The organism is Enterobacter sp. BRE11, from assembly GCF_031844285.1.
Lineage (GTDB): Bacteria > Pseudomonadota > Gammaproteobacteria > Enterobacterales > Enterobacteriaceae > Pantoea.
Genome location: NZ_JAUZUX010000015.1, coordinates 57,672 through 114,286, shown reverse-complemented (window position 1 = coordinate 114,286; position 56,615 = coordinate 57,672). Strand labels below are relative to the sequence as shown.

Annotated in this window: 53 protein-coding genes and 1 pseudogene (2 of these 54 cut by a window edge); 34 read left to right on the top strand and 20 right to left on the bottom strand. The window is 60.0% G+C overall.

What is annotated here, in order from left to right:
* The 6 genes from ppc to Q9R34_RS16495 all read left to right on the top strand — a co-directional run.
* Positions 1-1,805 carry the 3' portion of a phosphoenolpyruvate carboxylase gene (gene ppc, locus Q9R34_RS16520; protein ID WP_485895087.1) on the top strand. It extends 847 nt beyond the left edge of the window, so only the last 1,805 of its 2,652 coding nucleotides appear in the window; its start codon lies off the left edge, out of view; it ends in the stop codon at positions 1,803-1,805.
* A gap of 152 nt (positions 1,806-1,957) precedes the next feature.
* Entirely contained in the window at positions 1,958-2,674 is a 717-nt protein-coding gene (locus Q9R34_RS16515; protein ID WP_485895085.1) for a DUF3053 domain-containing protein, read from the top strand.
* Between the two features lie 447 nt (positions 2,675-3,121).
* Positions 3,122-5,056, top strand: a complete 1,935-nt coding sequence (locus Q9R34_RS16510; RefSeq protein ID WP_485895083.1) for a PTS mannitol transporter subunit IICBA — start codon at positions 3,122-3,124, stop codon at positions 5,054-5,056.
* A 94-nt stretch (positions 5,057-5,150) separates the two neighbouring features.
* Positions 5,151-6,299, top strand: a complete 1,149-nt coding sequence (gene mtlD / locus Q9R34_RS16505; RefSeq protein ID WP_485895081.1) for a mannitol-1-phosphate 5-dehydrogenase — start codon at positions 5,151-5,153, stop codon at positions 6,297-6,299.
* 82 nt (positions 6,300-6,381) lie between these two features.
* On the top strand, positions 6,382-6,915 hold the full coding sequence (locus tag Q9R34_RS16500; protein WP_434126236.1) for an MltR family transcriptional regulator: 534 nt from the start codon (positions 6,382-6,384) through the stop codon (positions 6,913-6,915).
* A gap of 87 nt (positions 6,916-7,002) precedes the next feature.
* Positions 7,003-7,365 carry a YibL family ribosome-associated protein gene (locus Q9R34_RS16495; protein WP_434126120.1) on the top strand — a complete coding sequence of 121 codons (363 nt, stop codon included), beginning with the start codon at positions 7,003-7,005 and terminating at the stop codon, positions 7,363-7,365.
* 8 nt (positions 7,366-7,373) lie between these two features.
* On the opposite strand, the gene Q9R34_RS16490 is transcribed toward Q9R34_RS16495, so the two are convergent.
* From Q9R34_RS16490 to fdhD, 3 genes are all read right to left on the bottom strand, one after another.
* Entirely contained in the window at positions 7,374-8,336 is a 963-nt protein-coding gene (locus Q9R34_RS16490) for a VirK/YbjX family protein (protein ID WP_485895078.1), read from the bottom strand.
* 185 nt (positions 8,337-8,521) lie between these two features.
* Positions 8,522-9,139, bottom strand: coding sequence for a superoxide dismutase [Mn] (sodA, locus tag Q9R34_RS16485; RefSeq protein WP_033755547.1), 618 nt, complete (start codon positions 9,137-9,139; stop codon positions 8,522-8,524).
* A gap of 184 nt (positions 9,140-9,323) precedes the next feature.
* Positions 9,324-10,148, bottom strand: a complete 825-nt coding sequence (fdhD, locus tag Q9R34_RS16480; protein WP_485895076.1) for a formate dehydrogenase accessory sulfurtransferase FdhD — start codon at positions 10,146-10,148, stop codon at positions 9,324-9,326.
* 394 nt (positions 10,149-10,542) lie between these two features.
* Between fdhD and fdnG the strand changes: the two genes are divergently transcribed.
* The 5 genes from fdnG to Q9R34_RS16455 are packed head-to-tail and all read left to right on the top strand — an operon-like array spanning position 10,543 to position 16,697.
* Positions 10,543-13,593 carry a formate dehydrogenase-N subunit alpha gene (gene fdnG / locus Q9R34_RS16475; protein ID WP_485895074.1) on the top strand — a complete coding sequence of 1,017 codons (3,051 nt, stop codon included), beginning with the start codon at positions 10,543-10,545 and terminating at the stop codon, positions 13,591-13,593.
* Between the two features lie 12 nt (positions 13,594-13,605).
* Entirely contained in the window at positions 13,606-14,493 is an 888-nt protein-coding gene (gene fdxH / locus Q9R34_RS16470) for a formate dehydrogenase subunit beta (protein WP_485895072.1), read from the top strand.
* Positions 14,490-15,131 carry a formate dehydrogenase cytochrome b556 subunit gene (gene fdoI / locus Q9R34_RS16465; RefSeq protein WP_485895070.1) on the top strand — a complete coding sequence of 214 codons (642 nt, stop codon included), beginning with the start codon at positions 14,490-14,492 and terminating at the stop codon, positions 15,129-15,131. The genes fdxH and fdoI overlap by 4 nt, the downstream gene beginning before the upstream one ends.
* On the top strand, positions 15,131-16,057 hold the full coding sequence (gene fdhE / locus Q9R34_RS16460) for a formate dehydrogenase accessory protein FdhE (RefSeq protein WP_434126130.1): 927 nt from the start codon (positions 15,131-15,133) through the stop codon (positions 16,055-16,057). Before fdoI ends, fdhE begins: the two co-directional genes overlap by 1 nt.
* Positions 16,058-16,085: 28 nt before the next feature.
* A complete protein-coding gene (locus Q9R34_RS16455) occupies positions 16,086-16,697 on the top strand; it encodes a glutathione S-transferase (RefSeq protein WP_485895067.1) in 612 nt (203 codons plus the stop codon).
* Positions 16,698-16,867: 170 nt separating this feature from the next.
* Here the strand turns inward: Q9R34_RS16455 and Q9R34_RS16450 are convergent, their stop codons facing one another.
* From Q9R34_RS16450 to glyQ, 4 genes are all read right to left on the bottom strand, one after another.
* Positions 16,868-17,185, bottom strand: a complete 318-nt coding sequence (locus Q9R34_RS16450) for a helix-turn-helix domain-containing protein (protein WP_485895065.1) — start codon at positions 17,183-17,185, stop codon at positions 16,868-16,870.
* Positions 17,178-17,567: a type II toxin-antitoxin system RelE/ParE family toxin gene (locus tag Q9R34_RS16445; protein ID WP_485895064.1), complete on the bottom strand. Its 390-nt coding sequence runs from the start codon at positions 17,565-17,567 to the stop codon at positions 17,178-17,180. Before Q9R34_RS16445 ends, Q9R34_RS16450 begins: the two co-directional genes overlap by 8 nt.
* 150 nt (positions 17,568-17,717) lie before the next feature.
* A complete protein-coding gene (glyS, locus tag Q9R34_RS16440; RefSeq protein WP_485895062.1) occupies positions 17,718-19,787 on the bottom strand; it encodes a glycine--tRNA ligase subunit beta in 2,070 nt (689 codons plus the stop codon).
* 9 nt (positions 19,788-19,796) lie between these two features.
* A complete protein-coding gene (gene glyQ / locus Q9R34_RS16435) occupies positions 19,797-20,708 on the bottom strand; it encodes a glycine--tRNA ligase subunit alpha (protein WP_485895060.1) in 912 nt (303 codons plus the stop codon).
* Positions 20,709-20,900: 192 nt separating this feature from the next.
* Here glyQ and Q9R34_RS16430 point away from each other — a divergent pair, with 192 nt between their 5' ends.
* Positions 20,901-21,896, top strand: coding sequence for an acyltransferase (locus Q9R34_RS16430; protein ID WP_485895058.1), 996 nt, complete (start codon positions 20,901-20,903; stop codon positions 21,894-21,896).
* On the opposite strand, the gene Q9R34_RS16425 is transcribed toward Q9R34_RS16430, so the two are convergent.
* The 4 genes from Q9R34_RS16425 to xylA form a co-directional block, all read right to left on the bottom strand.
* Entirely contained in the window at positions 21,881-22,813 is a 933-nt protein-coding gene (locus Q9R34_RS16425; protein WP_485895056.1) for a GlxA family transcriptional regulator, read from the bottom strand. The two genes, Q9R34_RS16430 and Q9R34_RS16425, sit on opposite strands and share 16 nt — an antisense overlap.
* Positions 22,814-22,830: 17 nt before the next feature.
* Positions 22,831-23,370, bottom strand: a complete 540-nt coding sequence (locus tag Q9R34_RS16420) for an isochorismatase family protein (RefSeq protein WP_485895054.1) — start codon at positions 23,368-23,370, stop codon at positions 22,831-22,833.
* Between the two features lie 98 nt (positions 23,371-23,468).
* The gene (gene xylB, locus Q9R34_RS16415) at positions 23,469-24,911 is read right to left on the bottom strand and encodes a xylulokinase (protein WP_485895052.1); all 1,443 of its coding nucleotides are present in this window, start codon (positions 24,909-24,911) and stop codon (positions 23,469-23,471) included.
* An 18-nt stretch (positions 24,912-24,929) separates the two neighbouring features.
* Complete coding sequence (gene xylA / locus Q9R34_RS16410; protein ID WP_485895050.1) at positions 24,930-26,252, bottom strand: xylose isomerase; 1,323 nt, start codon at positions 26,250-26,252, stop codon at positions 24,930-24,932.
* A gap of 340 nt (positions 26,253-26,592) precedes the next feature.
* Here xylA and xylF point away from each other — a divergent pair, with 340 nt between their 5' ends.
* From xylF to xylR, 4 genes are all read left to right on the top strand, one after another.
* Positions 26,593-27,585: a D-xylose ABC transporter substrate-binding protein gene (gene xylF, locus Q9R34_RS16405; RefSeq protein ID WP_485895048.1), complete on the top strand. Its 993-nt coding sequence runs from the start codon at positions 26,593-26,595 to the stop codon at positions 27,583-27,585.
* Positions 27,586-27,614: 29 nt separating this feature from the next.
* The gene (locus Q9R34_RS16400) at positions 27,615-29,135 is read left to right on the top strand and encodes a xylose ABC transporter ATP-binding protein (RefSeq protein ID WP_485895046.1); all 1,521 of its coding nucleotides are present in this window, start codon (positions 27,615-27,617) and stop codon (positions 29,133-29,135) included.
* Positions 29,128-30,303, top strand: coding sequence for a xylose ABC transporter permease XylH (xylH, locus tag Q9R34_RS16395; RefSeq protein WP_485895044.1), 1,176 nt, complete (start codon positions 29,128-29,130; stop codon positions 30,301-30,303). The genes Q9R34_RS16400 and xylH overlap by 8 nt, the downstream gene beginning before the upstream one ends.
* 92 nt (positions 30,304-30,395) lie before the next feature.
* The gene (gene xylR / locus Q9R34_RS16390) at positions 30,396-31,574 is read left to right on the top strand and encodes a D-xylose utilization transcriptional activator XylR (protein ID WP_485895042.1); all 1,179 of its coding nucleotides are present in this window, start codon (positions 30,396-30,398) and stop codon (positions 31,572-31,574) included.
* A gap of 31 nt (positions 31,575-31,605) precedes the next feature.
* On the opposite strand, the gene Q9R34_RS16385 is transcribed toward xylR, so the two are convergent.
* The 5 genes from Q9R34_RS16385 to Q9R34_RS16365 form a co-directional block, all read right to left on the bottom strand.
* On the bottom strand, positions 31,606-32,682 hold the full coding sequence (locus Q9R34_RS16385) for an ROK family protein (protein WP_485895041.1): 1,077 nt from the start codon (positions 32,680-32,682) through the stop codon (positions 31,606-31,608).
* A 220-nt stretch (positions 32,683-32,902) separates the two neighbouring features.
* On the bottom strand, positions 32,903-33,643 hold the full coding sequence (gene dnaC, locus Q9R34_RS16380) for a replicative helicase loader DnaC (RefSeq protein ID WP_434126153.1): 741 nt from the start codon (positions 33,641-33,643) through the stop codon (positions 32,903-32,905).
* The gene (gene dnaT / locus Q9R34_RS16375) at positions 33,643-34,179 is read right to left on the bottom strand and encodes a primosomal protein DnaT (protein WP_277268681.1); all 537 of its coding nucleotides are present in this window, start codon (positions 34,177-34,179) and stop codon (positions 33,643-33,645) included. Before dnaT ends, dnaC begins: the two co-directional genes overlap by 1 nt.
* 103 nt (positions 34,180-34,282) lie before the next feature.
* A complete protein-coding gene (locus Q9R34_RS16370; RefSeq protein WP_485895038.1) occupies positions 34,283-34,960 on the bottom strand; it encodes a hypothetical protein in 678 nt (225 codons plus the stop codon).
* 76 nt (positions 34,961-35,036) lie between these two features.
* Positions 35,037-35,726, bottom strand: coding sequence for an autotransporter (locus Q9R34_RS16365; RefSeq protein WP_485895036.1), 690 nt, complete (start codon positions 35,724-35,726; stop codon positions 35,037-35,039).
* A 140-nt stretch (positions 35,727-35,866) separates the two neighbouring features.
* On the opposite strand from Q9R34_RS16365, the gene Q9R34_RS16360 reads away from it, so the two are divergent.
* From Q9R34_RS16360 to Q9R34_RS16310, 11 genes and pseudogenes are all read left to right on the top strand, one after another.
* Positions 35,867-36,448, top strand: a complete 582-nt coding sequence (locus Q9R34_RS16360; RefSeq protein ID WP_485895034.1) for a DNA-3-methyladenine glycosylase I — start codon at positions 35,867-35,869, stop codon at positions 36,446-36,448.
* Between the two features lie 88 nt (positions 36,449-36,536).
* Positions 36,537-37,199 carry an OmpA family lipoprotein gene (locus Q9R34_RS16355; protein ID WP_485895032.1) on the top strand — a complete coding sequence of 221 codons (663 nt, stop codon included), beginning with the start codon at positions 36,537-36,539 and terminating at the stop codon, positions 37,197-37,199.
* A 159-nt stretch (positions 37,200-37,358) separates the two neighbouring features.
* Positions 37,359-38,338, top strand: a pseudogene (locus Q9R34_RS16350) (LacI family DNA-binding transcriptional regulator).
* 67 nt (positions 38,339-38,405) lie between these two features.
* On the top strand, positions 38,406-39,431 hold the full coding sequence (locus Q9R34_RS16345) for a LacI family DNA-binding transcriptional regulator (RefSeq protein ID WP_485895030.1): 1,026 nt from the start codon (positions 38,406-38,408) through the stop codon (positions 39,429-39,431).
* A 136-nt stretch (positions 39,432-39,567) separates the two neighbouring features.
* Positions 39,568-40,317 (top strand): sugar phosphate isomerase/epimerase family protein, encoded by a 750-nt coding sequence (locus Q9R34_RS16340; RefSeq protein ID WP_485895028.1) that lies wholly within the window; start codon positions 39,568-39,570, stop codon positions 40,315-40,317.
* Positions 40,318-40,326: 9 nt separating this feature from the next.
* The gene (locus Q9R34_RS16335) at positions 40,327-41,280 is read left to right on the top strand and encodes a sugar kinase (RefSeq protein WP_485895026.1); all 954 of its coding nucleotides are present in this window, start codon (positions 40,327-40,329) and stop codon (positions 41,278-41,280) included.
* 36 nt (positions 41,281-41,316) lie between these two features.
* Complete coding sequence (locus Q9R34_RS16330) at positions 41,317-42,597, top strand: MFS transporter (protein WP_434126165.1); 1,281 nt, start codon at positions 41,317-41,319, stop codon at positions 42,595-42,597.
* Positions 42,598-42,669: 72 nt separating this feature from the next.
* Positions 42,670-43,641 carry a glyoxylate/hydroxypyruvate reductase GhrB gene (gene ghrB / locus Q9R34_RS16325; RefSeq protein ID WP_434126167.1) on the top strand — a complete coding sequence of 324 codons (972 nt, stop codon included), beginning with the start codon at positions 42,670-42,672 and terminating at the stop codon, positions 43,639-43,641.
* A 79-nt stretch (positions 43,642-43,720) separates the two neighbouring features.
* The gene (locus Q9R34_RS16320; RefSeq protein ID WP_485895024.1) at positions 43,721-44,974 is read left to right on the top strand and encodes a valine--pyruvate transaminase; all 1,254 of its coding nucleotides are present in this window, start codon (positions 43,721-43,723) and stop codon (positions 44,972-44,974) included.
* A gap of 129 nt (positions 44,975-45,103) precedes the next feature.
* Positions 45,104-45,355, top strand: a complete 252-nt coding sequence (locus Q9R34_RS16315; protein WP_485895022.1) for a helix-turn-helix domain-containing protein — start codon at positions 45,104-45,106, stop codon at positions 45,353-45,355.
* Positions 45,356-45,516: 161 nt separating this feature from the next.
* Positions 45,517-46,278, top strand: coding sequence for a HipA domain-containing protein (locus Q9R34_RS16310; RefSeq protein WP_485895112.1), 762 nt, complete (start codon positions 45,517-45,519; stop codon positions 46,276-46,278).
* Positions 46,279-46,281: 3 nt separating this feature from the next.
* Here the strand turns inward: Q9R34_RS16310 and Q9R34_RS16305 are convergent, their stop codons facing one another.
* A complete protein-coding gene (locus Q9R34_RS16305) occupies positions 46,282-47,736 on the bottom strand; it encodes an aminotransferase-like domain-containing protein (RefSeq protein WP_485895020.1) in 1,455 nt (484 codons plus the stop codon).
* Positions 47,737-47,973: 237 nt separating this feature from the next.
* Between Q9R34_RS16305 and Q9R34_RS16300 the strand changes: the two genes are divergently transcribed.
* Genes Q9R34_RS16300 through Q9R34_RS16275 form a run of 6 tightly spaced genes read left to right on the top strand, consistent with a single transcriptional unit; the run spans position 47,974 to position 53,702 of the window.
* Positions 47,974-49,440 (top strand): hypothetical protein, encoded by a 1,467-nt coding sequence (locus Q9R34_RS16300; protein WP_485895018.1) that lies wholly within the window; start codon positions 47,974-47,976, stop codon positions 49,438-49,440.
* Positions 49,441-49,458: 18 nt separating this feature from the next.
* The gene (locus Q9R34_RS16295) at positions 49,459-50,736 is read left to right on the top strand and encodes an ATP-grasp domain-containing protein (protein ID WP_485895016.1); all 1,278 of its coding nucleotides are present in this window, start codon (positions 49,459-49,461) and stop codon (positions 50,734-50,736) included.
* Positions 50,733-51,431 carry a class II glutamine amidotransferase gene (locus Q9R34_RS16290; RefSeq protein WP_485895110.1) on the top strand — a complete coding sequence of 233 codons (699 nt, stop codon included), beginning with the start codon at positions 50,733-50,735 and terminating at the stop codon, positions 51,429-51,431. The genes Q9R34_RS16295 and Q9R34_RS16290 overlap by 4 nt, the downstream gene beginning before the upstream one ends.
* Before the next feature lie 5 nt (positions 51,432-51,436).
* Positions 51,437-52,237 carry a 2OG-Fe(II)-dependent halogenase WelO5 family protein gene (locus tag Q9R34_RS16285; protein WP_485895014.1) on the top strand — a complete coding sequence of 267 codons (801 nt, stop codon included), beginning with the start codon at positions 51,437-51,439 and terminating at the stop codon, positions 52,235-52,237.
* A 36-nt stretch (positions 52,238-52,273) separates the two neighbouring features.
* Positions 52,274-52,774 (top strand): YbaK/EbsC family protein, encoded by a 501-nt coding sequence (locus Q9R34_RS16280; protein ID WP_485895012.1) that lies wholly within the window; start codon positions 52,274-52,276, stop codon positions 52,772-52,774.
* 16 nt (positions 52,775-52,790) lie between these two features.
* Positions 52,791-53,702: an EamA family transporter gene (locus Q9R34_RS16275; protein WP_485895010.1), complete on the top strand. Its 912-nt coding sequence runs from the start codon at positions 52,791-52,793 to the stop codon at positions 53,700-53,702.
* A 61-nt stretch (positions 53,703-53,763) separates the two neighbouring features.
* On the opposite strand, the gene ibpA is transcribed toward Q9R34_RS16275, so the two are convergent.
* Positions 53,764-54,180 (bottom strand): small heat shock chaperone IbpA, encoded by a 417-nt coding sequence (gene ibpA / locus Q9R34_RS16270; protein WP_033755460.1) that lies wholly within the window; start codon positions 54,178-54,180, stop codon positions 53,764-53,766.
* Between the two features lie 286 nt (positions 54,181-54,466).
* Here ibpA and Q9R34_RS16265 point away from each other — a divergent pair, with 286 nt between their 5' ends.
* Positions 54,467-54,832, top strand: coding sequence for a YceK/YidQ family lipoprotein (locus tag Q9R34_RS16265; protein ID WP_485895008.1), 366 nt, complete (start codon positions 54,467-54,469; stop codon positions 54,830-54,832).
* Here Q9R34_RS16265 and Q9R34_RS16260 read toward each other — a convergent pair.
* A complete protein-coding gene (locus Q9R34_RS16260; RefSeq protein WP_485895006.1) occupies positions 54,816-56,069 on the bottom strand; it encodes a YidR family protein in 1,254 nt (417 codons plus the stop codon). The genes Q9R34_RS16265 and Q9R34_RS16260 overlap by 17 nt on opposite strands.
* Before the next feature lie 48 nt (positions 56,070-56,117).
* Positions 56,118-56,615 carry the 3' end of an MFS transporter gene (locus Q9R34_RS16255; RefSeq protein WP_434126179.1) on the bottom strand. The gene runs 819 nt beyond the window's last position, so the window shows 498 of its 1,317 coding nt (coding positions 820-1,317); its start codon lies off the right edge, out of view; it ends in the stop codon at positions 56,118-56,120.

Here is a 56,615-nt window from a genome sequence, read left to right as displayed (position 1 = left end):
TTGGTGTGCTGATCTCTGAGCTCTCAATGTCCGAATGCAGCGAAGAGGTGCGCGAGCTGTGCGGCGATCCTGAAGCCATTGAGCCTTATCGCGTCATCCTGAAACGGATGCGCAGCCAGCTGATGAATACCCAGGCTTACCTTGAGCGCCGCCTGAAGGGCGAGCGGCTGCCGCGCCCCGCCGATCTGCTGGTCTCCAACGATCAGCTCTGGATGCCGCTTTACGCTATCTATCAATCGCTGCAACAGTGCGGCATGGGCATTATTGCCAATGGGCAGCTGCTGGACACGCTGCGCCGCGTGAAATGCTTCGGCGTGCCGCTGGTGCGCATCGATCTGCGCCAGGAGAGCACGCGCCACACCGAAGCGATCGCCGAAGTCACCCGCTATCTGGGTCTTGGCGACTACGAAAGCTGGTCGGAAGCGGATAAACAGGCCTTCCTGGTGCGCGAGCTTAACTCCAAACGTCCGCTGCTGCCGCGCCACTGGGAGCCGAGCGACGAGACGCGCGAAGTGCTGGAAACCTGCCGCGTCGCCGCCGAAGCGCCGCAGGGCTCTATCGCCGCCTACGTTATCTCAATGGCGAAGACGCCTTCCGACGTGCTGGCGGTGCATCTGCTGCTGAAAGAGGCAGGCATCACCTTCGCAATGCCGGTGGCGCCGCTGTTCGAAACCCTCGACGACCTCAATAACGCCAACGACGTCATGAGCCAGCTGCTGAATATCGACTGGTATCGCGGCTTTATTCAGGGCAAGCAGATGGTGATGATTGGCTACTCCGACTCGGCGAAAGACGCCGGCGTGATGGCCGCAAGCTGGGCGCAGTATCAGGCGCAGGACGCGCTGATTAAAACCTGCGAGAAAGCCGGCATCGCCCTGACGCTGTTCCACGGACGCGGCGGCAGCATCGGCCGCGGCGGCGCGCCCGCACACGCGGCGCTGCTCTCTCAGCCGCCGGGCAGCCTGAAAGGCGGCCTGCGCGTGACTGAACAGGGCGAGATGATCCGCTTTAAATATGGCCTGCCGGAAGTCACCATCGCCAGCCTGTCGCTCTACACCGGCGCAATTTTGGAAGCAAACCTGCTGCCGCCGCCGGAACCGAAAAAAGAGTGGCACAGCATTATGGACCAGCTCTCACAGCACTCCTGCGCCATGTATCGCGGCTACGTGCGTGAAAATCCCGACTTCGTACCCTACTTCCGCTCCGCCACGCCGGAACAGGAGCTGGGCAAGCTGCCGCTCGGCTCGCGTCCGGCGAAACGACGCCCGACCGGTGGCGTCGAGTCGCTGCGCGCCATTCCCTGGATTTTCGCCTGGACGCAGAACCGCCTGATGCTGCCCGCCTGGCTCGGCGCAGGCGCGGCGCTGCAAAAAGCGATGGACGAGGGCCATCAGGATCAGCTCGAAGCGATGTGCCGCGACTGGCCATTCTTCTCGACGCGATTAGGCATGCTGGAGATGGTATTCGCCAAAGCTGACCTGTGGCTGGCAGAATATTACGATCAGCGTCTGGTAGACACCACGCTGTGGCCGCTGGGCAAACAGCTGCGCGACCAGCTTGACGCCGACATTAAAGCGGTGCTGACCATCGCCAACGACGCACATCTGATGGCGGATCAGCCCTGGATCGCCGAGTCGATCGCGCTGCGTAACGTCTACACCGATCCGCTCAACGTGCTGCAGGCGGAGCTGCTGCAGCGTTCGCGCGCGCAGGAAGCGCGCGGCGAAGAGGTCGATCCGCGCGTCGAGCAGGCGCTGATGGTGACCATCGCGGGCGTCGCGGCAGGCATGCGTAATACCGGTTAATCCTTTCGACCCTTCCGGGCAGGCAGCTGCCCGGATACCTCTCTGCCGCTGCGCGTTTCGCGCTTGCCGGCGTTGTGCCTGAGCGCTACTTTGCTCTATTCTTTAGGACCATTCCTCGGTTATCCACATTCTCATTTACAGGAGTTGCCCTTATGGCATCAGGAATTTCTCGCATCTGGATGCGTACCGGCATGTTGCTCGGCGCCGCGTTGCTGGTGCTTAACCTCACCGCGTGCGGCGACAAAGAGGGCGACCAGCGCAAGGCCTTTATCGACTTTCTGCAAAACACCGTCATGCGCAGCGGCGAACATCTGCCGAGCCTGAGCGAAAGCCAGAAGCAGAATTTTGGTAAATTCGCGGGCGACTACGCCATTCTTTACGGCTTCTCCCAGCAGGTGAATAAGGCGATCGATCAGGGCGTGCGTCCGGTAGTCGATGAGCTGTCGGCCATCCGCGTGCCGCAGGACTACCTGACACGCCGCGACGCGCTGCGCCAGGCGAACGGCGCGCTGGTGATTGTCACGCAGCAGCTTGAGAGTGCCAAAATGCAGGCGGACAGCAGCAAAGCCTCGCTTAAGCAGGAGGAGGATCTGAAAAAAGTCTATGACGCCGCTTACGACAAAGTGGTCACGCAGCCAGCGAATCAGCTGGTGCCGCTGCTGCCGAAGCTACAGGCGCTAAGCCAGGGCGCGGCGCAGGCGGGCGACTTCCTGCAGCAGCAGGGGCAGCGCGTCAGCTTCAACAATGGTGCCGTTCAGTTCCCGACCCCCGATCAGGTCACGCAATATAATGCGCTGATGAGCACGATCTCCGCCAACGCGCAGGCGTTAACGCAGGCGCAGACCGCCGTTCAGAACGGCTTGCAGTAATCTCTTTTCCGAGACAAGCCGCCGCGCTTGTCTCGGCCTTTCCGCTGTTGCTTCCTTTCAGACTATCGCCAGCCGGAGAAACGCACCGACAGGAGTGTGATCTGGCGCATTTTCGACCAAAAATACTTTGTGATCACAGTCACATATATGAAACAAACAGAACCGATCTAAATGTGATATCAGTCACATTAACCCCTGTTTTGTGGTGAAAAAATAGTCTTTGTGACTTTTTTACACCGCTATTATGTGATCTGAATCACTAAAACAGCCCCTGCCCCCACCTTTATCAGGTGACATGGATCACACTTAAGCCACCCGCTACGCAGCGTCATATTCGCGTGCTAGAGTCCGCCTGCATACAGTAATAGCAACGGCTCGCCGCCGTGCTGGCTTAACAAAAACAAACGCGCTCTCTTATTGCAGCGCGTCTCGATAAGGGGTGGTTTTATGTCCTCATCAGTCAAGGTCAAGGTTCAAAGCTTTGGTCGCTTTCTGAGTAATATGGTGATGCCTAACATCGGTGCGTTTATCGCCTGGGGTATCATCACCGCGCTGTTCATCCCGACCGGATGGATTCCTAACGAGACGCTGGCGAAGCTGGTCGGCCCGATGATCACCTACCTGCTGCCGCTGCTGATCGGTTTCACCGGTGGACGTCTGGTTGGCGGCGATCGCGGCGGCGTGGTCGGCGCGATCACCACCATGGGCGTCATCGTCGGCGCCGATATGCCGATGTTCCTTGGCTCGATGATTGCCGGTCCGCTGGGCGGCTGGGCGATCAAATCTTTCGACCGCGCCGTTGACGGCAAAATCAAAAGCGGCTTCGAAATGCTGGTCAACAACTTCTCCGCCGGCATTATCGGCATGTTGCTGGCGCTGCTGGCGTTTCTGGCTATCGGTCCGCTGGTGGAAGGTCTGTCGCATATCCTCGCCGCAGGCGTTAACCTGATGGTGCAGAACAACCTGCTGCCGCTGACCTCGATTTTCGTTGAACCGGCGAAAATCCTGTTCCTCAACAACGCTATTAACCACGGCATCTTCTCGCCGCTGGGCATTCAGCAGGCAAGCGAAGCGGGCAAGTCGATCTTCTTCCTGATCGAGGCGAACCCGGGCCCGGGTATGGGCGTGCTGGTGGCCTATATGATCTTTGGCCGCGGCAGCGCTAAACAGTCTGCGGGCGGCGCAGCGATCATCCACTTCCTGGGCGGTATTCACGAAATCTACTTCCCGTACGTGCTGATGGCGCCGCGTCTGCTGCTGGCGGTGATTCTGGGCGGCATGACCGGCGTCTTTACCCTGACGCTGCTTAATGGCGGTCTGGTTTCTCCCGCCTCTCCGGGCTCAATTCTGGCGGTACTGGCGATGACGCCAAAAGGCGCCTACTTCGCCAATATTGCGGCGATTGTTGCAGCCTTTGCGGTCTCCTTCGTGGTCTCTTCTATCCTGCTGAAAACCAGCAAAGTCAAAGAGGAAGAGGATATTGAAGCGGCGACCAAACGCATGCATGACATGAAAGCGCAGTCGAAAGGCCAGGCCGTCGCGGGCGCGCCGGTCGTCGCCGACGCCAGCAGCGTTGACGTCAGCCACGTGCGTAAAATCATCGTCGCCTGCGACGCCGGTATGGGCTCCAGCGCGATGGGCGCGGGCGTGCTGCGCAAGAAAGTGCAGGATGCGGGCCTCACGAACGTGTCCGTTACCAACAGCGCGATTAACTCGCTGCCGGGCGACGTCGATCTGGTGATTACCCATCGCGACCTCACCGAGCGCGCGATGCGTCAGGCTCCTCAGGCGCAGCATATCTCCCTGAACAACTTCCTCGATAGCGCGCTTTATACCAACCTCACCGATCGCCTGGTCGCGGCGAATCGCAGCGAAGCGCACCGTGAAGTCGTACAGACCGCGCTGGCGGACAGCTACGATACCAGCAACCCGCACCTGTTTAAGCTGGGCGCGGACAACGTCTTCCTCGGCCTGAGCGCCAGCAACAAAGAGCAGGCGATCCGCTTTGCCGGCGAGCAGCTGGTGAAAGGCGGCTACGTTCAGCCGGAATATGTTGAAGCGATGCTGGCGCGCGAAAAACTCACCCCGACCTATCTCGGCGAGTCGATCGCCGTGCCGCACGGTACGGTGGAAGCGAAAGATCGCGTATTGAAAACCGGCGTGGTGTTCTGTCAGTATCCGCAGGGCGTGCTGTTTGGCGACGATGCGGATGACGTGGCCCGCCTGGTTATCGGCATCGCGGCCCGCAACAATGAGCATATCCAGGTGATCACCAGCCTGACCAACGCGCTGGACGACGAGAGCGTGATTGAGAAGCTGGCGCACACCACCAGCGTGCAGGAAGTGCTGGATCTGCTGTCGGGCAGCCCGGCGACCGCCTAAACGTCCTGCGTGAATTTCCCTGGGGCGGGTAAGCCCGTCCCGATTTCCGGGGCGGGCGTGCCCGCCCCATCGTCATTTGATATGGGTCAATATTATGAAAGCGTTACATTTTGGAGCAGGTAATATCGGTCGCGGCTTTATTGGCAAACTGCTGGCGGATGCAGGCATTGAACTGGTGTTCGCCGATGTTAACCAGGTGGTGCTGGATGCACTGAACGCACGTCATGAATATCCAGTACAGGTGGTTGGCGAGCAGGCGAAAGTGGAAATCGTGAAGGGCGTCAGCGCCGTCAACAGCACTAGCGACGATATTATTGCGCTGGTGGCGAAGGTCGATATGGTGACTACCGCCGTCGGCCCGCAAATCCTGGAGCGCATCGCAGGCAGCGTGGCAAAGGGTCTGGCAAAACGCCATGACGATAACAATACCCAGCCGCTGAATATTATCGCCTGTGAAAATATGGTGCGCGGCACCAGCCAGCTGAAACAGCACGTGCTGAAAGCGCTGCCGGAGCAGCATCACGCCTGGGTCGAGCAGCACGTCGGCTTCGTCGACTCCGCCGTAGACCGCATCGTGCCGCCGTCCGAAGCGGGCAGCAACGACCCGCTGGAGGTCACCGTTGAAACCTTTAGCGAGTGGATTGTCGATAAAACCCAGTTCAAAGGCGAGCTGCCCACCATTGCGGGCATGGAGCTTACCGACAACCTGATGGCGTTCGTCGAGCGCAAACTGTTTACCCTTAACACCGGCCACGCCATCACCGCCTATCTCGGCCAGCTCGCCGGGCATCAGACCATACGCGATGCCATCCTGGATGAGAAAATCCGCGCGGTGGTCAAAGGGGCGATGGAAGAGAGCGGCGCAGTATTGATCAAGCGCTACGGTTTCGACGCCGACAAGCACGCTGCCTATATCGAAAAAATCCTCGGCCGCTTCGAGAATCCCTACCTGAAAGATGATGTAGAGCGCGTAGGCCGTCAGCCGCTGCGTAAGCTGAGCGCGGGCGATCGCCTGATCAAACCGACGCTGGGCACGCTGGAGTATCAGTTGCCGAACACGCATCTGGTACAGGGCATTGCCGCCGCGATGCACTACCGCAGCGCGCAGGATCCGCAGGCGCAGGAGCTGGAAGCGCTGATTAACGAGAAAGGCCCGCAGGCGACGCTGGCACAGGTATCCGGCCTGGATGCCAACAGCGATGTGGTCGCGGCGGTGGTCAGCGCCTACAACGCGATGGCCTGACAGGCGCGTGTCCATCACGCACAAGCGGTACGGGCACGGCGACGCGGTGCCCGTTGGCGGTATCAGAATTTTGCAGGCGATAATGGAAGAGAAGCAAGCTTTTGAAAACCAGGTGCTTGAACGCCTGAACGCCGGACGCTCGGTGAGAAGCTTTCTGATCGCCGCCGTCGAGCTGTTGGCCGAAGCAGTCAATCTGCTGGTGCTGCAGGTGTTTCGCAAGGACGACTACGCGGTGAAGTATGCGGTTGAGCCGCTGCTGCTGGGCGGCGGCCCGCTCGGCGAGCTGCCGGTGCGCCTTAAGCTTATTTATGGGCTGGGGGTGATCAGCCGCCACGAGTATGAAGATTGCGAGCTGCTGCTGGCGCTGCGCGAAGAGCTGAACCACGATGGAAGTGACTACCGTTTTACCGACGATGAGATCCTCGGCCCGTTCGGCGAGCTGCACTGCGTAGCCGCCTGGCCGCCGAAGCCGGACTTTCATCCTGATGACGTCGAGCTGCGCGCCATGCAGCAACAGCGCTATCTGCAAATGGTGCGCTCGACCATGGTGCTCTCGTTAACCGAGCTCATCTCGCGTATCAGCCTGAAACAGGCGTTCAAACGTCCCGGCGCCTGATAATCAGGCGCCCTGCTTTCTCGTCGCGCGCGAATTTGCGCCGCTTTTCGTGTATCCTCTGCCTGTTTTCCACAACGAGTTTTCGCCATGAAAGAGCAAGAAAAAGCCGAGATTAAACGTCTGAGCGACCAGCTGGACGCCCTGAATCGCAAAGAGCCGCAGCTGCTGGAAGCGGGCGACGCCGAGAAGCTGGGCGCGCTGCTGAAAGAAAAAGAGAAGCTGGTGACCGAGATTGAACGTCTGCGCGACAAGCGGGACGACAAGCTGAGCAAAGAGGCGCAAAAGCTGATGGATCTGCCGTTCAGCCGCGAGATCACCAAAAAAGAGCAGGCCGATATGGGTATGCTGAAGAAAAGCGTGCGCGGCCTGGTGGTCGTGCATCCCATGACCGCGCTGGGCCGCGAAATGGGCCTGAAGGTCATGACCGGCTTCGCGAAGAAGCCGTTCTGAGTGCGGGATCAGGCGGCCGCCTGATCCTCTTCGCGCTGGCCGACGGCAGCTGACACCTGCTGCGCCAGCGCATCCAGCAGTTCATAACGTCGCCGATACTCTGCGCGCTTCTTGCTGGCGATCTCCTCCAGCGCTTTGCGCGGCAGGCTAAGCGGCAGCTGATAAAGGTCATCTTTGCGCGCCTCGCCGCCCAGCGATGTCCAGAACTCGCTATAGCTGGCGAAGAAATAATCGCTTTTGCTGTGGCGATAGCGCAGGCTGCGGAACACATGCGTGGTATCGCCAACGGCGATAATCTTCTCTGCCGCGCAGCGCTGCGCCAGCATACAGACCACCTCCATAACCAGACGCTTAGGAAAAAGCCCGTGCGCCGCTTTCGTCGCCTCGCGGATCGCGTCGTTGGAGATATGTTTGCGCGGCCCCTGCAGGCCGCCGATCAGCAGAGTGCGCAGCCCCGCTTCCTTGATCAGCGAAAACGAGAGCGAGGCGATAGCTTCATTCTGATAGCGCAACACCAGCGTTATCTCCCCTTCACGATCGAAACGCCCTGGGCAGGAGAAGAGCTCGAACGTCTCGCTATTTTTCCCGCTCAGCGTCGCCAGTAAATTATCGCCGGGGCTTTGCAGCAGCTGACGTAATTTGCTGTTTTGCAACGCGGCAACCAGCTGATAGTGGTCCAGGATCGCCTGCGCGCGCGCCGCTACGCTGAACCCCGCGCGCAAATAGGGGCGATGCGGCTTCGCGGGTAACAGCCCCTGCACGCTCATCACCTGATGCAAATCAGGCAGATGCGATAGCTGGTTTAAATAGCGTAGCGTCGTCACGGGGAATGTCACCGTCCGCAGCGCGAACTTGAGGCGGAATTGTTTGCTCAACCACAGTTTATTAGGAATATATTTTCCGCTGATTAACTGAAAAAACAGCGAAGCGGACGACTCAGTCGTCGGCGCAGATGTAGTTATGATAGACATGATGTAACATTCTCTGGTGGAATGTTATTTAGCCTACCCGGATAAAATTCAACGAAAGGTTAATGCCTCGGAAAGATTAAAAGCCAACTATTCGGATGTTTAGCTGCGGTTTAAATAACCCTGTTTAAGCCATAAAAAAAACCGGCGAATGACGTCGCCGGTTTTTTACTTATTAACGCACAAACTTATTTAGCAGAGGCGAAACGCGCTGCGGCTTCGTCCCAGTTCACCACGTTCCAGAACGCCTTGATATAGTCAGGACGTTTGTTCTGATACTTCAGGTAGTAGGCGTGTTCCCAGACATCCAGGCCCAGAATCGGGTAGCCTGATGCGCCGGAGATCGCTTCGCCCATCAGCGGGTTGTCCTGGTTAGCGGTAGAGACCACGGCCAGCTTGTCGCCTTTTTTCACCAGCCACGCCCAGCCTGAGCCAAAGCGGGTAGCAGCGGCTTTCTCAAACTCTTCCTGGAATTTCTCAACGCTGCCGAAATCTTTTTCGATAGCCGCTTTCAGGTCGCCCTGCAGCGTGGTGCCGGTTTTCAGGCCTTTCCAGAACAGGCTGTGGTTAGCGTGGCCGCCAGCGTTATTGCGCAGTACGGTTTTTTTGTCTGCCGGAACCTGATCCAGCTTAGTGATCAGCTCGTCAACCGGCAGGTCAGCGAATTCGGTTCCTTCCAGCGCGGCGTTAGCGTTATTAACGTAGGTCTGGTGGTGTTTGGTGTGATGGATTTCCATCGTCTGCTTGTCGAAGTGCGGTTCCAGTGCGTCGTATGCGTAAGGCAGGGATGGCAGTGAATAACTCATGTTCTTCCTCTCCATTTCATATTTGAGCGGCAGCGCCAGATGGCGCGCCACGTAAGCAGTCGAACCATTATAGTTAAATTCATGATCCGGAAAAGGGTAATCAATGCCCCATTAAACATAAGGAATTTACAAATTTGCTATAAACAAGCTGTTGTTTTTACAGCCTGCCGCCGCTGAGCGTCTCTTAGCGCAGGCGCTGCGGATGCGTGTAAACCGTGGCGCGCCCCGGTTTGCTAAAGCCGACCAGCGTCAGGTTGCAGCGCGCCGCCACCTCGACGGCCAGACGCGTCGCTGCCGAAACGGCGAACAGGATTTCGACGCCGCACATGGCGGATTTCTGCACCATCTCATAGCTGGCGCGGCTGGAAACCAGCACTGCACCGTCGCCCCACGCCGCGCGGCTGCGGTAGCCGAGCAGCTTATCCAGCGCGACGTGGCGACCTACATCTTCACAGCCGCCTGCCAGATCGCCGTCCGGACGCAGCCAGGCCGCCGCATGGGTGCAGCCAGTTTGCTGGCCGACAGGCTGAAAAGTCTTTAGCTGGCTCAGGCCACGATCCAGCTGTGCCAGCTCGAAGGTCTGCGTAAAAGGTAGCGGCTGCACCGGCTTGCCAATCTGATCCAGCTGCTCGACGCCGCACACGCCGCAGCCGGTACGCCCCGCCAGCGCACGGCGCTGCTCTTTCAGCGCCATAAAACGTCGGCTGGAGAGTTCGATCTGCACCTCAATGCCGTTACAGCCCGGCACCACATCCAGACCAAAAATGTCGCCCGGCGCGTCGATAATGCCTTCCGACAGGGAAAAGCCGATGGCGAACGCCTCCAGATCTTTCGGCGTTGTCATCATCACCACGTGAGAAATGCCGTTATAGACCAGCGCGACCGGCACTTCATCCGCCAGCCAGTCGGGCTGCGCCACGGTCAGATCGGCGCGCTGCCACACCAGCGTTTCGCTGGCACCGGTCTGAGTTGTTAAATTTTCGCCGAGGGTTTGCGGGGTAACGTTCAAGGTGTACGACCTGTTATTAACAAGAAATTAAATTTTCGCGGCCACGATGGGGGTCAGCCGCGCGCTTAAGTTTGCCCTGTTGTCACCGGCAGCGCAAAAAAACCGCTATACAAATTATGCGGCCAAAAGATAGCCAGCGGCACGGCGGCGCGCCCTGCCGAGATAAATGAGAATGATTTCCCATTGCGCTTTAACATCGGTTTTAATAAAAGAATATAATTTTTACCGCCCTCCTGAATAAGATCCGCCGCGCACCTCACTCTCCAAACAAATTTAAACAGAATTTAAAAAAAGGATTACTAAAGGCTAACTTATTGACCTTAATCAAATAAAATGCAGACAGGCTTGTTATTTTGCATAGCTTCGCAATGGAGCCAATAAAGAAGAAAGATAAATGCAAATTACCAGACGGCGTTTTTTCAAAATCTGCGCTGGCGGAATGGCGGGAACCAGCGCGGCGTTGCTGGGCTTCACCCCGGAATCCGCGCTAGCCAGCGTCAGGGAATATAAGCTCGTACGCGCCAGAGAGACGCGCAACAACTGCACTTACTGCTCTGTCGGCTGCGGCATGCTGATCTACAGCCTCGGCGACGGCGCAAAAAATGCCAGCGCTGCGATCTATCATATCGAAGGCGATCCCGATCATCCGGTCAGCCGCGGCTCGCTCTGCCCGAAAGGCGCGGGCGTGCTTGACTATATTCACAGCGACCAGCGACTGAAATATCCAGAATATCGCGCGCCGGGCAGCGACAAGTGGCAGCGCATCAGCTGGCAGGAGGCTTTTGAGCGCATCGCCCGGCTGATGAAGCAGGATCGCGACGCCCACTTCCAGCAAACTAACGCCGCTGGCGTCACGGTCAACCGGTGGCCTACCACCGCCATGTTCTGCTCCTCGGCCGCCAGCAATGAAACCGGCCTGCTTGACCATAAATTCGCCCGTGCGCTCGGCATCGTGGCGCTGGAGAATCAGGCACGGCTGTGCCACGGACCGACTGTCGCCGCGCTGGCGCCCAGCTTCGGCCGCGGCGCCATGACCAATAACTGGAACGACATCAAAAACGCCAACGTGGTGCTGATCATGGGCGGCAACCCGGCGGAAGCGCATCCGGTCGGCTTTAAGTGGGTGATCGAGGCGAAGACGCGCAATAACGCGCAGGTCATCGTCGTGGATCCGCGCTTCAACCGATCGGCGTCGGTGGCGGATCTCTATGCGCCGGTGCGCGCGGGCAGCGACGTGGTGTTTCTGATGGGCGTCATCAACTACCTGCTGCAGCACAATCAGATTCAGCAGCCGTACGTGCGCGCCTTTACCAACGCCGCGCTGATCGTCAGCGAGGGCTATCGCTTCGAAGAGGGGCTGTTCAGCGGCTACGACGCAGAGACGCGCCAGTACGACCGCGCCAGCTGGCACTATGAGCAGGATGAAAACGGCCACGCGCGCCGCGACGATAGCTTTAGCCATCCGCGCTGCGTGCTGAATATGCTCAAGGCGCACGCCAGCCGCTACACCCCGGAGATGGTGACACGCCTGTGCGGCACGCCCCATGAGACCTTTCTCGCTATCTGCCGTCAGCTGGCGTCCACCAGCGCGCCCAACCGCACCGCTACCATCCTCTACGCGCTGGGCTGGACGCACCACACTAACGGCTCGCAGATTATCCGCACCGCGGCGATGATCCAGCTACTGCTGGGCAACATCGGCATGCCGGGCGGCGGCATCAACGCGCTGCGCGGCCACTCCAACGTGCAGGGTTATACCGATCTCGGCCTGCTGTCGCAAAGTTTGCCGGGCTATCTGCCGCTGCCGTCGGAAAAGATGGCGACGCTGGCGGACTACCTGCAAAAAGCGACGCCTGTGGCGTCACTGCCGGGCCAGGTCAACTACTGGCAAAACACCGATAAGTTCTTTATCAGCCTGATGAAGAGCTTTTACGGCGACGCTGCCACGGCGGACAACCAGTGGGGCTACGACTGGCTGCCCAAGTGGGATAAAAGCTACGACTGCATGGCGCAGGCGGAGATGATGGAGCAGGGCGAAATAAACGGTGCGCTTATTCAGGGCTTTAACCTGCTTGCCGCCTTCCCCGACAAGAACAAAGCCTGTCGCGCCCTTTCGCGCCTGAAGTATATGGTGGTGATCGATCCACTCAGCACCGAAACCGCCAGCTTCTGGCAGTCTCACGGCGAATTTAACGACGTCGATCCCGCGCAGATCGCGACGGAAGTATTCCGTCTGCCCTCTTCCTGTTTTGCCGAAGAGGATGGCTCGGTCGCCAACTCGTCGCGCTGGCTGCAGTGGCACTGGGCGGCGGCCGAGCCGCCGGGCGAGGCGCTGCATGACGGAAAAATCCTCGGTAATCTCTTTTTGCGTCTGCGCGAACTCTACCGCGAGGAAGGGGGCGTCGCGCCGGCGCCGCTGATGGCGATGCGCTGGGACTACAGCAATCCCGCCGATCCCTCGCCGGAAGAGGTGGCGCAGGAGAGCAACGGCCGCGCGCTGCAGGACGTTTACGACGCCAGCGGCAAGCTGCTGCTGAAAAAAGGCCAGCAGCTGAATTCCTTCGCCGAACTGCGCAACGACGGCAGCACCGCCAGCGGCTGCTGGATCTATACGGGCAGTTGGACGCCGCAGGGCAACCAGATGGCGCGCCGCGACAACGCCGATCCCTCCGGGCTGGGCGCCGTTTCCGGCTGGGCCTGGGCGTGGCCAGCCAACCGCCGCATCCTCTATAACCGCGCCTCCGCCGATGAACAGGGCAAAGCCTGGGACCCGAACCGTCGTCTGATCGAGTGGGACGGCCAGCGCTGGCAGGGTATCGACGTGCCGGACTATCCGCTGACGCTGGCGCCGCAGCAGCAGGCGGGCCCCTTTATCATGCAGCCAGACGGCATGGGCCATCTCTTCGCGCTCGACAAAATGGCCGACGGCCCCTTCCCCGAGCACTACGAGCCGATGGAGAGCCCGCTGGTGGCTAATCCGCTGCACCCGCAGCAGAGCCATAGCCCGGTGGCGCGCCTTTTTGCGCGCGACGCCGCACAGCTGGGCGAGGCATCCGAATATCCCTGCGTCGCCACCACCTACTCCATTACCGAGCTGTTCCGCCACTGGACGAAACACGCCCTGCTGAACGCCATCGCGCAGCCGGAGCAGTTTGTCGAGATCGGTGCGGAGCTGGCGGCAGAGAAAGGCATTAAGGCGGGCGACAGCGTCAAAGTCTCTTCCCGCCGCGGCTATATCAAAGCCAAAGCGGTGGTGACGCGGCGTCTGCAGCGCCTGCACATCGACGGCAAAGCGGTCGATACCGTCGGCATTCCCTGCCACTGGGGCTTTGAAGGCGCAACGCGCAAAGGCTTCCTCGCCAATACGCTGACGCCGTCAGTGGGCGATGCTAATTCGCAAACGCCGGAGTACAAAGGATTTTTAGTGAAAGTAGAAAAGGCGTAACGGAGAACGAACATGGCTTACCCCACACAGGACATTATTCGTCGCTCCGCGACCAGCTCGCTCACGCCCGCGCCGCAGGCGCGCGATCACCGGCAGCAGGTCGCCAAGCTGATCGACGTCACCACCTGCATTGGCTGTAAAGGCTGCCAGGTCGCCTGCTCGGAGTGGAACGATATCCGCGCCGAGGTAGGACACAATATCGGCGTTTACGACAACCCTACCGATCTCGATGCCAAAGCCTGGACGGTAATGCGCTTCTCGGAGGTTGAGGAGAATGGCCGTCTGCAATGGCTAATCCGCAAAGATGGCTGCATGCACTGCGCCGATCCCGGCTGCTTAAAAGCCTGCCCGTCGGCGGGCGCTATTGTGCAGTACGCCAACGGTATCGTCGACTTTCAGTCTGATCACTGCATCGGCTGCGGCTACTGCATTGCGGGATGCCCCTTCAATGTGCCGCGCATCAGCCAGGAGGACAACCGCGCCTATAAGTGCACGCTTTGCGTCGATCGGGTCAACGTCGGGCAGGAGCCCGCCTGCGTCAAAACCTGTCCGACCGGCGCGATTCACTTCGGCAGCAAAGAGGAGATGAAGCATCTGGCGGCGGAGCGCGTTGCCGAGCTGAAATCGCGCGGCTTTGAAAACGCTGGCCTGTACGATCCAGCAGGCGTTGGCGGCACCCATGTGATGTATGTGCTGCATCACGCCAGTAAGCCGCAGCTCTACCACGGGCTGCCGGAAAACCCAGGCATCAGCCCGACCGTGACGTTCTGGAAAGGCGTCTGGAAACCGCTGGCGGCAATAGGCTTCGCCGCCACCTTCGCCGCATCGGTGTTCCACTATGTCGGCGTAGGCCCGAATCGGGTCGACGAGGAGCAGCATAAGAAGGAGGAGGAAGAATGAAAAAAGGCGAGCGCATCATACGCTACCGCGCGGCGGAGCGTATCAATCACTGGATTGTCGCCCTCTGTTTCGTGCTACTGGCGCTGAGCGGGCTGGGCTTTCTGTTCCCTTCGTTTAACTGGCTGATGAATGTACTGGGCACCCCGCAGCTGGCACGCATCCTGCATCCCTTTATCGGCGTCACCATGTTCGCTGCCTTCCTGCTGATGTTTTTCCGCTACTGGCATCACAATCTGGTGAATAAAGAGGACCTGCTGTGGGCGCGCAATATCCACAAAATTGCCCTCAATGAAGAGGTCGGCGATACTGGCCGCTATAATTTTGGCCAGAAGTGTGTGTTCTGGGCTGCTATCATCAGCTTAGTGCTGCTTCTGCTCAGCGGCGTAGTGATCTGGCGTCCCTGGTTTGCCGGCGCCTTTAGCATTCCGCTGATCCGCGCGGCGCTGCTGGTGCATTCTCTCTCCGCCGTGGGCCTGATAGTGGTGATTATGGTGCATATCTATGCGGCGCTGTGGGTCAAAGGCACTATTACGGCGATGGTCGAAGGTTGGGTCAGCCCGGCATGGGCGGAAAAACACCATCCTCGCTGGTATCGCGAGCAGCGTAACCGCTCAACACAACAGGAAAAACGCCCCTGATGAGTATTCGCATTATCCCGCAAGACCAGCTGGAGAAGAGCGAAAAAAACACGGCGGATACTATTCCGCCGTTACTTTTTCCACGGCTGAAGAATCTCTATAGCCGCCGTGCCGCGCGGCTGCGCGAGCTGGCGGCTAAAAACCCGCTGGGCGACTATTTACGTTTCGCCGCCAAAATCGCGCAGGCGCAGGAGATCGTCCTGTACGACCATCCGCTGCACCGCGATCTTTACGATCGCCTGGTGCAGAGCGCCGCTGAGGGTAAACCGCCGCTCGATATTCACAGCCTGCCGCGCGATGCGCACTGGCAGCAGCTACTGCACTCCCTGATCGCCGAGCTGAAACCGGAGATGACCGGCCAGGCGCTGGCGGTGCTGGAAAACCTGGAAAAAACGGCCGCAGGCGAGCTGGAAACCCTGGCCAGCGCACTACTGTCAGGCGAGTTCGCGCTGGTCAGCAGCGACAAAGCGCCTTTTATCTGGGCAGCGCTGTCGGTTTACTGGGCGCAAATGGCGGCGCTGATCCCCGGCAAAGCGCGCGCCGAATATGGCGAGCAGCGCCAGTTCTGCCCCGTGTGTGCCAGCATGCCGGTGGCGAGCGTGGTGCATATCGGTACGCAGCAGGGCCTGCGCTATCTGCACTGTAACCTGTGCGAAAGCGAATGGTATGTGGCGCGCAGCAAGTGCAGCAACTGCGAGCAGACGCGCGATCTCCACTACTGGTCGCTGGACAGCGAACACGCGGCGGTAAAAGCAGAGAGCTGCGGCGACTGTGGTACCTATCTGAAGATGCTCTATCAGGAAAAGGATCCGGCGCTGGAGCCGGTGGCGGACGATCTCGCCTCGCTGGTACTGGATGCGCGCATGGAGCAGGAAGGGTTCTCCCGCAGTAGCCTGAACCCTTTTCTTTTCCCGGATGAGAGCTAAACAACCCCTTTGAAGGCGGAGGAGTGCGATGAAACTGATCGGCAGCTATACCAGTCCTTTTGTACGGAAAATATCTGTCATGCTGCTGGAAAAGGGCATCGTGTTTGAATTTGTTAACGATGCGCCTTACAGTCCAGACAGCCACGTCTCACTCCACAATCCGCTGGGCAAGGTACCCGCGCTGGTTGACGACAACCAGCAGGCCTGGTTCGACTCCTCAATTATCGCGCAGTATCTGGAACTGCGTGGCGACACGCCCGCCCTGCTGCCGGACGACGCGCTTGCATCGCTCACTGTTCGTCAGCTGGAGAAGCTGGCGGATGGCGTCAGCGACGCCGCGCTGGTCATTGTGCGTGAAAAGATGCGCGCGCCAGAGCAGCAGTCTGAAGAGGTGCTGACGCGGCATCGCGAGAAGATTCTGCGCAGCCTGGATATGCTGGAAGCGAAGGCAGCTGAGGGGAAATGGCTGAACAGCGGCCAGCTGAATCTGGCGGATATCGCCACTGGCTGCATGATCGGCTACCTTAACTTTCGTCACGTCGTGCCGAACTGGTGCGTGGACCGCCCGGCGCTGGTGAAGCTGGCGGAGAAGCTGTTTCAGCGCGAGAGCTTTGCGCGCACTGCGCCACCGGCTGCGTAGCGCATATCGCAAACGACCATGCTTAGCGCTTAAAGTATAAAGCGCTATCTGAGCGCCGTAGCCTGACGGCAAGCGAGCTGTGGCGCAACCTGATTATTTTGCGCTTTTAAGGAAATGAAGGTGGCATGCGCAGCGAAAAACGCTGTTAGCTCTTTTAGCTGACAGCGTTCTCAACACATAAATATCTCCGGACCTTTATCAGAAATCATATTAATAATGCGCAATACAGCCTGATTCGGTTTACTCTCTCCACGCTCCCATTTTGAAACGCTTTCAACGGACATGCCGGTCGTACGCGCCAGAACTGACTGAGAAAGCTTCCAGCGCAAGCGAACCGCCCTAATTTCTTCGCCCGTCATTGGACGAACCTCGGGAATATCCTTAGCTTCGATGCGAGCTTCAATCTTTTTAAGAGTTTCATCTTTGACAACGCCATGCTGGTTATAGCGCTTCGCCATAGCATAGATATTTTTCAAATCATCACTCATCGCAGTTGACCTCTAATAGCTCTTTCTCTTCAAGAAGCGCTTTTATTCTGCTCTCATCCATTTCTATAAAATCCGACGCGATGCTACAAAAAATGTCTATTTCAGCATCTTCAATTTCTCTACCCTTTTTTTTAGTGAGCGAACTTTTCGCGTAAAGGTAAAAAAAGTACAGGTGCTCGCCGTCATTGAAGAAAACGATTGAGCGCGCGCCATCTCTTTCGCTTACCTTCGGCAGAGCAATGCGTCTTTTATAGGTAAACTTTCCCAGTTGACTGCCCTTCAGCCCGCTAAAAACCTTTCGGGCAGTTTTACAAAGAATTTTATCCGTAATGCCCAGTCGCCTGCGCTCCGCGTCGAACTCAGGCGTTAAATAGACGCCCATATATTCCTCAACATCCTTGTAACCCGTAACGGCTACTATAGTCTTCCTTAAGGGTGAGATCAAACATCCTGCAGCGCTTCTCTGAAACAAAAAGGCCGACAGAAATGTCGACCTTTTACGTTTACAACTGGCTTAACGCTAATGACAGGCTTACTGCAGCAGCGAAATATCCGCCACCTGCAGGAACAGCTCGCGCAGCTTCGCCAGCAGCGTCAGACGGTTGACGCGCACCTCAGGGTCGTCGGCGTTAACCATCACCTTGTCGAAGAAGTTATCGACCGCCTCGCGCAGCTGCGCCAGTTCGATCAGCGCATCCTGGTAGCGGCCTTCTGCAAAGTATGGCTGCAGTTTATCGCCGAGCGCAGTGACGAAGGTTGCCAGCTGGATCTCTTCGTTCTCTTTCAGCAGCGACGCCTGCACGCTCTCATTCAGCGTTTCGGTCGATTTTGCCAGGATATTGGAGACGCGCTTGTTCGCCGCCGCCAGCGCTGCCGCTTCGTCGAGCGTGCGAAAGTGCGATACCGCCTTCATACGCGCGTCGAAATCAGCCGGACGGGTCGGACGACGCGCCAGCACCGCCTGCAGCGTATCGACGCTGTGGCCCTCTTCCTGATACCAGCTGCGGAAGCGGCCCAGCATAAAGTCGATAACGTCATCGACCACGTTGCCGTTGCTCAGCTTGCTGCCGTACAGGCGCACCGCTTCTTCCGTCAGGGTCTGCAGATCGAGCGGCAGGTTCTTCTCAACGATGATGCGCAGCACGCCCAGCGCGGCACGGCGCAGCGCAAAGGGATCTTTGTCGCCCTTCGGATGCTGACCGATGCCGAAGATGCCCGCAAGGGTATCCATCTTGTCGGCGATCGCCAGCGCGCAGGCCACCGGATTAGAAGGCAGATCGTCGCCGGCGTAGCGCGGCTGATACTGCTCGTTAAGCGCGACCGCCACATCTTCGGCTTCGCCATCGTGACGCGCGTAGTGCATGCCCATCACGCCCTGGGTGTCGGTAAACTCAAACACCATATTGGTCATCAGGTCGCACTTAGAGAGCAGGCCGGCGCGCGTCGCGTGATTCACGTCCGCGCCGATCTGCGCGGCGATCCAGCCCGCCAGCGCCTGAATGCGGTCGGTTTTGTCGCGCAGTGTGCCAAGCTCTTTCTGGAACAGCACCGTTTCAAGGCGCGGCAGATGATCTTCCAGACGCTTTTTGCGGTCAGTATTAAAGAAGAATTCAGCATCCGCCAGACGAGGACGCACCACCTTCTCGTTACCGGCGATAATCTGCTGCGGATCGCTCGATTCGATATTGGTGACGAAAATGAAGTTCGGCAGCAGTTTGCCCGCGTCATCGTAGACCGGGAAATATTTCTGGTCGCCCTTCATGGTGTAGACCAGCGCTTCCGCCGGCACCTTGAGGAATTTCTCTTCGAAGGTCGCCGTCAGCACCACCGGCCACTCCACCAGTGAGGTGACCTCTTCCAGCAGGCTGTCGCTCAGGTCGGCGTTGCCGCCCAGCTGGCGCGCCGCCGCTTCGGCATCGGCTTTGATCTGCGCCTTGCGCACCGCGTAGTCGGCGATAACTTTGCCGCGCGTTTCCAGAATCTCCGGATACTGATCGGCATGGTCGATGATGAACTCAGGCTCGCCCATAAAACGGTGGCCGCGAATCGTACGTCCGGACGCAATGCCGAGGATGGTCGCCGGGATCAGCTCGTCGCCCAGCAGCAGCGTCACGGTGTGCACCGGGCGGACAAACTGCACGTCGCTCGCGCCCCAGCGCATCAGTTTCGGGATCGGCAGCTTGCCGAGCACGGTGGCAATCATGCCGGGCAGCAGCGACTGGGCGGATTCGCCTTTCACCTGTGCGCGGTAAACCAGCCATTCGCCTTTGTCGGTGCTCAGGCGCTCGGCCTGATCGACGGTGATGCCGTTGCCGCGCGCCCAGCCTTCCGCCGCTTTGGTCGGCTTGCCGTCGGCATCAAAGGCGGCGGAGACTGCCGGGCCGCGTTTTTCGACTTCGCGATCGGGCTGCGCGGCGCTTAAGCCTGCGATTTTCAGCGCCAGACGGCGCGGGGCGGCGAACCAGCGTACGTCGCCGTGGGCCAGGCCAGCGCTGTCCAGCTCGGCGGTGACCTGTGCAGCAAAGGCTTCGGCCAGGCTGCGCAATGCTTTCGGCGGCAGCTCTTCGGTGCCGATTTCCACCAGAAACGTTTTTTCAGTCATGGCTGCCTCTTACTTGTTGTTATTGCACATCGGGAAGCCCAGCGCCTCGCGGGAGGCGTAGTAGGCTTCAGCCACGGCTTTGGTCAGGGTGCGGATGCGCAGAATATAGCGCTGGCGCTCGGTCACGGAGATCGCCTTGCGCGCGTCCAGCAGGTTAAAGCTGTGCGCAGCTTTCAGGATGCGCTCGTAGGCCGGCAGCGGCAGCGGTTTTTCCAGCGCCAGCAGCTGCTGCGCCTCTTTCTCATACTGCTCGAAGCAGGTAAAGAGAAAGTCGACGTCGGCGTATTCGAAGTTGTAGGTAGACTGCTCAACTTCATTCTGATGGAACACGTCGCCATAGGTGGTTTTGCCCAGCGGGCCGTCGCTCCAGACCAGATCGTAAACGCTGTCGACGCTCTGGATATACATCGCCAGGCGCTCAAGGCCGTAGGTAATCTCGCCGGTCACCGGCCTGCACTCCAGGCCGCCCACCTGCTGGAAGTAGGTGAACTGCGTCACTTCCATGCCGTTGAGCCATACTTCCCAGCCGAGGCCCCACGCGCCGAGCGTCGGGTTTTCCCAGTTATCTTCCACGAAGCGGATATCATGCACGGTGGGATCGATGCCCAAGGCTTTCAGCGATCCGAGATACAGCTCCTGAATGTTGTCCGGCGACGGCTTGATGATCACCTGGAACTGGTAGTAGTGCTGTAGGCGATTCGGGTTTTCGCCGTAGCGCCCGTCGGTCGGACGGCGCGACGGTTGCACGTAGGCTGCGGCAATCGGCTCAGGTCCGAGTGCGCGCAGGCAGGTCATAGGGTGTGAAGTGCCAGCGCCCACTTCCATGTCCAGCGGCTGAACGATGGTGCAGCCCTGACGCGCCCAGTAATCCTGCAATGTCAGGATCAGGCCCTGAAAGGTTTTGGTATCAAACTTTTGCATGATGATTTCGCACGCGATTCGGGTAGATGAAAAAAGAGTGCGCCAGTATACCCTTTGACCGCGCGATGTGCAGCCGGAAATCCTGCCGCGCGCGGGCGGGCCAGACGGCTCCGAATCCTGCCGTGAAAAGTTGTCGCGTGCATCGCAACTGTCTACCCTTCTTCGCACTATCGTGATGTGCAAGAGGGCCCGATGTCGCACAAGATTTGCTGGATCGACAATTTACGCGCGGTCGCCTGTTTAATGGTGATCGTAATCCATACCACCACCTGGTATATTACCGGCCCGATGGCGGTGACCGGACACTGGTGGGATATCGCCAATCTGCTCAATTCTGCGTCGCGCGTCTGCGTGCCGCTCTTTTTTATGATCTCCGGCTACCTGTTCTTTGGCGAACGCAGCGCGCAGCCGCGCCATCTGTTGCGGCTGGTGCTCTGTCTGCTGTTCTATAGCGCGGTGGCGCTGGCCTACATCACCTGGCTGACGCCCATCAGCGAAGGGCGCTCGCTGCTGAAGATGCTGCAGAAGCCGGTGTTTTATCATCTGTGGTTTTTCTTTGCGCTGATCGGCATCTACCTGCTGTCGCCGCTGATTCAGGTGAAAGCGGTGCGGGCGCGCTATGTAGCACTGCTGGTCATTGTGCTGGCGGTGCTGGCGAACCCGAACACGGTGGATCAGGCGGTGGGGCCGTTTCACTGGCTGCCGGTGAATCTCTACGTCAGCGGCGACAGTATCTATTATCTGCTCTATGCCCTGCTGGGGCGTGCCATCGGCACCATGGAGACGGCAAAGCGCGGCGTGACGCCGCTGGCCGCGGGGCTGTTCGCCGCCTGCGTGATCGGCATTACCTTAGGCACGAAACAGGCGCTGATTGCAAACGGCGCCTTCAACGATCGCTGGTATCTCTACTGCGGTCCGCTGGTGTTTATCGCCGCCATCAGCCTGCTGGTGCTGTTCAAGAACGCCCTGAACGCGCGCACGCTGCCGGTGCTCGGCACGCTGTCACGCTACTCGCTGCCGATCTACGGCTTTCACGCGCTTTTTATTCACTTCCTGCGAACCCGTCACTATGACGATATGTCGCGACCGCTGCTCGACATGCCCTGGGTGTTCGGCATCACGCTGGCGGGCAGTCTGCTGCTGGCGATGGGCCTGCAGCGCCTCGACAGGCGTCACTGGGTAAGCTGATCGCGCCAGCGCTCGCGGGCGCGCCGCAGCTGGCGCGCCGAAGAAAATCCTGCCGCCAGCGCCGCTTTTTCCGCGCCTTCGCCCTGCTGCTGGCGCTGGCGCGCGATGCCCAGCCGCAGCTGCTCGTGGTAGTCGCGCACGCTGATGCCCAGATGCTGACGAAAAAGCCGCGCCAGGTGGCGGCCGCTGACGTGGACGCGCGCGGCAAGATCCTCCAGCGACCAGTCGTGCTCAGGATGGGCGATCATCGCGTCCTGCGCGCGGTGGATCGCCGGATGCAGATGATTGCGGTAGCGCAGCCAGGGCGATAGCTGCGGATCGTCGCCGGAGCGGCGGAACCATACCACCATGTCCCGCGCCACCTCCAGCGCGGTCTGCGCGCCACACAGCCGGTTAATCAGGTGCAGCGAGAGGTCGATTCCGGCGGTGATGCCTGCGCTGGTCCAGATATTGTCGTCGTCGACGAAAACGCGGTTCTCCTTCACCAGCGCGGCAGGCGCGGCGGCTTTCAGCCTTGCGAGCACCTCGTGATGGGTGGTGCACTGCACGCCGTCGAGCAACCCCGCCTGCGCCGCCAGCAGCGCGCCGGAACAGACGCAGATCAGGGAGAGCTGCCGCGCGCGCAGCTGCGGCTGCTGGCGCTGCAGCCAGCGGCGCGCCGCTTCCGCCTGCGGCGTGGCGAACCAGATGGCGGAGTCGCAGACGCCCGGCACCACCAGCAGGCAGTCGGGCGGCAGGCTTTCCGGCAGCGGCTCAATATTGGCGATGGTCATCTGCGTGGAGCTGACAACCGATTCCTGCGGGCCGATATAGCGCAGCGCGAAGCGATCTCCCGCCAGCCGCAGCGTCTCCGCCGGTCCGGTCAGGTCGAGCGCCATCACGCCAGGCAAGGTAAGAAACAGGACGGTTTGCGGCATCGCGCCACTCCTTGCGATCAAACGCGCGCCAGGCACGCTTCCACGCTCACCACCTCGGCAAAGCGGTTAACCAGTACGGTTTCGGTACGGTGAATCAGTTCGGCGCTGCTGAGGGTGACGCCGTTGTGCGTCATCGGGAAGGTCAGCGTCGCCTCAGAGACAAACAGTACCTTAAAACCAAGATCGGACGCCACGCGCGCGGTGGTTTCGCAGCACTGCTCGGTGCGGATGCCGCTGATAATCAGCGTGTCGATCGCCTGCGCCTCCAGCCAGGGCAGCAGCCCCGATTCGGTCAGCGCGTTATGAACGTGTTTCTGCACGCTGAACGTCGCCTCGTGCTGCAAAAAGTCCATTCGCTTTACCCAGCCGGACGCCAGCGAAAAGGGGCCCTGCGGCGCGACGTGGAACACATCCACCACCGGTATACCTTTCGCCTGACAGCCTTCGATCAACGCGCTGATATGGCGCTGAAATGCCGGAACATCGGTTTCCTGCCAGAAGTCGCGATGTAAAAAAGAGTGCTGAACGTCTATGACCAACAGTGCTGCCTGTGCCATTTTCGGCCTCCTGAGAAATGAATTCCTGCCCATCATGACGGGCCTGACGCGCAGGAAGAAGGCCAAATCGGGACAAGATAGCGACAGGGCGGGACAGGCTACTGCATCAGCGGCGCCAGCTGCGCGTAGAGGCGGGCAAAGGTGTCACGCAGCGGCTGATAGCGCTGATGGCGCGCCGCATCGGGTTGATGGCGCTGCACCCGCGTCAGCGCGGGCAGCGTGGTCTGCGGGTCGAGCGCCAGCTGCGCCAGACGCGCCGCGCCCAGCGCCGGACCAACCTCGCCGCCCTGACAGTAATCAAGCGTCTGGCCGCTGATATCCGCCAGCATCTGCCGCCACAGCGCGCTGCGCGCGCCGCCGCCGATCAGCATAATGCTGGAGGGCGCGACGCCGCACTCGTGCACCGCGTCCATGCCCTGCGCCAGCGCGTAACCGACGCCTTCCAGCACCGCGCGCGCCAGCTCCGGCCGACCGTGCTGGTGCGTCAGGCCGAAAAAGACGCCTGTCGCCTGCGGGTTGTTGTGCGGCGTGCGCTCGCCGGAGAGGTAGGGCAGAAACCACAGCGGCGGCGCGTTTTCATCGGCGCGTTCCGCTTCCGCCAGCAGCTGCGGCACGTCGGCGCAGCCGGTCAGCGCCGCCGCCCAGTCAAGGCAGGCGGCGGCGCTGAGAATAACCGACATCAGATGCCAGCGCTGCGGCAGCGCATGGCAGAAGCTGTGCACCGCGCGCTGCGGGTTGCTGAGGTAGCCGTCGCTGACCACAAAATAGACGCCGGAGGTGCCGAGCGACAGCATACCCTGCCCCGGCTCGGTCATGCCGACGCCCACCGCGCCCGCGGCGTTGTCGCCGCCGCCCGCCACCAGCGGCACCGGCGGCATGTTCCAGCGCTCAGCTATCTCGCCGCTCAGCGAACCGGTAACACCATTGCCTTCGAACAGTCGCGGCATCTGGTCGCGCGTCAGGCCGCAGGCGTCGAGCATCTGGTCGCTCCAGTCGCGGCGCGCCACGTCCAGCCACATCGTGCCCGCCGCATCAGACATGTCGCTGGCGAAGTCGCCGCTCAGCCGCCAGCGCAGGTAATCTTTCGGCAGCAGCACCTTCGCCACCTGCTGAAAAATGTCGGGCTCATGCTGTTGCACCCACAGCAGTTTGGGCGCGGTAAAGCCGGGCATCATCAGATTGCCGGTGATCTGGCGCGATGCGGGCACGCGCTGCTCCAGCTCGCGGCACTGTTCACCGCTGCGCCCGTCGTTCCATAAAATGGCCGGGCGCAGTACGCGATGCGCGCTGTCCAGCAGCGTCGCGCCGTGCATCTGACCGCTCAGGCCGATAGCCTTCACCTCGCTGAGCGCATGCTGCTGCGCCAGCGCCTGCATCGCCTGGTCGGTCGCCAGCCACCAGCTTTCGGGATCCTGCTCGCTCCAGAGCGCGTGCGGACGCGACACCTGCAGCGGCGCGCTGCTGACCGCCGCCACCTCGCCCTGCGCATTCAGCAGCGCCACCTTGACCCCGGACGTGCCTAAATCGATCCCGATATACATGCCTTGCTCCCGCTTATCTCAGAAATCATAAAGATAGTGGTTCACCAGATTCTCCAGCTGCTCCTGGCGACCGCTGTGATGCTGTGGATTGAACTGCTGCTGCTGAGCATGCGCCGCCAGCGAGGCAAGGGAAAACTCTCCTTTCAGGATTTGCTGGCCGAACTCGCCATTCCAGCCGCTGTAGCGCTGCGCCACGCGCTTATCGAGTTCACCCGCTTCCACCATGCGCGCCGCCGCTTTCAGCGCCAGCGCCATGGTATCCATCGCGCCGATATGGCCGTAAAAGAGGTCATATTTGTCAGTGCTCTGGCGACGCACTTTAGCGTCAAAGTTCAGGCCGCCGGTGGTGAAGCCGCCCGCTTTAATAATCTCGTAGAGCACCAGCGCGTTCTCTTCGACGCTGGTCGGGAACTGGTCGGTATCCCAGCCGCACTGAACGTCGCCGCGGTTGGCGTCTACCGAGCCGAAAATACCGAGCGCGATAGCGGTGGCGATCTCATGATGAAACGAATGGCCCGCCAGCGTAGCGTGGTTCGCCTCGACGTTGACCTTGATCTCTTTCTCCAGCCCGAACTGCTTCAGGAAGCCGTACACCGTCGCCACGTCATAATCATACTGATGTTTGGTCGGCTCCTGCGGCTTCGGCTCGATCAGCAGCGTGCCCTGGAAGCCGATTTTATGCTTATGCTCTACCACCATCTGCATAAAGCGGCCAATCTGCTCGCGCTCCTGACGCAGATCGGTATTAAGCAGGGTTTCATAACCTTCACGACCGCCCCACAGCACATAATTTTCGCCGCCCAGCGTCTGTGTCGCCTGCATGGCGCTGCAGACCTGGCTTGCCGCCCAGGCGAAGATTTCCGGATCGGGGCTGGTCGCCGCGCCAGCGCCGTAGCGCGGATGGGTAAAGCAGTTGGCGGTGCCCCACAGCAGCTTCACGCCGCTCTCCTGCTGTTTTTCCAGCAGCTTATCGGTCATTACCGCGAAATTTTCCTGATAGCTGCGCAGCGAATCCCCTTCTGGCGCAACGTCGACGTCGTGAAAGCAGTAGTAAGGCACGTTCAGCTTGTAAAAAAACTCAAACGCCACGTCCGCCTTCAGCTTCGCCAGCTGCAGCGCGTCGCCGCTCTTTTGCCAGGGACGGTCGAATGCGCCGACGCCAAACATATCCGCCCCGTTCCAGCAGAAGGTATGCCAGTAGCAGGCCGCGAAACGCAGGTGTTCGGCCATGGTTTTGCCGAGGATCACCTCGTCAGGATTGTAATGACGAAAAGCCAGTGGATTAGTGCTCTTTACCCCTTCAAAACGAACGCGTTCGATCTGGTCGAAATAGGCGTGCATGTTTCGCTCCTCAGCGTGAAAATCCGGACAGTCGGCCGTGAGCCTTTATATTGCTTGCGCCTTTTCCGCTGGCTCAATTACGATATTTCACACCACGCTTGAGATAATTAATATTTGTGCGCCCGTTCTCAAATTAATGATTCAGCCGGGCTAATTTGTCCTCTACCGCTCTTAAAAGCGTTAAATCTCGATCCCGCTCATAAAAACAGAAATAAACCAAAAAACGTAATCGCCGGATAAAAATCAGTAATTGATGTTGCCGGAAAGCCAGGTCAACAATTCAACCGCCTGGACTCATGCGATAACGACAACCGCCTCAACCTACAGACAGGATGACACCATGAAAATGAAACTTACGCTGTTAGCCGCCTGCGCCGCGCTGGCGCTTTTCAGCCACGCCGGCGCAGCGAAAGAAGTGAAGATCGGCATGGCGATTGACGACCTGCGCCTGGAGCGCTGGCAAAAAGATCGCGACATCTTCGTTAAGCAGGCGGAATCGCAGGGCGCGAAAGTGTTTGTGCAGTCGGCCAACGGCAATGAAGAGACGCAAATGTCGCAAATAGAAAATATGATCAACCGCGGCGTCGATGTGCTGGTGATCATTCCCTATAACGGCCAGGTATTAAGCAACGTCGTCGCTGAAGCGAAACGCGAAGGCATTAAAGTGCTGGCCTATGACCGTATGATAAATAACGCGGATATCGATTTTTATATTTCGTTCGATAATGAAAAAGTCGGCGAAATTCAGGCGGAAAGTATTGTTAAGCAGGTGCCGAAAGGAAACTATTTTCTGATGGGCGGATCGCCGGTAGATAATAACGCGCATCTGTTTCGCGCCGGTCAGATGAAGGTGTTAAAACCCTATATCGACAACGGCAGCATTAAAGTCGTTGGCGACCAGTGGGTTGACGCCTGGCTGCCGGAAAACGCGCTGAAAATCATGGAAAACGCCCTGACCGCCAACAGCAATCACATCGACGCCGTCGTCGCCTCCAACGACGCCACCGCAGGCGGCGCGATTCAGGCGCTCAGCGCGCAGGGGCTGGCGGGCAAAGTCGCCATTTCCGGTCAGGATGCCGATCTCGCCGCCATCAAACGCATCATCAACGGCACGCAAACCATGACGGTGTATAAGCCGATTACCCAGCTCGCCACCGAAGCCGCCAACATCGCCATCGAACTCGGCAACGGCAAAACGCCCGCCAGCAACGGCAAGCTGAATAACGGTCTGAAAGAGGTGCCGTCGCGCCTGCTGACGCCGATCCCGGTCAATAAAGAGAACATCGACAGCACCGTGGTGAAAGACGGTTTCCATAAAAAGAGCGAGCTCTGAGCGCGCGCGGCCGCGAAGAGGAGAGATCGATGCTGCTGGAAATGAACAATATCACCAAGCGTTTCGGCGCGGTGAAAGCGCTGGATAACGTCAGCCTGCGGCTGGACAGCGGCGAAGTGATGTCGCTGTGCGGCGAAAACGGCTCGGGCAAATCCACGCTGATGAAGATTCTGTGCGGGCTCTATCCGCACGGCGAATTCGACGGTGAGATTCAGTTTGCCGGAGACAAGATTCAGGCGCAGACCATCCGTGATACCGAACGCCGGGGCATTGTGATTATCCATCAGGAGCTGGCGCTGGTGCGGCAGCTGACGGTCATGGAGAACATCTTTCTCGGCGCGGAGCTGGGCCGCTTCGGCATCGTCGACGACGAAACCATGACGCTGCGCTGTCAGCAGCTGCTGGCGCGGGTCAGGCTCGACGTCTCGCCCGACGCCCGGGTCGGCGATCTGGGCCTGGGGCAGCAGCAACTGGTCGAAATCGCCCGCGCGCTGAATAAGCAGGTGCGGCTGCTGATCCTCGATGAGCCGACCTCGTCGCTGACGGAGCGTGAAACCGAGGTGCTGCTGAGCATTATCAACAACCTGCGCGATCATGGCATCGCCTGCATCTACATCTCCCACAAGCTGAACGAGGTGAAAGCGATCTCCGATACCATCTGCGTTATCCGCGACGGCAAGCCCATCGCCACCCGGCCAGCCGCCGGACTTAGCGAGGATGACATCATTACCATGATGGTGGGACGCGAGCTGACCGCGCTCTATCCGCATCAGCGGCACGCCATCGGCGACACCGTGCTGCGCGTTGAACACCTTACCGCCTGGCATTCGGTTAACCGGCACATATGCCGCGTCAATGACGTCTCCTTCTCTCTGAAGCGCGGCGAGATCCTCGGCATCGCCGGGCTGGTCGGCGCTGGCCGCACCGAGACGGTCCAGTGCCTGTTCGGCGTCTGGCCGGGGCGCTGGCAGGGCGATATCTGGATTAATGATAAGAAAGTGCAGATTCGCGACTGTCAGCAGGCGATGGCCCAGGGCATCGCCATGGTGCCGGAGGATCGCAAAAAAGATGGCATTGTGCCGCTGATGGGCGTCGGCAAAAACATTACCCTCGCGGCGCTGGATCAGTTCAGCCGCCGCTTCGCGCCGCTGGACGAGACGCGCGAGCAGCACGTTATTAATGACGCTATCGCGCGGCTGCGGGTCAAAACCTCGTCGCCGGAGCTGCCGATCGGCCGACTGAGCGGCGGCAACCAGCAGAAGGCGATTATCGCCAAATGTCTGCTGCTGAACCCGCAGATCCTGATCCTCGATGAGCCAACACGCGGTATCGACGTCGGCGCGCGCCAGGAGATCTACCAGCTGATCAACAGCCTGGTGCAGCAGGGGATCGCCGTGATCGTCATCTCATCCGAACTTCCTGAAGTGCTGGGCCTGAGCGATCGCGTTCTGGTGATGCACGAAGGGCGCATCAAAGCCGATCTGATAAACAACAACCTGACACAGGAGCAAGTGATGGAAGCGGCCCTGCGGAGTGAACATTATGCTTAAAACCGAAAGTCGTCAGGGCGCGCTGCCGGGCGCGCCGTCGCCGGGAAAATTCTCGCTGCCCAACCTGCAGGTGCTGGTAATGCTGGGCGCCATTCTGGTTATCGCCCTGTTTTTCACCTGGACCACCGACGGCGCGTGGCTCAGCCCGCGCAACGTCTCGAACCTGCTGCGGCAGACCGCGATTACCGGCATTCTGGCGGTCGGCATGGTGTTCGTCATTATTTCGGCAGAGATCGATCTGTCGGTAGGCTCGATGATGGGCCTGCTGGGCGGCGCAGCGGCGATTTTCGACGTCTGGCTCGGCTGGCCGCTGCCGCTGACCATCGCGGTGACGCTGCTGATGGGGCTGCTGCTGGGCACCTGGAACGGCTGGTGGGTCGCCTACCGCAAAGTGCCGTCGTTTATCGTTACGCTGGCTGGCATGCTGGCGTTCCGCGGCATTCTGGTAGGGATCACCAACGGCACCACGGTTGCGCCGACCACACCGGCCATGTCGCAGATCGGGCAGAGCTATCTTCCAGACGGCGTCGGCTTCGGTTTCGGCATCGCCGGTCTGGCGCTGTTTATGCTGTGGCAGTGGCGGCTGCGGCTGCGCCGTCAGCAGCTCGGCCTGACGCAGTCCGCCGCCAGCGGCACCGTGGCGCGCCAGGCGCTTACCGCGGTGCTGGTGCTGGGCGCAATCTGGCTATTGAATGACTACCGCGGCGTGCCGACGCCGGTGCTGCTGCTGGCGCTGCTGCTGCTGGGCGGCATGTTTATGGCGACGCGCACCGCCTTTGGCCGCCGCATTTACGCCATCGGCGGCAATCTGGACGCCGCGCGGCTCTCGGGCATTAACGTGGCGCGCACTAAGCTGGCGGTGTTCGCCATCAACGGCGTGATGGTGGCGATCGCTGGGCTGATCCTCAGCTCGCGCCTCGGCGCTGGCTCGCCGTCGGCGGGCAATATCGCCGAGCTGGACGCCATCGCCGCCTGCGTCATCGGCGGCACCAGCCTGGCGGGCGGCGTGGGGTCGGTCGCGGGCGCGGTCATGGGCGCTTTTATTATGGCCTCGCTGGATAACGGCATGAGCATGATGGACGTGCCCACCTTCTGGCAGTACATCGTCAAAGGGGCAATTCTGCTGCTGGCGGTGTGGATGGATACCGCCACGCGCCGCCGGGTCTGATCGCGTCGGAGATCACAACCTGGCGCAAACAATTTCTGCTGTTCATCCGGCCGTGCTATGCATTGCGCTGGGATTCAGGAGAGCGCGCCACTATGCATGAAAAACGCTATCGCATTACGTTGCTGTTCAATGCCAATAAGGTCTACGACCGTCAGGTGGTAGAGGGTGTCGGCGAGTATTTACAGGCGTCGCAGACCGACTGGGATATTTTTATCGAGGAGGATTTCCGCTGCCGCATCGACAATATCCGCGAATGGCTGGGCGATGGCGTGATTGCCGACTATGACGACAGCTCGATCGAGCAGCTGCTGGCAAACGTCGAGGTGCCGATTGTCGGCGTGGGCGGCTCTTACCATCGCCGGCAGGATTATCCGCCAGTGCACTATATCGCCACCGACAACGCGGCGCTGGTGGAGAGCGCCTTTCTTCATCTCAAAGAGAAGGGCATCAACCGCTTCGCCTTTTACGGACTGCCCGCCTCCAGCGGCAAGCGCTGGGCGCAGGAGCGCGAACACGCCTTTCGTCAGCTGGTGCAGCGCGAACGCTATCAGGGCGTGGTCTATCAGGGCATGCATACCGCGCCGGAAAACTGGCAGCATGCGCAGAACCGGCTGGCCGACTGGCTGCAAACGCTGCCGCAGCAGACCGGCATTATTGCGGTCACCGACGCCCGTGCGCGTCATCTGCTACAGGCCTGCGAATATCTTAAAATTCCGGTGCCGGAAAAGCTGAGCGTGATCGGCATCGACAACGAAGAGCTGACGCGCTACCTGTCGCGCGTCGCGCTCTCGTCGGTGGCGCAGGGCACGCGGCAGATGGGCTATCAGGCCGCCAAACTGCTGCATCGCCTGCTGGACAAACAGCCGCTGCCGCTGCAGCGCATTCTGGTGCCCCCCATGAAAGTGATCGCCCGGCGCTCGACCGATTTCCGCTCGCTGCGCGATCCGGCGGTGATTCAGGCTATGCACTATATCCGCTTTAACGCCTGCAAAGGCATCAAGGTCGAGCAGGTGCTGGATGCGATCGGCCTGTCGCGTTCCAATCTGGAGAAACGCTTTCGCGATGAAACCGGCGATACCATTCACGCTATGATCCACCGCGAGAAACTGGAAAAAGCGCGCGAGCTGCTGGCCTCCTCCTCGCTGAACATCAATGAAATTTCCCAGATGTGCGGCTACCCTTCGCTGCAATATTTTTATTCGGTATTTAAGAAAAGCTATGCCAGCACGCCAAAAGAGTACCGACAGCATCACGGCGAAAGCCTGATGTAAAATGGCGGTGGCGTGTTAAAGGCGTCTCTCTTTATCCCTGACGTTGCTCATACTGCTCAATCACCGCCAGCGACAGCCCTACCGCCGGATCGAGACGCGTCTGTAAAAAATGCAGCGTGGTGTTCTGGAAGATGAAGGCTGGCGTACTGGACGCAATCCGTTTGCGCACCGTGTCGCAAAACGTCGGGTGCACATTCCAGGGCGCGTCGATAATAATCGTGGACGGATTGAGCAGCAGGATAATCTGGCTCATCGCCTTAGCGAGAAAACCGCCCGCCTGCTGCATCACCTCATCCACGACTTTCGGCGCCTCGTCACGCGTCTGCCAGCTTAAACCGGGACATCGCTGAGCCAGCTGCTGCTCTATCGCTGGTTTGCTGAGCAGCGCTTCGGCGCACCCCTGACGTCCGCAGCGACAGCGCGGGCCGTCCGGCTGCACGCTAAGGTGTCCCGCTTCGCCCGCCGTCCAGCTGTTGCCGGTCACCACTTCACCCTGCTGCACCAGCGCGCCGCCCATGCCTTCGGCAATCCGCAGGTAGAAGTGGCTGCCCGCCGCTCTCAGCCCGAGCTGATGCACCGCCAGCAGCGCCGAAGCCTTGACGTTATTCATCACGCGCAGCGGCACGGTGACCTTTTGTCTGACCGGCGTCAGCAGATCGACATCCTGCCAGCCGAGATGGGTCGAAAGGTGCATCCAGCCGCGGTCGGGATCGACGATGCCGGGAAAGCCGAGCCCGATGCCCAGCAGCTGCGGATGCTTCTCCACCAGGTCGCCGCACAGGCTCGCCACCTCATCCAGCAGCTTTTTAGGGTTAGCGGTATCGATGCGGCGCGTCTGCTCCACCATCACCTGCGAAAAGTAGTCGCAGACGCGCCAGTAAATGGCGTTGCGCTCCACCATCACGCCCGCGCTTTTCAGCTGTTCCGGGCGCAGGGCGATCTCAATTTTTGGACGCCCGGCAGCGCCTGCGCTAATCGTCCCCAGCTCCTGAAGCAGCGACCTTTCCAGCAGTTCGTCTACGATCAGCGACACCGTATTTTTGCTGAGCGACAAGATGTGGGCTAAATCCTGACGCGACGTTACGCGCAGCCGACGAAGCTGCGTCATCACGCGCTTCTGGTTGTTAAGTCTGAGTAGTGCAGGGCCTTTACCTGTATTCATTACAGCGCTCACCTGACGGACAACATATCTTTCAGTGTAACAGCGCCAGGACGCCTCTTATCTGGCACTTTTGGGCGCTGTTTCACACAAGTCGCAGCAGAGGGCGGCGCAAAGGAAAGACGTAAAAAAACCGGGTCGCACCCGGTTTCTTGCAGGGAAGAGAAAATTAATATTCGTCGCCGCGCACGCGGCTGCGGTAGCTTTCCCAGTCAAAGCGCACCCACATGCTGTTGCCGAGACGCATGCGGTCCATCACGCGCTCGCCCAGCAGGCTATTCATACCGGCGGGATCGAGGTTAGAGAGCATCCCGGTCGGACGCTTCGAAGAGGAGCGACGATCGACGATCTGGTTGATAATCACCTTTTCGTAGCGCGACTCGCTCTGCATACCGATCTCGTCAATCACCAGCAGATCGACGCTGCTGAGATCCTGCAGCAGTCGCTCTTCAGTAATGTCGCTACCGCCGCTAAAGGTGCCTTTCATGCTCGACATCAGATCCGCAACGGTGACGATCAGCACGCTTTTGCCGCGCAGGATCAGATCGTTGCCGATCGCCGCCGCCAGATGGTTTTTGCCGGTGCCGGGACGGCCGGAAAAGACGAAGCTGGCGATGCTGCCCTCAAAATCGTCCGCATACTGGCGCGCCATCATCAGGGCTCTGCGCTGCCCTTCATTCTCGACGCGATAATTATCGAACGAGCAGTTCATATGCAGCTCGCGAATGCCGGAGCGTCCCATCACGCGTTGCATTTTCATCGCGCGGTTCTCACGCACGATAGACTCCGAACGCAGGCGGCCCTGCTCCTGGTTCCAGGCCAGCAGCTCTTCACCGCTGGTGAATTTTGGCTGGACGTTGGCGGGCATCATCTTTTTCAGACGGCTGAACAGATCGGTCGGCGTTTTCATCACTCACCTCGAAACCCATCGGGAATGTTGTAATCAGTATTGCTGATTTGCGTGATATCGCGTTTGGGCTGGCCGCCGCTGGCCGCGCGGTTCATCTGCACGCTGCGCGCCAGCTTTTGCTGCCACTGCACATGGTGGAACAGACGGCCTTCCGCCTGCCAGTAGGCGACGAAAGCGGCCAGCTCGGCAGGCGTTACCGGCTCGCTCAGGGCCACGCCCCAGATAGCGGCCTGACGCTGAAAATCGGCGTCGGGCTGCCAGCCAGCATACATTGCGAACTTACCCGCTGGCGTCGGCAGAGAGGCTGGCAGGTCGTCATATAAGCTGTCGTCCAGCGTTACGTCACTGGGATGCGCCGCCGCCGCCTCCAGCGCGAGCAGATGCGCCAGCCGCTCGGGCGTCACGGCGTAAAACGCCGGCGCGTAGTTATCCAGCACCGCCAGCGTGCCGTTTTCCGCCTGCTGAAGTGCCTGACGCGGATCCTGACGGAAGGCGTCCAGACCAATAAGCGTAGAAGTAAGAATTTTGACTGACATGATGAAACCTGACGTTGACCTGCACGCTGCGCCGGCAGAGCGCTGGCGCACAAGTCTTTATTGTACCTTTTTTGGCGTCCCGGATCGCCATAAAAGGCGTCTGTCAGGAGGACCAGGAGGCGGACTCTGCGGAAAGGGCCGTCTGAAGCGATTCGGCGGCTTCTGCCCGGACGCGCGCCGGGCGGGTTTGCCACAGATAGCGCACTGAGGCGAGCCAGCAGATGCTGTAGCCCAGCAGCTCGGTGCCCTCTTCGGCGATATTTTTTACGACGCGGTTGTAGCCGTCCAGCATCAGGTGTTGCCACAGCTGATGCATGCCGAAAAGCCGGGAGAACACCAGCACAATCAGCATGCCGCTGGCGGTCATCAGCCAGCAGCGATCCGTCACGAATGCAACCAGCCCGTCCAGCGTGCTGCGCGGCGACCGCAGCGCCATCGCCAGACAGGCCGCAGCGGTCGCCAGCGCGAACCACACCCAGCTGCCGTGTTCGACGACGTCGAATACAAAGTCCAGCTCGCGGATCAGCATACAGCTGTAGAAACCGCCGATCAGGATCAGCGCGCCGCGCTGCGTGGGACGCCGATACGCCGACCAGAAAAACATCGCCGCGACGGAGGCGAGCATCACTTCCTGCAGCGTCTCCGTAATCGACGTTTCATGCAGGGCGTTGTTCATCCAGTTTACGTCGATATAGATGCCCGACATCATCAGCACAAGGAACAGTGTTGCAAATAAAAAAGCCGCGCATTCACGGCCGAGGATTGAAATTTGTTCGCGCATATTATTACCGATATTATGATTAGCGCGCTTATTATATGGGGTTACCTACCTGCCCTTTCTCATTTTATGCCCCATGTTAAAAACTGGCGCTAACGCCGAGGCTGTAAATAAACTGCTCGCCGCTGCTTTGCGCGTCGTTTTGCGAAAAGGCCGCGAACGCCGCGACGTTGTGATTTAGCGGCATCTGCGCGCCCACGCTGACGTCGACCCAGCTCGCTTCGCGCGCGGTCGCATCGACCGGTGAGCGATCGCGCGACTCCTCAATCAGGCTATCGCCGGGCTGATAGCTATAGCTAAGCTGCGCGTAAGGCGCAATCGCGCCCAGTCGGGTATCGACCCGCCAGCCTAACGTCGCGACATCATCGCGGCTGAAGTTACACTGCGGACAGCTAAGCGGGGCCGTCGCAGGCGCATACTGCGCCACCGGCCCGGTCGTCAGTGACGCGCCCAGCGGCATCTCCCAGCCGGCGCTGTAGCGTGTGCCGGTTGATACCGGCTCGGCGCGCAGCGTAAAGGCGGAGAGGGGCGAATTGAGCGCGGCGTCCAGAAAGTTCATCCCCGCGTCGCTGCCGACGATCAGATGATTTCGGGAAATCTTTTCCGCAAGGATAGTGTCGTAATCGGGACGATCGCGCACGCGCTCGCCCGGCGATGACAGGGTCTCGCCGCTCCAGGCAAACCGGGGCGTCACAGAACAAAAAAGCAACGCACTACTCAGCCCCAGCGCCGCAAGGCGCTGGCTGGCACACTGACTTTTCTGCAACATGAAAAACTCCAGACAAAGCTGAAGAGAACGATCGGCGCTATTCAGGAAACGGTTTTATCACGCCTGCTGTTTAACTATTAACCGGCTAATCGTAAGATCAAGCAACGTCACAAAATTTTCTCTTTATCAGGATAAAGAACATGCAACGATGCGGCTGGGTCACTCAGGACCCGCTTTACCTCGCCTACCACGATCGGGAGTGGGGCATTGCGCAAAACGATAAGCAGGCGCTGTTTGAGATGCTCTGCCTGGAAGGCCAGCAGGCGGGGCTCTCCTGGATTACCGTCCTGAAAAAGCGAGAGCATTATCGCCGCGCTTTTCACGCCTTCGATCCCCAGGCGGTGGGCTTAATGGATGAGGAAGATCTGGCGCGCCTGATGCAGGAGAGCGGCCTGATACGCCATCGCGGCAAGCTCGCCGCCATTATCGGTAACGCACGCGCTTATCTGGCGATGGAAGCAAAAGGTGAAGATTTCGCGCGCTTCGTGTGGAGTTTTGTCGATAACCAGCCGCTTGTGCATCGCTATGCCCACTACAAGGAGGCGCCGACCACTTCAGAGCAGGCTATCGCGCTGTCGAAGGCCTTAAAGCAGCGTGGTTTTAGATTCGTCGGCCCGACAATTTGCCACTCCTTTATGCAGGCCTGCGGGCTAATCAGCGATCATCAAACAGACTGTTTTTGCCATCCTGACAACCTTTTAAGTGTAAACCAGGAAAAATAAGAGTTTCCCTCACTCCTTCTCTCTTTTAAAGCGGCATAATCTCGCCGCTTTAAAGACGTAATGTCTTTGTTTGATTTAGGGAATGAGCATGTATAAAAAATCGCTTTCACTTTGCCTGTTACTGAGCGGCAGTCTGGTACTGTCAGGTTGTACCGTTAATCCATACACCAACGAATCCCAGGCCGGGAAATCTGGCATCGGCGCGGGCCTCGGTGCGCTGATGGGCGCTGGCGTCGGCGTTCTCTCCTCATCGAAGAAAGATCGCGGTAAGGGCGCGCTGATTGGCGCGGCGTCCGGCGCGGCGCTTGGCGGCGGCATCGGCTACTACATGGATGTGCAGGAAGCCAAACTGCGTGAAAAAATGCGCGGCACCGGCGTCAGCGTGACGCGTCAGGGCGACAACATCGTGTTGAATATGCCAAATAACGTCACCTTCGACTCCAGCAGCAGCAGCCTGAAAGCGGCGGGCGCCAATACCCTGACCGGCGTGGCCATGGTGCTGAAAGAGTATCCGAAAACCGCGGTAAACGTCGTGGGTTACACCGACAGCACCGGCTCGCGCGCGCTGAATATGCGTCTGTCGCAGCAGCGCGCCGAGAGCGTCGCCGCTGCGCTGATTACCCAGGGCGTCGCGGCGGATCGTCTGCGCACCCAGGGTCTGGGTCCAGATAATCCGGTCGCCACCAACAGCACCGAAGCAGGCAAGGCGCAAAACCGCCGCGTGGAAATTACGCTTAGCCCGATCGGCTAAGGTGAAAACGCCCCGCACAGGGGCGTTTTCGTCGCAACACCGTTTTTTGGCCTTTTTACGCGCTTGTTCCAACGAAAAAGAGCGGATGCTATGCAACCTGTAGTGCCAAAACAGACTTCATGTTAGCGTAAAAAAAACGTGTTCAGCGAGTTGTCCAGCATGTCACTAAAAGCCATTGCCCGCGAGTTAGGGCTCTCCGTTACCACGGTTAGCCGGGCGTTAAACGGCTATAAGGATGTGGCGGAGGAGACCCGTAAACGCGTTGAAGCAGAAGCGCAGCGACGCGGCTATCGACCCAATGCCGCCGCGCGTCGTCTGAAAACCGGCCGCGCCAATGCGGTAGGCCTGGTTTTCCCTGTCAGCACCTCACCCATCAGCGACTGCCGCTTCAGCGAAATGCTGCTGACGCTCGATCAGCGCCTGGCGCAGAAAGAGATCGACCTGGTACTGCTGGTGGACAAGCCCCATGAAGGGCCGCGCTCCCTGATGCGTCTGTTGCGTAGCCGGGTGCTGGATGCGCTCATCGTCACCCATACCCAGCCGCAGGATGAACGCCTGCTCAGCCTGCAGCAGAAAAACTTTCGCTTTATCGCGCTCGGCCGCAGCGATCTGCCCCAGCCTTACGCCTGGCTCGACGTCGATCACCACCACGGCTGGCGGTCGAAGCCTGCCTCCAGCAGGGAGTGACGCGCATCGCCTGGCTGGGCAGCGACGAAAACACCACCTTTGTTCGCGACCGCCGTCAGGGTTTCCTCGACGCGATGGGCGCCGTTGCGCCGTTCGATATCGTCGCCGTGCCGCCGTCACGCCGCGTCGGCTATCAGCAAACCGCCGTCTGGCTGGCGCGGGATACCACGCTCCAGGCGATTATTGCCGACAGCAGCGCGCTGGCGGAGGGCGCAGCGCTGGCGGTGCAGCAGGCGAACCGGCTTCACGGCAGCGAGGCGATTCGCCTCTACGCCTGGGAGGGCCTGCCGCGCGAAGCGATCGTCGAGGCGCCGGTGGTCGCCATCCGTCAGGCCTCGGATCGCGAAACCGGCGACCAGCTTGCCGATCTGGTGGTGCAGATGCTTGACGGCGCGCCGCTGGCAGGACTTCAGCTGTTGCGTCAGCCCTGGCTGGATAGCGCGCTGCGCTGATCGCACTTTTTGCGACGGGCCGCACCTGTGCTAGTCTCTGCCTGTTTCTCTTTTTGCAGGTACCCACATGAAGAACAGACCGCCTCGCGCCACCATTAGCGATGTCGCTCGCAGCGCGCGAACCGGTAAAACCAGCGTGTCTCGCTATCTCAACGGCGAGCAGCATCTTCTTTCCGCCGATTTAAAGTCCCGCATTGAACAGGCGATCGCCGAGCTCGACTATCGCCCCAGCCAGATGGCGCGCGGGCTAAAGCGCGGCCGCACGCGACTCATCGGGCTGATCATCGCAGACATCACCAACCCCTATTCCGTCGACGTGATGTGCGGCATTGAAGCCGCCTGCCGCGAGCGCGGCTTTACGCTGCTGATGTGCAACACCAACAATGAAGTGGATCTGGAGCAGCACTATCTGCAGCTGCTGAGCAGCTATCAGGTAGAGGGCGTGGTGGTGAATGCCGTTGGCATGCGCGAAGAAGCGCTGAACCGCCTGCAGCAGTCGCTGCTGCCGATGGTGCTGATCGACCGAAAAATTCCCGATTTTGCCTGCGATGTCGTCGGCCTGAATAACGCCGAAGCCGCGGAGATTGCTACGCAGCATCTGCTTGATAACGGCTATGAAGCGCTGCTGTTTTTGAGCGAGCCGCTGGGCAGCGTTAATACGCGCCGCGAACGCCTGCAGGCATTCCGTCAGCGCCTTGCCGCCTGGCCGCAGATTGCCCATGAGAACGCCGAGGTGCCGCTGCATCAGCCTGCGGCGCTGGATGCGCTGCTGCTGGACTACGCGCGGCGCCAACGCGGAAAGCGCGCGGCGGTGATGGTGGCGAACGGCGCCATGACGCTGCAGGTTGCGCGTGCGATGCAGCGCGTCGGCCTGCGCTGGGGCGAAAATATCGGCCTGCTCGGCTTCGACGAGCTGGAGTGGGCCGCGCTGGCTGGCGTCGGCATCACCACGCTGCGGCAGCCAACGTGGCAAATCGGCTATGCGGCGCTGGAGCGGCTGATAGCCCGCATTGATGGCAGCGCCGGTCCCGCAGCCGAACAGGTTTTCTCTGGCGAGCTGGTGGTGCGCGGCTCCAGCCGGCCCCTCACCTGATCCCCCTTCTTTTCTCTCCCTCGTGCTCGCTTCGTGAGCACGATCATAGTTTCAGCCTCTGCCTCTTTGCTTTGGAACCGGTTCCAACTAACGTTTTCTCTGTAAATTTTGCTTAATGCGCATTCCAGGGGTAACGATGAACGCTGAAATTATTGTGGTGACCGCCGCCTACGGACAACAGCAGGTCGCTGCGCTGGGCGGTCAGCAGGCGCTGCTGCCGCTGATCCAGCAGGCCGGTGCCGACGGCGTCGAAATCCGCCGCGAACTCTTCGACAGCGCGGCGCTCGCCAGCCTGCCTGCGCTGGCCCAGGCTATCGAGCAACATCAGCTGCGCGCCAGCTACTCGGTGCCCGACACGCTGTTTTGTGACGACGGCGCGCTAAATCCCCAGCTGGAGAGCTACCTTAAAGAAGCGCTGCAGCTGAACGCGCAGCGTCTCAAACTGGCGCTGGGCGGATTCAACGGCGAGCTGCACGGCGCGGATTTACGCGCGCTTGCCGAGCGCTATCCGGTGGAGCTGGCGGTAGAAAACGTTCAAACCGATAACGGCAAGCTCGCGCCTTCGCTGCGTTTTTTCCAGGCGGCGGAGCAGGCGAACCTGCCGGTAACGATGACATTCGATATGGGCAACTGGCTCTGGACGCAGGAGAACGCGCAGGCGGCGGCGACGCAGCTTGGGCGCTTCGTGCGTTATATTCACGTCAAGGCGGCCGAACCGCACGGCGACAGCTATCGCGCGGTGGCGCTGGACGAGGCGAAAGCGGACTGGCGCGACCTGCTGCGCCAGCTGCCGGATAATGCGCCGCGCGGCATCGAATTCCCGCTGGAAGGCGAGGATCTGCTGGCGGTAACCCGCCGCTACGTGTCGCTGCTGCGCACGCTGTAAGGAGAGAAGATGACTACTCTGCATAACGGCGCGCTGGACGTCGTCACCATCGGCGAGGCGATGGCGATGTTCGTGGCGCGTGAAACCGGCGATCTCGCCGCCGCTGAAACGTTTATCAAGCGGGCGGCGGGCGCGGAGCTTAACGTCGCTATCGGTCTGGCGCGTCTCGGTCTGAAGGTCGGCTGGGTCAGCCGCGTCGGCGACGACAGCTTCGGCCGCTTTATCTGCCAGGTGCTGGAGAGCGAAGGCGTCGATCGCCGTCAGGTGACGAAAGATGCGCGCTACCCCACCGGTTTTCAGCTGAAATCCAAAGTCGACGACGGCTCCGATCCGCTGGTGGAATATTTCCGTAAAGGCTCCGCCGCCAGCCACCTTTCCGTCGAGGATTTTAACAGCGACTACTTCGGCGGCGCGCGCCATCTGCATCTCAGCGGCGTCGCGGCGGCGCTCTCTGCCAGCTCGCTGGCGCTGCTGAAACACAGCGCGAAAGAGATGCGCGCACGCGGCAAAACCATCTCTTTCGATCCTAATTTGCGGCCGGTGCTGTGGCGCAGCGAAGAGGAGATGCGCCAGCAGCTCAACCACCTGGCGGAGTACGCCGACTGGGTGCTGCCGGGCGAAAAAGAGGGCTATATCCTGACCGGCTACCGCCAGCCGGAAGCGATCGCCGATTTCTACCTCGATAAAGGGGTGAAGGCGGTGGTGATTAAAACCGGCTGCGACGGTGCCTGGTATAAAACCGCCCAGGGCGAGCAGGGCCAGGTTGAGGCGATCCGCGTCGAGAACGTGGTGGACACCGTTGGCGCGGGCGACGGTTTCGCCGTTGGCGTGATCAGCGCGCTGCTGGAAGGGAAAACGCTGCCGCAGGCGATTAAGCGCGGCAACAGAATCGGTTCGCTGGCGATTCAGGTGATCGGCGACAGCGAAGGGCTGCCCACACGCAGCGAGTTAGGCGATTTCTAAGCCTGCATCCGAACCGCAATATCAGAGGAGAACCGCATGAAAACGCAGACAATCGCGCCGAAACGCTGGTGGTATATCATGCCCATCGTGTTTATCACCTACAGCCTGGCCTATCTGGATCGCGCAAACTTTAGCTTCGCCTCTGCCGCCGGCATCAACGACGACCTGGGCATCACCAAGGGCATGTCCTCGCTGCTGGGCGCGCTCTTCTTTCTCGGCTACTTCTTTTTCCAGATCCCCGGTGCGGTCTATGCCGAACGCCGCAGCGTAAAAAAACTGATTTTCTGGTGCCTGGTGCTGTGGGGCGTCTGCGCGTCGCTAACCGGCGTGGTCAGCAACATCCCGATGCTGGCGGCGATCCGCTTCGCGCTCGGGGTGGTGGAAGCGGCAGTGATGCCCGCGATGCTGATCTATATCAGCAACTGGTTTACCAAATCGGAGCGCTCGCGCGCCAACACCTTTCTGATCCTCGGCAACCCGGTGACGGTGCTCTGGATGTCGGTGGTCTCTGGTTATCTGATCGACGCGTTCGGCTGGCGCGAAATGTTTATCATCGAAGGGATTCCGGCGGTGATCTGGGCCGTTGCCTGGTGGTTTATGGTGCAGGATAAGCCTGAACAGTCGCGCTGGATGAGCAGCGAAGAGAAAGCCGCGCTCGCCGCCCAGCTGAAAAAAGAGCAGGAGAACATCAAGGCGGTGCGCAACTACAGCGAGGCGTTCCGCAACCGCAACGTTATTCTGCTCTGCATGCAATATTTCGCCTGGAGCATCGGCGTCTACGGTTTCGTGCTGTGGCTGCCGTCGATTCTGCGCAACGGCACGCAGATGGGCATGGTAGAAGCGGGCTGGCTGTCGGCGGTGCCTTATCTGGCTGCGACCATCGCGATGATCGTCGTCTCCTGGGCGTCGGACAAAATGCAGAACCGTAAGCTCTTCGTCTGGCCGCTGCTGCTAATCGGCGCGCTGGCGTTCCTCGGCTCTTATCTGGTCGGTTCCGACAATTTCTGGCTCTCTTACGCGCTGCTGGTGATTGCAGGCGGCGCCATGTATGCGCCTTATGGTCCCTTCTTCGCCATCATTCCGGAAATGCTGCCGCGCAACGTTTCAGGCGGCGCGATGGCGCTGATCAACAGCATGGGCGCGCTGGGTTCGTTCGTCGGTTCCTGGATTGTCGGCTATCTTAACGGAGCGACGGGTAGTCCGGCGGCCTCCTATATCTTTATGGGCGCAGCGCTGCTGGTCTCGGTGTGGCTGACGCTCATCGTCAAGCCCGCCGAAAACAAAACGCCGCCGCTGCACGGCGCGAAACACGCCTGAAAGCGTAAGCGCTGACCCTCTTCTCCGGGCGACCTGCGTGTCGCCCGTCACACGTTTTACAGGGAGCGAACGATGAAACCATCCGTGATTCTGTATAAAAGCCTGCCGGACGATCTGCGCGCCCGGCTCGACGCTCATTTCAGCGTAACCGAAATCAAAGATCTGTCGCCGGAGAGCCAGCAGCAGCACGCTGACGCGCTGGCGCAGGCCGAAGGGCTGATTGGCTCCGGCGGCAAGGTCGATGGCGAACTGCTGGCGAAAATGCCAAAGCTGCGCGCCTGTTCGACCGTATCGGTCGGTTACGATAACTTCGACGTCGAGGCGCTTAACCAGCGTCATGTGCTGCTAATGCATACGCCGACGGTGCTGACCGAAACGGTGGCCGACACCATGATGGCGCTGGTGCTGAGCAGCGCGCGCCGCGTAACCGAGCTGGACGCGTGGGTGAAAGCGGGCCAGTGGAACAAAAGTATCGGGCCGGACAAATTCGGCATCGACGTGCACCACAAGACCCTCGGCATTCTCGGCATGGGCCGCATCGGCATGGCGCTGGCGCAGCGCGCGCACTTCGGCTTCGGCATGAAGGTGCTCTACAACGCGCGCCGCGAACATGAAGAGGCGCAGTCGCGCTTTAGTGCGCAGCGCTGCGACCTGGAGACGCTGCTGAAAGAGAGCGACTTTGTCTGCATCAGCCTGCCGCTGACTGAGCAGACGCACCATATGATCAGCGCGGCGCAGCTAAAGCTGATGAAGCCGAGCGCCATCCTGATCAATGCCGGACGCGGTCCGGTGGTGGACGAAGAGGCGCTGATCGCCGCGCTGAAAGCGGGCACCATCCACGCGGCGGGCCTGGATGTGTTCGAGCAGGAGCCGCTGACCGCATCGCCGCTCTTCTCGCTGCCTAACGTGGTGGCGCTGCCGCACATCGGATCCGCCACGCATGAGACGCGCTACGGCATGGCGCAGGATGCGGTGGAGAACCTGATCGCCGCGTTAACCGGCAAGGTGGAAAAGAACTGCGTTAACCCAGACATTCTCAAGTAATCCGCCCTTCCCATTGCGCCCGCCGCTGGCGGGCGTTATCGTTGATTCCCCATTCGTCACATGTTGTTAACGTCTATATATGTCTTTTTCTCAGTTCGGCGACAAATTTACCCAGCACACCGGCATTTCACGTCTGATGGAAGATATGGGCGCAGGGCTGCGCACGCCCGGCACTATTATGCTCGGCGGCGGCAATCCGGCGCAGATCCCGGCGATGAATGACTATTTTCAGCAGCTGCTGCAGCAGATGCATGACGAGGGCAAGCTGAGCGAAGCGCTCTGCAACTATGACGGCCCGCGCGGCAAGGCCACGCTGCTCAACGCGCTGGCGACGCTGCTCAGCAGCGAGCTGGGCTGGCCGGTGACCGCAAACAATATCGCCCTGACCAACGGCAGCCAGAGCGCCTTTTTCTATCTGTTTAACCTGTTCGCCGGTCACCGCGCCGACGGCAGTAAAAAGCGCGTGCTCTTTCCGCTGGCGCCGGAATACCTGGGCTATGCCGATGCCGGACTGGACGAAGGGCTGTTCGTTTCGGCCAAGCCCAATATTGAGCTGCTGCCGGAAGGCCAGTTTAAGTATCACGTCGATTTTGAACATCTGCCGATGCATGACGATATCGGCCTGATCTGCGTATCGCGCCCCACCAACCCGACCGGCAACGTGGTGACTGACGACGAACTGATGCAGCTTGACGCGCTGGCGCAGCAGCACGATGTGCCGCTGCTGATCGATAACGCCTACGGCGTGCCTTTCCCCGGCATTATTTTCAGCGACGCGCGCCCGCTGTGGAATCCCAATATTATTCTCTGCATGAGCCTGTCTAAGCTCGGCCTGCCCGGCGCGCGCTGCGGCATTATTGTCGCCGACGAAAAGACCATCGGCGCCATCAGCAATATGAACGGCATTATCAGCCTGGCGCCAGGCAGCATTGGCCCCGCTATCGCCGCCGAGATGATCCAGCGCGGCGATCTGCTGCGGCTGTCGGAAGAGGTGATTAAGCCTTTCTATCAGGCCAAAGTGACCGAAACCATTGCCATTCTTCGCCGCTATCTGCCGCAGGAGCGCTGTCTGATCCACAAGCCGGAAGGCGCAATTTTCCTCTGGCTGTGGTTCTGCGATCTGCCGATCAGCACCGAGGCGCTCTACCAGCGGCTTAAGGCGCGCGGCGTTCTGATGGTGCCGGGACACTTTTTCTTTCCCGGTCTGGAGCAGGCGTGGCCGCACACCCACCAGTGCATGCGCATGAACTATGTGCCGGACGCCGGGAAGATTGAGCGCGCGGTGCAGATTCTGGCGGAAGAAGTTGAAAAGGCGTTTGCGGAGCAGCGGTAATTCGCGGTTTTAGAGGCGCGCCGGTTTGACCGGTGCGCATTAACAGACTGTCGCTTGAAATTGTCGCTATATAATGACAAATTGGCTTTTATATGCGCTTTGTCATTATATAGCGACAAAAGAGGTTCTATGCTAAATGGTATGCATGCTATTGGCCTGAAATGTCTTGAACGGCGTAAGGCCCGCGCTTGGACGCAGCAGGTCGCGGCCGAGCGTGCTGGCGTACATCGCAGCGTGATCTCCGCCATTGAGAACGGCCGCTATAGCGGATCTCTGAAGGCGTTGACGCTTTACCTGACCGCGCTCGACCTTGTGTTGACCGTCCAGTCATTAAACGTGCCACAGTTAGATGAGCTTAATGGATTATTTAACGATGACTGACTTGCGCCAGCTCTCGCGTCCTCTCCGCCAGATTGAGGTATATAGCGGAAACCAATACGCCGGAAAGCTGACCCATGAACACGGCAGTTATAACTTTACCTACTCTGCTTCAGACAGCCGCTTTGTCTCGCTGACCATGCAGCCCGAGCAGCGCTTAAGCTATCGGAACGGAAAACCGCGGCACGCTGCTTTACCCTAATCTCATCGCCAAAACCGGCGATGAAGAGTATCCCAGACTGGCTGAAAATGAATTTATTTGCATGTCGCTGGCAAAGGCCTGTGGTTTGCCCGTCGCCGACTTTTGGCTTTCAGATAATAAAGAACTTTTTATTATGGAGCGGTTTGATATCGGCCGAGAGCGGCGTATTGCCATGGAAGATTTTTGCGTTTTATCAGACCGCTCGTCCGAACAAAAATATTGCGGCTCCTATGAGGCTGGCGGAAAAATCGTTAGCCTGTTTACCCGCGACCAGGCGCAGGTCGAGCGCTACTGGCGGTACGTTTTATTTAGCTGCATGGTCGGCAATGGCGATGCTCATCTGAAGAATTTTTCGCTTATGTATGATGCGGAAATATCGATCTCTCCTTTTCTCTCTCCTCTTTACGATGTGGTGAATACGCATATCTACCCCACCACGGACAACGACCTTGCGCTGAAAATGAACAAAAGCAAAAGCTTTCCAGACAGAGATGGCCTGATTAAATTTGGCCGACAGCTTAAAATCGTTAAGCCCGGCGCAATAATCGACGAATTCGCAGATATCATTAATGATCGACTCGCCGATCAGACGCTGTTTGGCGATTATCCTGAACTGCGCGACGCCATCAGCGCGTCGCTTACCCGCAGCGCTGCGACTAACAACGTATTTACCAAAACCAACGTGAAGCGCGCCAAAAAACGTAAAACGGATCGTCTGCTTTAGTTCTTACCCCTCTTTCGCCTCCAGCAGCGACGCCCGGCACCACTGCGCGAGCTGGCGGATCGCCTGCTCAACCTCTTCATTCCAGCCGAAACCGGCGTTAAGCCGAAAACAGTGGTCGTAGCGATCGTCGGTGGCGAAAATATGGCCCGGCGCGATGCCGATGCCGGCGTTGCGCGCCTTGAGAAACAGCGCACGCACGTTGAGCGCGCGGTGCGGCATCTCGACCCACAGCACATAACCGCCCTCGGGATCCGAAACGCGCGTGCCCGCCGGAAACTCGCGCAGCAGCGACTGACGCATCTGCTGAATCTGTCCGGCCAGCTCGCGCCGCAGCTTGCGCAGATGCGCGTCATAGCCGCCGCTGCGCAGCAGCTCGGCAATCGCCGCCTGCGACAGGGTCGAGGTGCCCATGGTCGAGGTATATTTCAGCGACGCGATCTTGCGCATGTAGTTGACGCTGTGCACCCAGCCAATGCGGATGCCGGGCGCAACGGTTTTGGAAAAGCCGCTGCACAGAATGGCGTTAGGACTAAAGGCGCGCATCGGAAAAGGCCGCCGTTCGCCGAACGCGGTATCGCCAAAAATATCATCTTCGACGATCACCACATCATTTTCATCGGCCTGGCGGGCGATATAGGCCTTCTGTTCGTTGGGGATCGATTTGCCGAGCGGATTGTTGACGTTGCTGATGGTAAGAAAGGCCTGCACCGCCCTGCGGCGGAACAGCGCGGTAAGCTTTTCGACGTCGACGTAGCCCTCCGGCCCGGCGTCGACCTCAATGACGCGCAGATTAAGATTATGCAGCATCTGCAGCAGCACGAAGTAGCAGGGCGACTCCACCGCCACCACATCGCCGGGCCTGAGCGTGGCGCGCAGCGACAGCGACACCGCCTCAATGCAGCCGTTGGTGATAAGAATATCGTCGGCGCTGATGGTGCAGCCATACTCCACCGCGCGACGCGCGATTTCATGCTTCAGCGGCAGATAGCCGGTGCCTTTAACGGTGTTGCCCAACAGCGCCGGTTTGCTGTATCCCATCTGGCGCATCAGCAGCCCAATCTTTTTCACCGGATAGAGCGAGCTGTCGCCGTTCGCCAGGTCGAGACGAACGCGACACTCCGAGCCGAGGATCGCCAGGTGCATCTCCGTCTGTTCATCCAGCGGTGCCACCAGCCGCGGCTGCGCCAGCGTCGTCGGCGCTACCTCTTTGTGCGCCAGACGCGGCGCGACGAAAAAGCCCGATTTCGGCTTCGCCACCGCAAAACGCTCATCCTCCAGCGTGCGCAGCGTTTTCAGCGCAGTCGTCAGGCTGACGCTGTACTGCGTCGCCAGCGTGCGTACCGAGGGCAACCGGCTGTCGGGCAGCAGCGATCCGCTGCGGATAGCCTGCTTGATCTGCTCGGCTATCTGGCGGTAACGACTGCTCTGACTCTCCTGCTCGTCCGTTTCACCGGGCATCTGTTCCACCCCATATCGTACTGATCTGTGCGTATTCAAGAGAGTACATTCAAAGTACTTTAGGCTGCATCTCTTAATTATTGATGACGCGTGGCCGCTCCGCTTTCGGCGTCCGGCGCCCTGTCGTCTGCCTGCATTTCGGCATTCATTGCTACACCGCTTAATGGCCTGTTTTTCATGGAATCAGTAGGTTCCATGCATTTAAACGAATTTATCAGCCAAAGGAAAACGCGAAAAATGAATAATCTGTCCACCATGATGAGAGAAATCGAAGGCTATCTGACGCCAGCAATCATCGATTCTGCTAAACGGTGCTCTCATCGCCTGCTTGCCGCGCTGCCGGATAGCGAGCAGCTGTCGCGCAATCGCGTTCTGCTTGCCTACGGCGGTGGGAAAGACAGCAGCTATATGGTGGCCTATGTGCGTTACATTCAGGGGTTAATCTGGCAGCAGCGCGGTGACACCTTTCTGCTGCGCATCAGCACCAACCGCCACGCCGCCATGAGCGACAGCGTGATGGAGAATATCGACCGCGTTTACCGCGCGCTGGCTATTCACCATGACGCCTTCGTCGAGAGCCTGATCGTCGACGGCCAGCAGATCCGCCCTTTCGAACGTCATCTCTCCCTGCCCGAGCCGGTGCGCCAGCAAAACCGCAGCGACGTGCTGATGAACGGCCACCGCTTTCGCGCTGACGCGCGCTCAACCTTCTGCAACGCCTGCAACCTCAGCATGGTCAACTCGTTCGGCCTGGCGGCGCACTATAACGGCGGCGTGGACATGATTATCACCGGCGATTCGCCCCAGGAGCAGACCGCCTATGTCGCGTGGGCGCGGCACCTGTCGCGCCTGTTCGAGGCGCCAGCGGCGGAGAAAGATCGGGGCTTTCGCGGCTTTTTGCAGACGCTCGATGGCGTCGCCCATCGCTACTCGGCCGCTATCCACGGCGAGGCGGCGGTCACGCCCGCACGCCGCATCATGCATCAGCTGACGCGCGATCCGCTGTTCTTCAATATCTATCAGGACACCGCCTACGAAGCTGGCGCGCACTGGGCGCTGCTCAACGACTTTATGCGTTTCCGCTTCGACCCGCTGATGTTCAGCTTTTCCGAATCGGACTGCGGCAACCCGACGCTGATGGCGCACATTCGCGGCCTGCGCGCGGAAACCCTGCTGCAGCGCAGCTACGCAGAAGGCATCCGCGAATATGTCCGCTTTGCGCTGGGGCTGATGGCGCAGAAAGCCTTTCCGCCGCAGCTGATCGCCGAGATGGCGGCGCGCTATCAGGACGATGCCGCTATCGAACAGCAGCGCCAGCGCGCGGCACGCTTTGCCGTCGAGGCGTTCGGCCTCGACGAAACCCAGCTGGTTTGCATGATCTATTCGCCCTTTATCGCCCAGGGCAGCCAGCTGCATAGCTGGCTGACGCAGCAGCAGATCGGGCTGGATGAGGTGGCGATTCGCCAGCTGCTTGCCGGCAAGCGCGACGACGCGGCGCTGGCGCAGCGGCTCGGCCAGCTTTCCGGACTGGACATCGATCAGTTACGTCACTGCTGGCAGAGCCGCCAGGTCAGCTCGCTGCTGGAGGGCAAAAGCGCCGATCCGCTGTCGCGCGTGCTGCGCTTCGATCCGCATAAGGCGGTGATTCAGGTAAATCACGGCGTCCTGCAGGATACCGTGACCGAAGTGATCTCCGGGCGCTGATCCCGGTAAGGCGAGGCGATGAGAAAAATTTTCCTGCAAATAGGCGCCACGCGCGATGGCCAGAATCCCTACTGCGAGGTGGCGAAGCGCGACGGCTACTTTACCGTGCTGGCGGAGATGAGCGATTTCATTGACTACCAGTCGCTCAGCCTGACGCTGCCGTTTGATCTGATCGTTCGCCTCGATCGGCCGGAAAATCCCTGGGAAGTGCTACAGGCCTGCCTGCACGCCGGGCTGCTGGAGCATCCGCGCGTGGTGCTGGCCGGGTTTGAAGCCTACAACGCCAGCGCTGGACGCGTGCGGGAAATTCTGGCCGGACCCGATGCGCCGCGCACCTTCATTCCACTGGATAAATATGCCCAGCGGATGGCGCTGAAAAAAGCCTGGCCGCGCTTTCCCCAGCCAGAGTTTCGTTTTTTTGCCTCGCCGCTCAGCATTCTCGACGCCCATCAGGCGCTGATCTATCCCTGCGTGATCAAGCCGGTAGACAGCGGCGGCGGCCTGGGGATTTGGCTGGTGGAAGCGCCCGAACGGCTGGCAGGCGTGGTGCAGATGCTGGAAGAGACCATGAACTACGGCGGCCGCAGCTTTAGCGGGTTTATTGTCGAAAGCTGGCTGGACGGCGACGAATATTCGCTGCAGGGCGTGGTGCACGACGGCCATCCGCACGCTCTGACCTGCTGCCAGAAGGTGATCGAGCAACATCGCGACGCCCAGGGCGGCGTCAGTTTTTACGAATCGGGCCACGTCGCTGTTGCCGCCGAGACGCTGCCGCCCCCATTCGTTAGCCTGATGACATTTTGTTGTGAAACCTTTGGCTACCGGCTCGGCGCCTTTCATATCGATTTTATTGTGGTGGAGGGTGTGCCGCACTTTCTTGAAATGGGCTTCCGTCTTTCGGGCATGGGGGTGCCTGGCCTGGTCGAAGAGGCGACCGGCATCGACTGGGTAGCCGTCGCGTTTCGGCTTGAAGCTGGTGGCAAGATGCCCGCGCTGCGCTTCGCCGCGCCGCCACGCGCCGTCGGCCAGCTGCGTCTGCGCCTGCCAGCGCAGCTGCGCCAGGCGGAAAGCTGGATTGCTGAACATCGTCAGGGGGCGCTACTGCCGCCGCTGACCTTTGCTGGCTTACAGGTGTCGCGGCGCTCGTCGCTCTATGCCGATCTGACGCGCCATGCGGGCATACTCGGCACGCTGCGCCTGTCGGCTGGCGGTCGCGACGACATTCTGGCCGTTTTCAACAGCGTGGTGCGCACGGCATCTCGCCTCTCAGAAGGAAATTTATTGTGTGCAGAATGATTCTGGCGCAGGGCGAGTTCGACGCGGCGCAGGTGCTGGAGGCGGCGCGCGCCATGAGCTGCGGCGAAACCGCCTGCCATGATGGCCCGATCAAAGAGCACCCGAACGGCTGGGGGTGTCTGTGGCTGGACGACGGCGAAATTTGCACGCTGCGCGGCAGCGGCCCCTTTGCCGAGGCGCTGCCCGATATAGATATCGAACGCATCAAAGGCCGCTTTCTGGCGGTGCATGTGCGCCACGCCACGCTGAGTAAAAACCAGGGGCTGGCGTTCGCCCATCCGCTGCTGCGCGACAGCGCAGGCACGCGCTGGTACATGATGCACAACGGCTTTATGCCGAAGGTCTACGCCCGTCTCGGCATGGCGGCCTCCCGCTTCGATTCGGCAGAGTACCTGGAATATCTGGTGGATCGCATCACGCCTGCCGACTTCACGCGCGACTACCTGCGCGACAAGCTGGCGCAGGTCGAGCCAGGCGGCAGCGCGGGCAACGCGATTTTCGTCACGCGCGACCGGGCATGGGCCTGGCAGTGGCATCCCCAGGATACGCCCTGGCCGCACTACTTTACGCTGCACGTTTTGCAGCAGGCGCGCTGTACGTACATTTCATCTGAACCTGTTCCAACCCTGGGCGACGCCGCCAGCTGGCGACGTATGGCTAACCATGAACTACGCGAAATTCCTTTGGGGGAGTAAACATCATGGCCATTTTTAATCAGATACGCGTGATCAATCCCAACATGTATGTAGAGCACACCTGGCTGGACGATATTGTTACGGCGCGCGTGCCGCTGCTGGTGCTGCGCAATTTCCTTACCGATGAAGATCGCCAGGAGGTGGTGACCGATTTGCAGCGCTGCCGCGAGCAGATCCGCGTGTCGCACTATCCCAACGGCGCGCTCACCACGCTCGGCCCCTACCTGGCGAAACATACCGCCGCGCCGGAGAACTACTTTACCGAATGGCGCGACATCGCGTCATCGCTGCCGCCGTCGCTCGCCGCGCTGCGCCAGCAGATCTATGAGTGGGTGCGCCACGTGCTAAAGCTGGAGAGCCTGCAAACCGCCCATGAGCCAGGCCTGGGCGACTACGCCGGTTCGATCGTGCGTTTCCATGCCGACGGCGTCGCCAATCCGCTGCACAACGACAATATCGTCCGCGACGGGGCCGGAAGCGGCCTGGCGGTGACGCAGATCCTGCACCAGCTGAGCTGCGTGGTCTGCCTGCAGGAGTGCAATGCGGGCGGCGGGCTGCGCATCTTCAACAAAAAATGGTCGCCGGACGATGAGCGTTTCAAAACGCCAGGCGAGCTCGGCTACCAGAGCGGCGTGGTGATGCAGAGCGAAACCTGCGAATTTGCGCCGCGCAGCGGCGATATCTACCTGTTCAACCCCGCCTTTTACCACGAGATCGATCGGGTTGAAGGTAATACCCGCATCACGATGGGCTTCTTTTTTGGCCTGACCGACAAAAAAATGAAACACGCCATCGCGTGGAGCTGACGCCCTGCGCGCAGCCTTGCAAGACGAGGAGAAGAGATGACGACATTTGCCAAAATTACTGAGCTGCTGGATCGGCACGACGCGGACTATCGCGTGGTAGAGCACGAGGCTATCGGCCAGACCGATACCATCAGCGCGCTGCGCGGCAATGCGCTTAACCAGGCGGCGAAGGCGATGGTGCTGGAGGTGGTGATGCCAGACGGCGCCGACCCGCGCTTTCTGCTGGCGATTGTGCCTGGCGACTGCAAAATCAACTTTAAAAGCGCTGCGCGCGCCATCGGCGGTAAAAAGTCGAGCTTCGCCGCACCCGAGAGGGCGCAGTCGCTGACCGCCTGCGTGATGGGCGCGGTGCCGCCGTTTAGTTTTGATGACCAGCTGGCGCTGCGCGTCGATGGGCGTCTGCGCGACGTCGGCACGCTGTGGTTTAACGCTGGCGCGCTGGAAAAATCGATCGCCCTTAATGCAGAGGACTATCGCCGTATCGTAGGTGAAGCCTGTTATGCCGATATTGCCACGCCCGTGGCGGTGAGCGCCTGACGGCAGAGGAAAGGTTATGTCAGTCAAAGATATGTTGCTGGCGCTCTGCGTCGTGGTGGCGTGGGGCGTTAATTTCGTGGTGATTAAGCTCGGCTTGCAGGGCATGCCGCCCTTTTTGCTGGCGGGCCTGCGCTTCTCCCTGGTGGCGCTTCCGGCGATCTTTTTTGTCCCTCGTCCGGCTATCCCGCTGCGCTGGCTGGTGGTCTACGGCATGACCATCAGCTTTGGCCAGTTCGCCTTTCTGTTTCTCGCCATCAAGCTCGGCATGCCCGCCGGGCTCGCCTCGCTGGTGCTGCAGGCGCAGGCCTTTTTCACGCTGCTGCTGGGCGCGCTGCTGCTGGCGGAAAAGCTGCGCTGGAACCATATCGCCGGCGTGCTGATCGCGACGCTGGGGATGTTTATGCTGGCGACGGCGGGCATGGCGGGCCAGTCGGCCGCAGGCATTACCCTGACGACCATGATGCTGACGCTGGCGGCAGCGCTGTCGTGGGGACTGGGCAATATCACCAACAAGATCATCCTGCGCAATCGCAAGGTGCCGGTGATGTCGCTGGTGGTGTGGAGCGCGCTGGTGCCGGTGCTGCCCTTCTTCGCCTGCTCCTGGCTGTTCGAAGGCGAGGAGGCGATTGTATTCAGCCTGACGCACATCTCGCTGCAAACGGTGCTGGCGCTGATCTATCTCGCCTTTATCGCCACCATCGTCGGCTACGCCATCTGGGGCAACCTGCTTAGCCGCTATGAAACCTGGCGCGTCGCGCCGCTGTCGCTGCTGGTGCCGGTGATTGGTATTCTCAGCGCGGCGCTGGTGCTGGGGGAGCGTCTCTCGGCGCAGCAGATGCTGGGCGCGGCGGTGATTATCTTCGGCCTGCTGGTGAATGTCTTCGGCGGCCTGGTGAGCCAGCGTCTGGCTATGCGCACCCATCCTTAACGGCGTGGGCTCAGATATAAAAAACGCCGCGAAGGCGGCGTTTTTTTCTCATCCATTCTGATTAGTTCAGAATTTCAATCCGGCGCGGTTTCGCCTCTTCAGGGACGATGCGTTCCAGATCGATGCTCAGCAGGCCATTTTCCAGGCGGGCGTCGCGTACCACAATGTGGTCGGCCAGCTGGAATTTACGCTCGAAGTTGCGTTCGGCGATACCCTGATAGAGATATTTGCGCTCGGTCTGCTCTTCGGGGTGCGCGCCACGCACGATCAGAACGTTATCGTGAGCGGTAATATCCAGTTCGTTCTGGGCAAAGCCCGCCACCGCGATGGTAATGCGATAGTGGTTTTCGCTGACCAGTTCGACGTTGTACGGAGGATAGCCGCCGTTGCTCTGGTTCTGGTTAGACTCAAGCAGGTTAAACAGACGATCGAAACCGATAGCAGAGCGATAAAGTGGAGCAAGATCAAAATTACGCATGGAATGACTCCTGATAATCAGCAAGTTTTGGCAACCTTCCACCATGGACAGGTTGTAAGACGCCTCGATGACCCTGTCGGCGACAGCGAGCGCGTCCGTAGCTTAAAAGTGGGTATGGCCAGACTGGTTTCAAGAGGCGAAACGCAATTTTTTTCGCCAATTAGCTGAAGTGGCATACACTCAGGGGACCTTTCGTCTGACATAGCGCACCTCGCCGTAGAGTGAGGGCGTCAGCGGACAAGCTAACTCAGCCGGGGCAAACGCCATAGTTGAAGGGATGATGAAAATGAATTTATTGAAGGCATTTCCTCTGGCAGGCGCGCTGGTCTGCTGCACCTTTACGCTTGCAGGTTGTTCCAGCGTGATGTCGCATACCGGCCCGAATCAGGGCTACTATCCGGGCACGCGCGCCAGCGCCGATATCCTGGTCGACGGTAACAGCAGCTGGGCGCTTAAGCCGCTGGCACTGATCGATCTGCCCTTTTCCGCCGTACTGGATACGCTGCTGCTGCCGTGGGACTACGCGCGCAGCGATGACGATAAATCGATCGACTCCCCGCGTGAGCGCATTCTTCAGAGCGAAAAGCTGAACCACACGCAGGAGAATCTGGCGCAGGCTGCCCCCTATCCTGTGGCTACGCCAGCACAGTAAAGAGCTGTCGCCAGCCGTCGACCTCACGCATAAAGGCGATCAGCCGTCCGTCCGGCGACCAGACGACCGCGTCGCCGCTCGGCGGCTGGTCGTGACGTTCGGTGAGCGGCTGACAGACGCCGCTTTCGATATCGCAGCGCATCACCTGATTGTCGCTGATAAAGGCGACGGCCCCGCCCTGCGGATGCCAGCTAAACGCCGACTGCACCGACTGCGCCAGCCGCGTCACCTGACGCGGCGCGCCGCCGTTTGGCGACACCGTCCAGAGCTGCACCACATCCTGCTCGTCCGCCATTAAAAAGGCGATGGCGCTGCCGTCTGGCGCACTACGCAGCCAGTGGCGCGGCTGCTGAGCAAGCCCGCGCGGCGTAAAGGTCAGCCGGCGCTGCCGCACGCCGGCAGGCGGCGCAGGCAGGCTGCTCTCCGTCCCCTCCAGCGGTTCGTCGCCTGGTATGGCGTACGCCTCCAGCGCCTCCGGCAGATCGACAACAAAAACCTCCGGCTGTTTGTCGCCCGCGGCGGAGATCGTGTCGCCGATAAAGGCGATAGCCCAGCGCTGCCAGCGGCCGTCCGGCTTCTGATAGCCCCGCGTGCCGATCCAGCCCTCTTCATACGCGCGGTTAATCTCGTCGCTGCCCGGGCGCGGCGTCGCGGTGGTGCGGCTGACCAGCACGCAGAAGTGGCTGCCGCTGTATTCGCGCGGATGCTGTTTGATCGGCGCGACCGCGCGCAGCGGCAGCGCGATGCCGACGTTGCGCAGATCCTCTTTCGGGTCTCGCTCGTGCATCACATGATCGTTGTAGGTGAAGCTGACGCGCGTGCCGTCCGGGCTGTAGAGGTGCACATGCGAGCCGCCGCGCAGCGCGCCGGGCGTAAAGGGCGGCGTGATGTCGCAGGCGTCGAGGTTTTGCGCGCGGCCGTTTTGCACGATAACGCCGCGCCGGTGATGAAAGTCGTAGTGCCAGTGCTCGTCAGGCTGTTCCGGGCCATGAATGCAGAGATAGCGCGGCGGCAGATCCGGACTGACGGTGACGACGCCCACATGCGCGCCGTCGGTCGCGCGATAGAGCACCTCGACCTCGCCGGTTTGCACATTGACGCGCTCAATAGTGTCGCTGGTAAAAGAGGTACCGGACGGACGCAGGTCGAAGGCCAGCCACTGGCTGTCGGCGGTCCAGACGTTGCTGTTGGTCAGCTGGTGCTGTCGCGGGCTAAAGGTGATCTGTTTTTCACGCATGGGGCAACCTGACTAAAAAATATTGCCCCACACGCTACGCCAAAAGCGTTAAAGATGCAGCTTCGATTTCGTCTGCGGCGCGGCAACGCCCTCGATCGCCCGCCTGCGCCCAACCAATAGTCCCAGCACACCGCCGAGAATAAGGGCGCCCGCCACAATCAGCAGCCCGTCGTTATAGCTGCCGGTGACGTCCTTGATACGCCCCATGACGGGCGGAAAAGCCAGCCCGGCGATATTTGCCACCGCATTAATCAGCGCCACCGACGCGGCGCCCGCCACGCCGGAGACGGTTTCAGTGGTCACCGCCCAGAATACCGGTGTGATGGCCCAGTTGAGTCCAACCATCAGCACCAGCAGCAGATAAGCCATCCACTGCTGCGGCGCCGCCAGCGCTGCCAGCAGCAGCAGACCTGCCGCCATCAGCGGCAAACCGAGATGGCGCGCCCGCTCGCCGGTGCGATCGGAATGGCGGCCGTTAAAATACATAAAAATACAGGCGAAGAGAAAAGGCACCGCCGACAGCAGGCTCACCGTCAGGTTGCTGCG

Bases quoted from the DNA above. Each gene is read 5' to 3' on its own strand.
- Q9R34_RS16300 (WP_485895018.1), top strand. From the start codon at position 47,974: ATGAATAATCTGTCCACCATGATGAGAGAAATCGAAGGCTATCTGACG.
- Q9R34_RS16280 (WP_485895012.1), top strand. From the start codon at position 52,274: ATGACGACATTTGCCAAAATTACTGAGCTGCTGGATCGGCACGACGCG.
- Q9R34_RS16500 (WP_434126236.1), top strand. From the start codon at position 6,382: ATGGAAGAGAAGCAAGCTTTTGAAAACCAGGTGCTTGAACGCCTGAAC.
- xylH (WP_485895044.1), top strand. From the start codon at position 29,128: ATGCTTAAAACCGAAAGTCGTCAGGGCGCGCTGCCGGGCGCGCCGTCG.
- Q9R34_RS16425 (WP_485895056.1), bottom strand. From the start codon at position 22,813: ATGCCGCAAACCGTCCTGTTTCTTACCTTGCCTGGCGTGATGGCGCTC.
- Q9R34_RS16265 (WP_485895008.1), top strand. From the start codon at position 54,467: ATGAATTTATTGAAGGCATTTCCTCTGGCAGGCGCGCTGGTCTGCTGC.
- Q9R34_RS16370 (WP_485895038.1), bottom strand. From the start codon at position 34,960: ATGCGCGAACAAATTTCAATCCTCGGCCGTGAATGCGCGGCTTTTTTA.
- fdxH (WP_485895072.1), top strand. From the start codon at position 13,606: ATGGCTTACCCCACACAGGACATTATTCGTCGCTCCGCGACCAGCTCG.
- Q9R34_RS16315 (WP_485895022.1), top strand. From the start codon at position 45,104: ATGCTAAATGGTATGCATGCTATTGGCCTGAAATGTCTTGAACGGCGT.
- xylF (WP_485895048.1), top strand. From the start codon at position 26,593: ATGAAAATGAAACTTACGCTGTTAGCCGCCTGCGCCGCGCTGGCGCTT.
- fdoI (WP_485895070.1), top strand. From the start codon at position 14,490: ATGAAAAAAGGCGAGCGCATCATACGCTACCGCGCGGCGGAGCGTATC.
- Q9R34_RS16490 (WP_485895078.1), bottom strand. From the start codon at position 8,336: ATGTCTATCATAACTACATCTGCGCCGACGACTGAGTCGTCCGCTTCG.
- Q9R34_RS16360 (WP_485895034.1), top strand. From the start codon at position 35,867: ATGCAACGATGCGGCTGGGTCACTCAGGACCCGCTTTACCTCGCCTAC.
- Q9R34_RS16400 (WP_485895046.1), top strand. From the start codon at position 27,615: ATGCTGCTGGAAATGAACAATATCACCAAGCGTTTCGGCGCGGTGAAA.
- Q9R34_RS16285 (WP_485895014.1), top strand. From the start codon at position 51,437: ATGGCCATTTTTAATCAGATACGCGTGATCAATCCCAACATGTATGTA.
- Q9R34_RS16290 (WP_485895110.1), top strand. From the start codon at position 50,733: ATGATTCTGGCGCAGGGCGAGTTCGACGCGGCGCAGGTGCTGGAGGCG.
- Q9R34_RS16335 (WP_485895026.1), top strand. From the start codon at position 40,327: ATGACTACTCTGCATAACGGCGCGCTGGACGTCGTCACCATCGGCGAG.
- Q9R34_RS16420 (WP_485895054.1), bottom strand. From the start codon at position 23,370: ATGGCACAGGCAGCACTGTTGGTCATAGACGTTCAGCACTCTTTTTTA.
- Q9R34_RS16430 (WP_485895058.1), top strand. From the start codon at position 20,901: ATGTCGCACAAGATTTGCTGGATCGACAATTTACGCGCGGTCGCCTGT.
- Q9R34_RS16495 (WP_434126120.1), top strand. From the start codon at position 7,003: ATGAAAGAGCAAGAAAAAGCCGAGATTAAACGTCTGAGCGACCAGCTG.
- mtlD (WP_485895081.1), top strand. From the start codon at position 5,151: ATGAAAGCGTTACATTTTGGAGCAGGTAATATCGGTCGCGGCTTTATT.
- Q9R34_RS16295 (WP_485895016.1), top strand. From the start codon at position 49,459: ATGAGAAAAATTTTCCTGCAAATAGGCGCCACGCGCGATGGCCAGAAT.
- Q9R34_RS16340 (WP_485895028.1), top strand. From the start codon at position 39,568: ATGAACGCTGAAATTATTGTGGTGACCGCCGCCTACGGACAACAGCAG.
- dnaT (WP_277268681.1), bottom strand. From the start codon at position 34,179: ATGTCAGTCAAAATTCTTACTTCTACGCTTATTGGTCTGGACGCCTTC.
- Q9R34_RS16365 (WP_485895036.1), bottom strand. From the start codon at position 35,726: ATGTTGCAGAAAAGTCAGTGTGCCAGCCAGCGCCTTGCGGCGCTGGGG.
- Q9R34_RS16305 (WP_485895020.1), bottom strand. From the start codon at position 47,736: ATGCCCGGTGAAACGGACGAGCAGGAGAGTCAGAGCAGTCGTTACCGC.
- ibpA (WP_033755460.1), bottom strand. From the start codon at position 54,180: ATGCGTAATTTTGATCTTGCTCCACTTTATCGCTCTGCTATCGGTTTC.
- dnaC (WP_434126153.1), bottom strand. From the start codon at position 33,643: ATGAAAACGCCGACCGATCTGTTCAGCCGTCTGAAAAAGATGATGCCC.
- xylA (WP_485895050.1), bottom strand. From the start codon at position 26,252: ATGCACGCCTATTTCGACCAGATCGAACGCGTTCGTTTTGAAGGGGTA.
- Q9R34_RS16260 (WP_485895006.1), bottom strand. From the start codon at position 56,069: ATGCGTGAAAAACAGATCACCTTTAGCCCGCGACAGCACCAGCTGACC.
- xylB (WP_485895052.1), bottom strand. From the start codon at position 24,911: ATGTATATCGGGATCGATTTAGGCACGTCCGGGGTCAAGGTGGCGCTG.
- Q9R34_RS16450 (WP_485895065.1), bottom strand. From the start codon at position 17,185: ATGAGTGATGATTTGAAAAATATCTATGCTATGGCGAAGCGCTATAAC.
- Q9R34_RS16320 (WP_485895024.1), top strand. From the start codon at position 43,721: ATGTCTTTTTCTCAGTTCGGCGACAAATTTACCCAGCACACCGGCATT.
- Q9R34_RS16330 (WP_434126165.1), top strand. From the start codon at position 41,317: ATGAAAACGCAGACAATCGCGCCGAAACGCTGGTGGTATATCATGCCC.
- sodA (WP_033755547.1), bottom strand. From the start codon at position 9,139: ATGAGTTATTCACTGCCATCCCTGCCTTACGCATACGACGCACTGGAA.
- Q9R34_RS16445 (WP_485895064.1), bottom strand. From the start codon at position 17,567: ATGGGCGTCTATTTAACGCCTGAGTTCGACGCGGAGCGCAGGCGACTG.
- Q9R34_RS16345 (WP_485895030.1), top strand. From the start codon at position 38,406: ATGAAGAACAGACCGCCTCGCGCCACCATTAGCGATGTCGCTCGCAGC.
- xylR (WP_485895042.1), top strand. From the start codon at position 30,396: ATGCATGAAAAACGCTATCGCATTACGTTGCTGTTCAATGCCAATAAG.
- Q9R34_RS16385 (WP_485895041.1), bottom strand. From the start codon at position 32,682: ATGACGCAGCTTCGTCGGCTGCGCGTAACGTCGCGTCAGGATTTAGCC.
- glyS (WP_485895062.1), bottom strand. From the start codon at position 19,787: ATGACTGAAAAAACGTTTCTGGTGGAAATCGGCACCGAAGAGCTGCCG.
- Q9R34_RS16355 (WP_485895032.1), top strand. From the start codon at position 36,537: ATGTATAAAAAATCGCTTTCACTTTGCCTGTTACTGAGCGGCAGTCTG.
- ghrB (WP_434126167.1), top strand. From the start codon at position 42,670: ATGAAACCATCCGTGATTCTGTATAAAAGCCTGCCGGACGATCTGCGC.
- fdhE (WP_434126130.1), top strand. From the start codon at position 15,131: ATGAGTATTCGCATTATCCCGCAAGACCAGCTGGAGAAGAGCGAAAAA.
- Q9R34_RS16515 (WP_485895085.1), top strand. From the start codon at position 1,958: ATGGCATCAGGAATTTCTCGCATCTGGATGCGTACCGGCATGTTGCTC.
- Q9R34_RS16510 (WP_485895083.1), top strand. From the start codon at position 3,122: ATGTCCTCATCAGTCAAGGTCAAGGTTCAAAGCTTTGGTCGCTTTCTG.
- Q9R34_RS16275 (WP_485895010.1), top strand. From the start codon at position 52,791: ATGTCAGTCAAAGATATGTTGCTGGCGCTCTGCGTCGTGGTGGCGTGG.
- Q9R34_RS16455 (WP_485895067.1), top strand. From the start codon at position 16,086: ATGAAACTGATCGGCAGCTATACCAGTCCTTTTGTACGGAAAATATCT.
- fdnG (WP_485895074.1), top strand. From the start codon at position 10,543: ATGCAAATTACCAGACGGCGTTTTTTCAAAATCTGCGCTGGCGGAATG.
- glyQ (WP_485895060.1), bottom strand. From the start codon at position 20,708: ATGCAAAAGTTTGATACCAAAACCTTTCAGGGCCTGATCCTGACATTG.